This window comes from Legionella adelaidensis (assembly GCF_900637865.1).
In the GTDB taxonomy this organism is placed as follows: domain Bacteria; phylum Pseudomonadota; class Gammaproteobacteria; order Legionellales; family Legionellaceae; genus Legionella_A; species Legionella_A adelaidensis.
This window is the reverse complement of sequence record NZ_LR134432.1, coordinates 1-52,685: the sequence shown is the minus strand read 5'-3', so window position 1 is coordinate 52,685 and position 52,685 is coordinate 1. Positions and strand designations below refer to the sequence as shown.

Below are 52,685 nucleotides of genomic sequence, written 5' to 3'. Positions count from 1 at the left end.
ACTTTAAAAAAACCTCGTAGAGATACGGCTTTTGTGGCCGCGGCAGGGCCTTTGGTAAATATTTTTATGGCATTGTTATGGGCCATGCTTTTTAAATTAGCAATGTGGCTCAATCCACATGTATCAAAGATAGCCTTTTTTCTTTTACTCACATCACAAGCGGGTATATTAGTCAATTTAGTTCTTGCATTACTAAACTTAATTCCTATCCCTCCTCTTGATGGAAGCCGTATCTTAGCAAGCCTTTTACCCAAACGATTAAGTATACCCTTTATGCGACTGGAACCTTTTGGTCTTATTATTTTACTATTGTTATTATTCAGCGGTCTTTTAAGTAAAATTCTTACTCCTGTTTTCTTAAAATCGTTAGACTTAATTAGCGCTCTATTTAATTTATGAAAATCCTCGCTGACAATTCGCTACCTCTTTTACACATTTTTACATTGCATTTTGAAGTAGTAACTTATAAGGATGAGAACGAATTAAAATCACTGCTAAAAAACGATTTTGATATATTGCTTTGCCGCTCTACATTAAAAGTCAACGAGGCCCTTCTTTTCAATACCACTATTCAATGTGTGGCTACCGCAAGTAGCGGTATCGATCATATAGATTGTAACTACTTGCAAAAAAAAAATATTAACCTGTTTCATGCACACGGCTGCAATGCAATAGCTGTGGCTGATTATGTAATTGCTACGGTGGCCTCTCTTACAAAAAACAATTTACTGAGCGGGAAAAAAGCAGGGATAGTTGGTTTGGGCGCCGTAGGAACTCAGGTAGAAAAGAGATTAGCAAGGGCAGGATTCACAATTGAATGCTTTGATCCACTCAAAGCTAAAGCAACAAGAACCAAAAAATTCTGTGATATGGAAGCACTTTATTCTTGCGATTTACTTTGCATCCACGCAAATCTCCATGAAACATGGCCTTTCCCTAGTAAAAATTTGATCAATGCCGACTTTATTCGTCATCTAAAAGAAAAGGTAGTTATCATTAATGCTTCAAGGGGCGGGGTTGTCGTAGAAAAGGATTTGCTCAATCAAAGCAGTAAATCACTCATTTATTGCACAGATGTCTACTCAAACGAACCTTCAATCAATGAAGAAATTATTGATTTTGCTTATATTTGCACTCCGCATATCGCCGGCCATAGTATTGAGGCAAAAAAAAATGCGGTATTAAAGCTAAGCGAACAAATACATGCTTGCTATAGTTTTACCTCACCCTTTTTCCCTAACACTACTGAAATAACTTTTTTACCAATTAAGAAATCTTGGCAAGAATTTATACTCTCGATTTACAACCCTGTGGATGAAACAAACAGGATTAAACAAGCTAAAAATAAAAAAAACTGTTTTATGGATTTACGCAATCAACACACAACAAGACACGATTTTCTATACTATAATGCTCAGGGGTTAAACCAGTCCATTAAATCTTTATTAGGACAATAACCACCCAATATGCACAGGATGTGCATTTTTTTTCAGGGAGAGATTTACATGCGCATTAGTAGAGAAACATTACAGTTCAATTTTAACCAATGGCGTGGCGATTATCAGGCTCACAATGAAAACCCGTTTATTTTAACCGCTCTGCTCATTCATGATTTTTTACAGGGAATACATTTAAAGGCGATCCAACTTAAGTTAAGCGATCATAATTCTGAAGCTTTTAAATCATTTGATCTGTATGACAAAAGAGCTATCGGATCCTTATTATTGGGTAAATTACATATAGATGAATACCAAAAAAAGGTAAACCATTCTTCCAAAGAGTTTTCACTGTTAACTGATATTAAATCAATCTTGGCAGAACTATATCTTGATCACGGTAGCTTACCTAAGCAAAGCCACCTGGAAGCCTTAATCACCAATTACCTACGCTGGTTAAATCAAGCAATTCCTAATTCTGAAGTATATGATTTGGTTTTATCACTTTACACAATGCTGCGCATAACCTTTATTAATTTAAATAATGTGAATTTTGCTATGCGCATCTTCATTAGAACACAAGGATTTAAAGTAAATGACATTAAGGATGCAATTCAAAATGCGATGACGAAAACGGAAGAGTTTCTTTCGGTTATTGAAAATAGTAAAAGTACATGGGAAACCCCAAAAAATCAGGACAGCTCCCCTACACCGATGAGTCTCTCCGCCCACTTCAGAGATCAATCCCTAAGGGTAATTAATAGGCAAGACCCTCTACCAGAAAACATTGAACGGGTTTCTATTTTTTTAAAAAATACCCAAGTAAATCTTGCTGCGCTTCTCAAATTACGAAAACAACGAGAAATTCTTAGCGGCCAGTTTGAACACGCAAAAACATTGGAGTTTGCAGTATTAAGTAATGAACGCTTATTAACTGGAAGAAAATATGCTTTAGAATTAATTCAAGAAAATAGAGAAAGCTTTAAGTGTTTATTAAAAAATGCCAAACAAAAAGAGAGGGCGCAATGGCAGATATGGCTTATGGAGTTGCAATTCCCTTCCCCCATACGCAAAGTAGCGAACTCTTTTCAATATGCTTTGAGTTGGATTGGCAGTCTCCCTGCTTCTGTTTTCCGTATACTTGTGCCACATCATATTCAGGAAAGAATAAAAGAATTTGTTCCCTCCACATTTGATAGTGAATGCAAGCAACAGTTAATAGCGCTCGCAAAAAAACAATCACATAACTTAATAAGCAGAATAAAAGAAATTGATCATAAAATTGAATGTCAAATTCAAAGATTAGCAAATGGTAGTCAAGGTGCAAAATTATTATTGTATAAAGCGAATCCCCAAAAATTAATTGAATTATTCCACACAAATGCAGCAACCATTGAAGCTATTGAACACTTTGAATGTTTAAGTAAAAAGATACTTCATAATGAAGCCATATTGAAAAAAATTCGCGGTTTATACATATATGTGAATGCATTAATAGAAGAACATTCAAGTCTGTTGGTGAGTCTTTTAAACCTTCTGGAGCATTATTTAGGGGGATTTTTCAAGACGCAAAAAAGTGAAAAAGTAAAAGAATCGAAATTGATTCTTAATGAGTTATATGAGCTGGAAAGAGAATATACGACCAAACTCAACACTGATATTCGCGTTATAAAAGAAGATCCGGCCATTGAAGATAATATTAAAGGTATTTTCTCAAATTTATTAACAAATCCAGAGATAAAACCAGAACCCCGAATACGTCCGAGTGTAAAAAATATGCACTCTGCATTCCAATATATCCAAACCCGGTATCAAGTAATAAAAGAAAAATGTTGGGAGGAGAGGCCTGAAAACAAAGATTTTTTTGCTAAACCACTATAATCCTAAATAATTTATTCAGAGAATTGCAAAAATTATGGTATCTTACACTCCTTTAATGTAAAGGCAGATTAAGGCCTACATTAAAAAAAGTAGATTGTAGTTTAGTTAGGTGAGAACATGAAACAATATGTAATTGCTGCATTTTATAAGTTTATACCCCTTGATGATTACGAATCATTAAAAAATCCACTTTTAGCAGTAATGAAAGAAAATCGTATTTTAGGCACCGTTTTATTAGCCCATGAAGGCATTAATGGGAGTATTGCCGCTACACCCGAAGACATCATTGCATTTTATAATCATTTGCATGCAGACCCTCGCTTTTCTGACCTCGTTTTTAAAGAAACCTACGACGACATGATGCCTTTTGAAAAAGCAAAGGTAAAATTTAGAAAGGAAATTGTTACCTTGGGAGTTCCCGACGTCAATCCATTAAAATCTTGTGGGATTTATGTAAGTCCAGAAGAATGGAATACCCTCATTAATGATCCTGATGTAGTGGTTGTTGATACAAGAAACGATTATGAAGTAGAGCTGGGTACATTCAAAAATGCAATAGATCCTAAAACAGAGAACTTTCGCGACTTTCCCGAGTATGTAAAAAACAATCTCATGGATAAAAAAGATAAAAAAATTGCCATGTTTTGTACGGGCGGAATACGTTGTGAAAAATCAACTTCTTATTTGTTAAATTTAGGATTTAAAGAGGTATACCATTTACAAGGTGGAATTTTAAATTACTTGGCAACAATACCAGAAGCCCAATCATTATGGGAAGGACGTTGTTTTGTATTTGATGAAAGAATAGCTATAGAGAAGGTTTAGCCAAGATTTAAAGATGTGCAAGCAGTACATCTAAAAGGATAAGAGGGATCTATGTTAAGGATATGTAGTTATGGCATAGATAAGTATTGTTACAAAATTTATCTTTGAATATGCCAAAAAATAAACATTACGAGTGTTATCCGAAAGATTTCAACTCTGCAGAAAGTTATTATTGCGCTTTCCAAGCAATTCCTAAAGGGACTAATTCCCTCTCCCTCTTTGGAATTCAACTGGGATTGCTTGCTGAAGATGTTGCGTTAGACCTTTTTAATAACCTCTCACCTGAGATCAGAGAGCTTTCCTTGGCAAAAAATGGTTTTGGCGATCAGCCCGTTGCTCACCTGCAAAGAATTTTAAGTAATAGAAGAAGCATTGTTGGATTAGATATTTCCTGGAATAATCTGGGTAATCACAATGGACGCGATTTAAGTACTGCTTTAGCCGGTCTTTCCTGTCTCAACGAGCTCAATTTGGGCTGGAATGAGCTCTGCCTAATGGAAACACAAGACTTGGCCCTTTTTTTGGCTCAACTTAACGATAGTATTAATAAAGTCATTTTAGCCGGTAATAATTTAAGTAAGAAATCTGGTAGCGAATTAGCTACTATTATCTCCTCAATCAAAAGTGCCAAGATTTTAGACCTTAGCGAGAATGACTTAGGCAGTTTAATCGAGATTGATTTAGATCAAGCTTTTGCTGCCATAGGCTCTAATGTACAATTTTTAATATTTCGAGGAAATAATATAGGCACCCACACTCGAAATAACTTGGGCACTGTACTATCAAAGCTTCCACAAAATATTATCGCCCTAGACTTACAAGCTAATAATTTACCCTTCATCCCATTAGAAAACTTATCAAAATTCAAAAACAGCGCCCCATTTATTAAAGAAATATATTTAAGTAAAGAAGAACTGGAACGAATGCCTACTGAATCTTGGATGGCAACAAAAAATATTTTTCCCAATCTGGAAAGAATCTATTTAATAGATAATGCTCAGAAAATAACCACTTTGAATTTTAGAAAAAGAATAGAAATACTCGAAAAAGACAGCAATTATTCTATCTCTTTATCAAGGTAATGTTGGCCAAGCCAGGGATATTCCCAATGTTTGGGCCCTTGCGGCAATAACTATTTTCTCAATATTTCCTGATCGGAAAAATGAATTTTTTGTTTTCCTACTTCTTGATAATCCTCGTGCCCTTTGCCTGCAACTAAAATAATATCTTTTTCTCTTGCAATTTTAAGCGCATGAAGAATGGCGGCTTCTCTTTCTACAAATGATGTTACCTTCGCAGAATTAGTAATACCAGCGAGAATTTCTTCTATGATTTTTGCCGGATCTTCCGTTCTGGGATTATCACTAGTCACAATAATTACATCAGCGTATCGTTCAGCAATTTTAGCCATAATAGGCCTTTTGCTTTTATCACGATCACCTCCACACCCAAAAACTACAATTAACCGATCCATTTTTAATTGGTTTAAGGTAACTAAAGCATTTTCCAGAGCATCAGGCGTATGTGCATAATCGACCAAAGCTAAAGGTTTATTTAATACTCTTTCCATTCTCCCAGGGGAAGCATGAAGCTCTGGTAATATTTCTGCAACTGCTTTAGGTGCAAACCCCTCCGCCACCAAACTTGCAAAAACAGCTAAGGCATTGTAAATGTTAAACATCCCCAATAATTGAATTTGGGTCGGTAATTCTTCCTTTTGAGTTTTAATGACAAATTCACTACCATGCATACCCATTTGGCACCGAACTGCCCGGATAGTTCCTTTGGTCAGCCCATAACTAATTTTCTGGCAATGGCGCGGTAAATGCGCTGCCATTAAATCATGAAAGGAATCATCTTCATTAATTATCGCCGTATGAAGGGAGTCGTTCATAAAAAGTTTCGCTTTGGCAGCGGCATAGGCTTCCATGGTATGGTGATAATCCAGGTGCTCATGGCTTAAATTGGTAAAGATGGCTTGTTTAAAAAGAACCCCCTCAACTCTCCCCTGATCTAAAGCATGGGAAGAAACTTCCATACAAACTTGCGTAATGCCTTCTTTTTTAAACTGATAAAATATTTTTTGTAATAAAAGAGCATCCGGGGTCGTATTACCAATAGGTACAATGTTTCCAATTTTTCCTTGTCCCAGTGTCCCTATATAAGCTGCTTCCCTATTTAATAACCCATACGCTTGAGCTAAAAGATAAGCAATAGTAGTTTTACCGTTGGTTCCCGTTACCCCACAAACATTTAACTGACGTGAAGGATATTTATAATAGCGATTAGCAATTGCAGCGATTTTCCCAGATAATCCTGCGATTGGGATTAATGGTACATGAAACGTTAAAGAAGTAGGCAGATCTTGTGATTCATATGCAACCGCCGTAGCTCCGGCCTTAATTGCCGATTCAATAAATAGCCTCCCATCTGCTGCAGCTCCTGGGTATGCAAGAAATAACTCACCCGGTTCCACTTTTCGGCTATCGTTTTGAATACCGGTTATTTCAGTTTCTGCTAAAGGTTGATTAAGCCAAGGATTTAATAATTCGGCTAATTTCATTGTGGTCTCGTTGGGTTATCTGGTTGTACGTCGAGCATTCGTAGCGCAACCCCCATAACCTTTGAAAATAAAGGAGCTGCAACCGCACCTCCATAATATCCTAATTTGCTAGGCTCTTGAATAATCACTGCCACGATTAATCTTGGATTGGATACCGGAGCAATTCCAACAAAAGAAGCAATATGTCGATTCGCTTCATACCCCTGTTTTCCGGCAATACGCGCGGTTCCTGTTTTTCCTGCAATGCGATACCCTGGAACACGTGCTTGCTTTCCCGTTCCATCCGCCTCTACCACAGCCTCCATCATAGTTAGAACCTGATTGGCAGTTTCTGCTTTGATAACCTCGGAAGCTTCAACAGGTTTAGGGTAGTGTATTAATGAAATAGGGATTAATTTTCCTTGATTAGCAAAAATAAGGTAACTTTTAGCTAACTGTAAGGCCGTTACTGATAATCCATAGCCAAAACCAAGCGTGGCCTGAACAAAAGGATTCGCATCTTTAATATTAATCAGTGAACCTTCACTTTCTCCGGGATAACCACTCTCCGTCCTTTGCCCAATCCCGGCCCGAGTGTAAAGACCAATTAATTGCTCTGGTGGACTTGCTAAAACCATTTTGGTTACCCCAACGTTACTTGAACGCTGTAATACGCCGGTAACATCTAAAACGCCATAATTATGAATGTCCCTGATAATATGCCCGTGAACCAGCATTCTGCTTGGGTTAGTGTCAATAATAGTGTTTGGAGTAAACTGCCCACTTTCAAGCGCGCTTGCAATACTAAAAGGTTTAATAACCGATCCTGGCTCAAACGCATCAGTAATGGCTTTATTGCGATAACTATCTAAATCATAACGATTACGAACATTCGGATTAAAAGAAGGGGAATTGGCAATAGCCAATATTTCACCTGTTTGAGTATCTAATACCACCACCGAGCCAGATTTTGCTGCATACTTAGTAACCGTGTCTTGTAATTCATGGTATGCAAAATATTGGATCCTTCGATCAATACTAAGTTTTAGCTCATTTCCTGGCCGCGGTTCTTTTATTACACCCAGCTCTTCAATAACTTGCCCTAGGCGATCTTTAACGACTTTCTTTTTACCACTTTCACCCTTGAGCCACGTTTGATAAGCGAGCTCCATTCCTTCAATCCCGTTATCATCGACATTAGTAAAGCCCACTAATTGAGCTGTACACTCTCCTTGTGGGTAGTAACGTTTAAATTCTTGCTGAAAATTAAGTCCAGGGATATCCAAAGCTTCAATTTGCTTTGCCACCGTTGGCGGAACTTGCCGTTGCAAATAAATAAATTCGCGAGTTTTCGCGCTATCGATATGTTTCGTAATTTGTTGGGGGGTAGTTTTTAAGAGTTCTGCTAATTCTTTTAACTGTTTTTTGGAAGCGGTAAAAGTTTTAGGGTTAATCCATAAAGATTTTACTGGTGTGCTTACGGCTAAAGGAGCTCCTTCCCTATCGGTAATCATCCCGCGGTAAGCAGGTATATCAATAATACGTAAACTACGTGCGTCTCCTTGTCCTTGTAAAAATTGGCGATTTAAAACAGTCAAATCATGCATGCGCCAGATTAGTATTCCTAACAACAGCAAAAAAAAGCTTGCAACAACGAGTAGCCTTGCTTGGTGACCCTTAATTTTCATCGTAACCGTAAAATAAAAGCTTGTTTATCCGAAGGAATAACCATATGCAATTTTTCAGTTGCTAATTCTTGTACTCTCGCAGGCGTTGCCAAGCTTGCTTGCTCTAGCAATAATTGTCCCCACTGCAATTGTAATTGGTGGGTTTGTTGTTCAGCGCTTTGCAATTGACTAAAAGTTATCCTATGTAAATTGGTGATATAAATTACAGCAAGAGCGCTCAATAATACAGAAATAATTAAAATAATTTGCATACATAGCCGTTTGGACACACGTATTTGCGCCCAATGACCAGTAAAAAAATTACTTTGATTGATAACTTTAGCTGCAGCATTCATGCTATTTTTTCTCCTATTCTAAGTACTGCACTGCGCGCGCGAACGTTTTGGGAAATTTCTTGTTCGTTTGGTTTTATTGCTTTTCCAATACGACGAAAGTTGGTTTTTATATCTATATGTCTAACAGGAACTCCCGGGGGAATTTCGGGCCCTTTTTCTTGGGATCGCATAAAATCTTTTACAATACGATCTTCTAAAGAATGGAAACTAATAACTGCAAGTCGGCCACCTGCTTCTAAAACATCAAGGGACTGGTGCAAGCAGGCTTTTAAATCTTCCAACTCTTGATTGATAAAAATACGAATGGCTTGGAAGACGCGGGTTGCCGGATGTTTGTGCTTTTCCCACTTGGGGTTTGCTGCTTTTACAATTTCAGCAAGTTCCGCAGTGGTTTCTATGGACTTATTTTCGCGCTCTCTTGCAATCGCATTGGCAATCCGATTAGCAAACTTTTCTTCCCCGTACTCTTTAAACACAGAAGCCATTTCTTTAGCCTCAGCTTTATTTATCCATTGAGCCGCGGTGAAACCTTTGGTTTGATTCATACGCATATCCAAGGAACCGCTTTGCATAAAACTGAAACCTCTAGCTGCTTCATCTAACTGCGGAGAAGAAACGCCTAAATCGAGTAAAATACCATTAACTTTGCCAAATATTTCTAGTTTTTTGGCGATATTACCTATTTCCGCAAATGAACCATGTACGATTTGAAAACGCGGGTCTTTTGCGAATCGATTTCCAGCAAAAGCTATCGCTTGCTCGTCTTTATCAATTGCAATAAGACGGCCATTTTCATTTAAAGCATTAAGTATAGAGCGGCTATGGCCACCGCGGCCAAAGGTCCCATCAATATATATTCCATTGTCTTTTATTTCCAAAGCTTGGATTGATTCTTGCAATAAGACCGGAGAATGTGCGGTCATAATTAATTTTCCATAATTGAAGACGTTAGATGAAACACGGGATGTGTTATGTTACGAAAAGGTAAACATGCCAAATCCACTTTACTCTCCTATTAAAGAGAAAATGTTTTCATCTCGTCAGGTAGTCCATCTTCTCGAGACGCTTCTTCTTCTAGCCACCTTTCACGTCGGGACTGCCATAAACCTTCGTCCCAAACCTCAAATTTATTTCCTTGCCCAATAAGCACCACTTTTTTATCTAACTTTGCATGCTCACGCAGCAAAGGAGGTAATAAAACCCTGCCATTACTATCTACTTCCACATCCGTCGCATGCCCGATGAGCAAGCGCTGAATACGGCGAGCAGCAGCATTAAAACTTGGCAAGCGCTGAAGATTGTCTTCGATTACTTGCCAAGCTCTGGCAGGGTAGAGCAGCAAACATGTTTCCTCAGTATCAATGGTCACTACAAGAGAAGCATGGTCATTACCTAAAGCCTCACGATACCGTGTGGGCACGGCAAATCGACCTTTAGCATCCAATGTAATTGCATTAATCCCACGAAACATGATTTTAAATCAGGGAATCTCTTCCCACTTTTCTCCACTTTTTTAACATTTTAACCCACTTTATTACACTATAGAAACACATTTTTACAATCGTCAAGGAAAAAACCCATTTTTTTTGAAATAATTGGAAAATTTGTTTATGAAGAAATCATTTTGTTCAGATATAAGGTTTTCAGATAATCGAGATATGTTGTAATAAAGGCAAGGTGGCGTCGAAGCCATCGCGTAAACCCGAAGGACTGTTCGACCTCGGCGCCACCTACACTTATTTTGAAAAGGCTAGAAATAGCTCATCTTATGGAAGGAAGAAATCTAATTCATCTCAATAGCTAGCTTAATTCCTTGCAATACTAAATCAGGAACCAAGTAATCATAAATTTTCTGATTTTCAAACAACGAAGCAAAACCTCCTGTAGCAAGAACTAATGGTTCTTGATCTGAGAAAGTTTCCTTTTTGATGCGGCTGATAAGTTCTCGGCACGCACCTAAAGCCCCATAGAAAATACCGGATTGAATACTTTCAATGGTAGAACGTCCAATAATATGATCTACCTTAACAATCTCCACCGGAGGTAGCTTGGCAGTATTTTTTGCCAAGGCATCCGCTGCGAGCCTGACACCCGGTAATATCACCCCACCTAAGTAAAATTTTTGAGCATTAATGGCACAAAATGTGGTGGCGGTACCAAAATCAATAATAATTAAATTCTTATTGGGATAAATGTGGGTTCCCGCAATAGCGTTTGCAATACGATCCGCCCCTACTTCTATCGGGTTACGGTATTTGATATTTAACCCGGTTTTAACCCCCGCTTGTAAAAAAAAGGGCTCTACAGAGAAATATTTTAAACAGGCTGAACGAAGCGAATAATCCAGTTGAGGAACAACAGAGCATATAGCAATTTTCTTTATAGCGTCAGGAGAACACCCATTTTCCCGCAATACACTTTTTAAAAAAATTCCAAACTCATCCGAGGTACTCACTTTAGAGGTATGCCGAAAACGTAAACGAATCTCTTCTCCCTCAAACACACCACCATAAATATGGGAGTTTCCCACATCCAGACAAAGCATCATAAGACTTCTCTCTTGAAAAAATTAAGTCATGCTACGATTTGTTTTTAACATTGGCAAGGCTAAGAACTTCATCACCCTATTAAACGCCAAATAGCGGTGAAAATATATTTTTAGCAGGAAGGATAGTAGGTTATTAAAGAAACCAAACTTAATACTAGTCTAATCTTTCTATCAAATAAAAGTCGGTCGATAAGCCGGGTTCTGTCGTGGACAATCATTCATCTGGGACAAATGTCACCATTTGCCTCAAGCGACCTACCCGGATCCCGCATGGGCCATGCGTATGAATAAATCATTGGATCCCTATTTGGTCTTGCTCCGAGTGGGGTTTTCCCTGCCACGTTTGTTACCAAACGCGCGGTGCGCTCTTACCGCACCTTTTCACCCTTACCTCTAATGAGGCGGTATATTTTCTGTGGCACTTTCCGTAGACTCACGTCTCCCAGGCGTTACCTGGCACTTTGCCCTCTGGAGCCCGGACTTTCCTCCTTTTGCCTTAGCAAAAAGCGATTGTCTGACCGACTGGTGTTAAGAATAGCAAAGTGCTTAGCAAAAAACCAGAATTAAAGGTCGCGGGTACCAATAAATTCGTCATCAAAATAACGCTTTAGCTTCGTGCGCAATGTACCGCGGCTTACGCCTAATACACGAGCTGCTTTTGATTGATTGTAACGCGTCAGCTCCATTACCGTGCGGAAAAGAGGCGCTTCTACTTCTTCGACGATTAATTGGTATAAGTTCAAATTTGCATCTTTGCTGTTTACTGCAGTGAGATACTTTTTAACGGCGCTAATCACTTGGAGTGATAAAGCTTCGCTCGTCTGTTGAACATCTTGCATTACTGCACTCATTTGTTTCTCCACTTATATTTTAAATAGTTGAAAGCCTCCCAAAAGTATTTTGCGAGAGCATCATGGGCTATATAGTATCAAATATCTCAAAGAGTGTAAATATTGTTTTATTGATACTCATTTATTAAGGGAAGCTTAAGAAAATTTCAGATGAAATATCAATCGTTTTGAATATAATAAAAACACAAAATAATATTCATGTTTACTTTCTATCAATTGCGGTGCATTATTAATCAGATAGTAAAATAATGCAAATTACGTCATAGTAATCTAATAATTGTTTAATTTCTTTAAAAAGGTTTACTAATGCTTAGAAGTTTACGTCGAGAAAGACCCGGGGAAATTGATATCCAAGAGGTTTATGAAACGCTGGAAAAAATTATTTCCAAATATACTCATGAGTATAATTTTTTTCATCGCAAAGCCAGAGCGACCCCAAGTAGTAATTCGCCTAAAAAACAGCAAGCCGAAGAAGAGCGATGTTCAGCTTCGGCCGTGATTATGCGAGCCTATCGAAGAGGAACACTGGAGTGGTACATTAGAAGAATTTTTCAACATGCTAAAGAGGACGCGTATCACGGCTTAAGCATTGAAGAGATCGCAGAAATAATTTGCAAGAGGGAGCTTGAGGAAATAGGTAAAGAACGCAAAACCCTAGAGACTATGTTGCAAGGGGTAGAGGAAATACTTCAAACCTCCCTTTCCGATGAGCAACGAGAAGAATTTAGCTCATTTTATAATACTAAAAAAGCACATGATGAAAAATTAGAAGCAAGATTTAATGAATTAACTGATTTTCCAACATTTTTTAGCTCTTTGTGCTCCTACATGAGCCGAGTTTTAAAGTGCCGTATAGAAGAGCCAGCAGCAGCGGCTGCTGCTCCAATGTCGGGGTACGGAGGAAGTTAATTGTAATTGACAGGTGGTCCAGCTATCTTTTTGGTGGGCCTGCTCATCAGCCTACTTCAATTGCAAACTTTAATTAACAGGTCACCGTAGGGAAGTATTACCCCACGGTAAAACTTTCCCCACAACCACATTGGCCTGTTTGATTAGGATTATTAAATACAAATTTAGTATTCAGTCCTTGTTTGACATAATCCACCATCATTCCTTGCAGGTATGGATAGCTATTTTTATCTATACACAATAAATAATCATTTGCTAAAGCACTAACGATATCTTTATCCGAAGGTTCTGCTACATACTCTACTACATAAGACAAACCTGAACAGCCTGTTTTTTTCACAGACAAACGGATTCCCTTGCCGCCTTGTTTTTGCAAATAACTTGCAATATATTTTAAAGCCGATTCGGTAAAAACAATTTCTTTTTTGCTACTGTTTACTTGAATAACATCTGACATGTACATTTCCGACAAAATATTAATTGTAGTATACACCAGGATTTTATGGATAGGAAAAATAGACGCCGTTTACTCATTATTATAACTCGTTAAATTGTCGAGTCTTTGGCATCAACTTCCAGACATTTCCCGCAATTTCGGTATTTCCTGATTGATGATTTGAATGGCTCTGTCTATATCTTCTTCAGTTGTAAAACGTCCAATGGCTATACGAATAGAACTGTGGGCATCTTCTTCACTAAGCCCAATGGCCTGTAACACATAAGAAGCTTTTAAAACCGCAGAAGAACAAGCAGACAAAGTTGAAATAGCCAAATCCTTTAAAGCAATTAATATATCTTCACCGGCTAGCCCTTTAAATGTAATATTTAAATTGCCAGCAACGCGCTGCTCTTCACTACCATTTAAGTAAGTAAAAGGTAAATGTTTTATTCCATGCCATAATTTTCTGCGCAATTTTAAAATTCTTGCTTGCTCTTGCTCTCGTTCTTTCTCGGCAATAAAAAAGGCTTCCCCCATTCCTACAATTTGATGTGTAGCCAAGGTTCCAGCCCGTAAACCACCTTCTTGCCCACCTCCATAACTAAGAGGGCTAAGACGCGTACGCGGTTTTTGCCGTACGAATAAGCCTCCCACTCCTTTAGGACCATAATTTTTATGGGCAGAGAATGACATTAAGTTCACTGCCAAATCTCTAACCCTTATAGGTAATTTTCCGATACTTTGGGCTGCATCTACATGAAAGACAACCCCTTTATCTTTTAAATACTCACCAATAGCTTGAATATCTTGAATCACCCCAATTTCATTATTCACGTGCATTACTGAAACTAAAATGGTGTCAGGACGTACTGCCTTTTTTAGCTCTTCGAAACTAATTAATCCATCTTCTAGTGGTTTTAAATAAGTAACCGTAAAATTTTCTCGTTCTAATTGTTTAAAACTATCTAGTACGGCTTTATGTTCAGTAGATACGGTAATCACATGCTTCCCTTTGCGCTGGTAAAATCGCGCACTACCGAGAATGGCTAGATTGATAGCTTCTGTTGCTCCAGAGGTAAACACAATCTCTTCAGGGCTGGCCCCTATTACATCGGCTACCTGCTGGCGAGCACGCGCTACTGCTTCTGCGGCTTTTAAGCCATATTCATGGGTAACTGAGGCGGCATTACCGAAGATACCATCAGGCCCCATATATTGAATCATCTTTTGAATCACACGAGGATCTACAGGAGTAGTGGCCATGTAATCGAAATATATAGGCCGTTTTACCATCTATTCGTCTCTCTTTTTTAACTGCAAGCAATATTGAACCTGGCTCAATATCCCGCGCAAAATATTCACTTCTATCTTTTCCAGCTTAGCTCGGTTGAATAAACGGCGCAAACGCTGGATTAATTTTTTTGGGTTACTTGGTTTTAAAAAACCAATTTCTAATAGGACTTCCTGTAAATGCCTATGAAATTGCTCTATTTCATCCAGCGTGGCTTTTTCTGACTTATTAGTTGCAACGTTAATTTCCGGGTTTAAACACTTCATGCGTATTTCATAAGCAATAATTTGAACTGCCTGTGATAAATTTAAAGAGCTGTATTCGGGATTACTGGGGATATTGATATGGTACTGGCATTGGAGAAGTTCTTCATTGGTTAATCCTGCATGCTCCCTACCAAAAACTATCGCAACGGTGGAATTATTTTTTTGTTCCGCAATAAAACTTGCCGCTTGGGATGGAGTAAACCCCGGCAAACCAATTTCTCGTGCTCTCGCACTAGTTGCTAATGCTATTTCACAATCTTTTAGAGCTTCCGAGAGCGAGGGAACAACTTTTGCAGCATGTAAAATATCTTCGGCACCTGCAGCCATTTCATATGCTTTTAAATGAGGAAACATTTTAGGGGCCACTAAATAAAGATCGCTAAGGCCCATAGTTTTCATAGCGCGGGCGGTTGACCCTATATTTCCAGGATGGGTGGTTGCGATAAGAATAATGCGAATATTGGAGAGGTTCATTGCTATTTTTATGCTCGTATAGGTTCATAATGAAGACCCAACATTTGCCTTTTCCAAGCCTTGTTTTGCCTTCCGCATCAACTTATATGATAAGAAATTTTTTATCAACGTAAAACAAAAACTCTTCTACCATGTTATAATCCTGGATCCATTACCCGATCATTAAAATAAGAACCACACTATGCAACCATTGTTGAATATTGCCCTTGCTGCTGCTCGGCAAGCAGGAGACTTGATAGTTCGTCACATTGACCAAATTGAAAGGGTCAAAGTTACAGCCAAAAGCAAAGAAGAATATTTTAGCGAAGTGGATATTAAAGCGGAACAAAGTATTATTCATGCTATTCACAAAGCGTATCCAGATCATGGAATTATTGCGGAAGAAAGTGGCTCTTATAATGAAGAGGCTGAAACTGTCTGGATTATTGACCCTTTGGACGGCACCACCAATTTTTTACATAGTTTTCCATACTTTGCTGTCTCTATAGCTATTCGCGTAAAAAATCGTATAGAACATGGGGTGGTATATGATCCTGTTCGCCATGAAGCTTTTACAGCAAGCCGTGGCTATGGAGCCCGTTTAAATGATCGTCGCATACGTGTTTCGAAACAAACCCAATTAAGTGCTGCTTTATTAGGAACGGGGTTCCCCATAAAAAATGTCCAGGTAGCACAACGTTTTTTACCTACTTTGGAAGCATTAGTAGGCAAATGTGCCGGCATTCGCCGTACAGGTGCCGCCGCATTAGATTTAGCCTATGTAGCCAGTGGCCGTCTTGATGGTTTCTGGGAGCTGGGTCTTCGTCCCTGGGATATTGCCGCGGGTGCCTTGTTGATTCAGGAAGCTGGCGGTTTTATTAGCGACACCCAGGGTGGTGAGAATTATATCAAAAATGGTGATGTAGTAGCCGGAACACCTAAAGTGTTTAAATCCTTATTGCAGACCTTGCAACCCGCTGTATGAAGTTACCTCCAAACATTTCTGTAAACCAGGCCAGCAAATCCAGAGCTGGCGCTTCTAACAGGTTTCATTCTAAAGTACTAAAGCAGCGTTGGGCCTGCCGGCCCACCCGCATTAATACCTGTAATGGTCCGGCTTATAAGGGCCATTAACATCTACACCTATGTATTCCGCTTGTTCGTTTGTCAACCGAGTTAAGGTCGCACCTATTCTTGCCAAATGCAGTCGAGCTACTTTTTCATCAAGTTGCTTGGGTAAAACATACACTTGGTGTTGATAGTTCCCACTATTTTTAAATAACTCAATTTGTGCCAAAACCTGGTTGCTAAAAGAGGTAGACATCACGAAGCTTGGGTGTCCTGTGGCACAACCCAGGTTCACTAAACGCCCTTCAGCCAAGATAATCAAGCGCTTGCCATCTGGAAATATCACATGATCAACTTGAGGTTTTATATTTTCCCATTGATATTTTTTAAGACTTTGTATATCAATTTCAGAATCAAAATGACCAATATTGCAGAGAATGGCCTGGTTTTTCATACGTTGCATATGCGCATGCGTAACTACATGGTAGTTTCCAGTCGCTGTGACTACAATATCTACTTGGTCAGCTACATCATCTAAGGTAACCACTCTGTATCCTTCCATGGCTGCTTGTAGTGCACAAATAGGATCAATTTCAGCAATATAAACCGTAGCTCCCTGACCGCGTAATGCTTGAGCACAGCCTTTACCTACATCCCCATAACCTAAGATTAATACCACTTTCCCGGCGATCATTACGTCTGTCGCCCGTTTAATACCATCCAGTAAGGATTCCCGACAACCGTAAAGATTATCAAATTTAGACTTGGTAACGGAGTCATTTACATTAATGGCGGGCATTTTTAGTTGATTATTTTTAGCCATATCATAGAGTCTTGCTACGCCTGTGGTGGTTTCTTCAGAAACCCCTCTAATTTCAGCTAATAAATGAGGATATTTTTGGTGTAGAATTTGGGTTAAATCACCCCCATCATCTAATAATAAATTAGGTACCCATCCATTAGGCCCTTGAATGGTTTGTTCCACACACCACCAATATTCTTCCTCTGATTCACCTTTCCAGGCAAAAACAGGTACGCCCGCGGCTGCAATTGCTGCTGCCGCATGGTCTTGTGTAGAGAAAATGTTGCAAGATGACCAACGAACCTCTGCACCTAAAGCAGTAAGAGTTTCAATAAGAACAGCAGTTTGGATGGTCATATGTAAACATCCGGCAATACGTGCCCCCTTTAAGGGTTGAGAAGGTGAAAATTCCTCCCTAAGAGACATAAGACCCGGCATTTCTGTTTCGGCAATGGCGATTTCTTTTCGTCCCCAATCTGCCAAAGATAAATCCGCTACTTTATAGTCGGTTTGTTTATTATTTAAAATTTCTGCAACATTCATTATTAAATCCTATAAAGCGGTTTCTAATTCATTCACTTTGTCCAAGCGTTCCCAAGGAAGATTCTCACGACCGTAATGCCCATAAGACGCAGTTTGTCTGTAAATAGGTCTTAACAATTGATGATGGTCAATAATTCCTTGAGGAGTTAAGTCAAAGTGTTGTTGAATTAATTTAATGATAGTCTGGTCATCAAGTCTCCCGGTACCAAATGTTTCCACATAGATAGAAGTAGGCTCTGCCACACCTATTGCATAGGAAACTTGAATTTCGCATTTATCTGCAATACCAGCGGCCACAATATTTTTCGCAACATGTCTTGCAGCATAAGCTCCGGAGCGATCTACCTTAGAGGGATCTTTACCTGAAAAACAACCACCTCCATGCCGTGCCATACCACCATAGGTATCAACGATAATTTTTCGGCCAGTTAAACCACAATCTCCTAAAGGTCCCCCAATTACAAAACGCCCAGTAGGGTTTATAAAGAAACGGGTGTCTTTCAGCAGCCACTCTTCTGGCAATACTGCTTTAATAATTTCTTCGCGAACCGCTTCTTCTAAATCAGCATGTTTAATATCTGGGGTGTGCTGCGTGGAAAAGACTACCGTATTAACCGAGACCGGCTTTCCATCCACATAATTAAGGGTGAGCTGACATTTAGCATCAGGCCTTAACCAGGGGAGAACCTGTTGTTTTCGCAAACTCGCTTGTTTCATCATTAAACGATGAGAGTAGGCTATGGGAGCGGGCATCAAAACATCAGTTTCCCGGCATGCATAGCCAAACATCATTCCTTGATCGCCTGCACCAAGTGTTTGTCTTTCTTTATTATCCACGCCTTGAGCAATATCAGGGGATTGTTTACCAATTGCGGACAAGACAGCACATGAAGCCCAATCAAAACCCATTTCAGAGCTGTTATAGCCTATATCTTTAATAACTTCGCGGGTAATCTCTTCTACATCTACCCAGGCGCTGGTCGATAATTCACCGCCTACCAGAACCATTCCGGTTTTTACAAACGTTTCACAAGCCACACGGGCATGTGGGTCTTGTTTTATAATTTCATCTAAAATGGCATCAGATATTTGATCCGCTATTTTATCTGGATGGCCTTCAGAAACTGATTCTGAAGTAAAAACATGGGAATTATTCACAAAAGCTCCTCTTTTTTATGAATGCGACCTTTCGGCCATGGATTGTATAAATTGCTCAAAAATACCTTCGATATCATGCGGTCCTGGCGCTGCTTCAGGGTGACCTTGAAAAGCAAAAACCGGCTTTTCTTTATGTTGTATACCTTGTAATGATTGGTCGAACAACGAACGATGCGTTATTTGTAACGTATCTGGTAGCGATTCCTCTGCAATAGTAAAACCATGATTTTGGCTAGTAATAAAAACACGACGCGAACCCCTTACTTCTTGTACCGGATGATTTGCGCCATGATGGCCAAATTTCATTTTGGTCGTTCTAGCCCCACATGCTAAACCAATTAATTGAAAACCTAAACAAATTCCAAATAAAGGGATATCTTTTTTCAGGAATTCTTTAATAGCTGCAATTGCGTAGTCACAGGCCTTGGGGTCGCCAGGACCATTTGCTAATAAAATTCCGTCAGGATTGTATGACAGAGCTTGCTCTGCGGTAGTGTTTGCTGGAACTAACGTAATATGACAACCCAAGTCAAATAAAATACGCAATATGCTGTGTTTTATTCCAAAATCATACGCTACCACATTGTACTTTAAAGGATTAGAATGCAGCGCCCACTCACCTCTACCTTCATGCCAGCGTTCGACTGTTTGTCTAGAAACAACTTTTGCCAAATCTAAATTATTAAGGCCGGAAAAAGACTTTGCTAATTTTAACGCTTTTTCTACATTTACTTCAGTACTAATGCAAGCGTTAATAGCCCCTTTTTCACGTAAAAGCAGCGTTAATTGTCGGGTATCCACTCCAGCTATCGCCACCACCCCATGTTTTATCAACCAGTCCGGTAGTGATTGTTCCGAACGGTAATTACTAGGCACAATCGTACATTCGCGCATAACCATACCACTTGCCCATATGCGTGAGGATTCCATATCTTCAAGATTGCAACCCGTGTTCCCCACATGAGCTGTAGTTAAAAGAACAATTTGACGGGCATAGGAGGGATCAGTCATCATTTCTTGATAACCAGTCATCGCCGTATTAAAAACCAGTTCGCCTACGCAATGCCCTTCTGCACCAACAGAAATACCTTCAAATGTGGTTCCATCTGCAAGTACCAGGATGGCAGGTTTTCGTAACATGTGAGCCCTGAAAATTTCAAAATGTTCAATTGTAGCGTAGTCTAGGTATAGATGGAATTAATTATAAAGGTTTGTTTTAATTCGAATTAAGGTATGCAGCCCATAACATGTGATCAGGCAAGCGTATGTGAACATCCGAGCTACGCGCGTTAGAATTGGAAAATTTTTATTTTTCGTGGAAATACACTAAAAATTCTCCGCTTGCTAACGTTCGCCGCTGTGAACTGGTAGTTTATTAATTAAATTTCATATCCTCAAAAAACTTTTTCACCCCTGCAAACCATGTGCTTGAACGAGGAGAATGTTTATTAGCTTCTAACGACTCTTCTAATTTCGTTAGCAACTCTTGTTGTTCTCGGGATAAATTTATCGGTGTTTCTACTACTACCTTACAAAGAAGATCGCCTGTTCCATATCCATGTACAGATTTCATCCCTTTTCCACGGAGTCGAAAAGATTTCCCCGTCTGCGTTTCCGCAGGAATTTTTAAAGTAACCCTACCCTCTAAAGTAGGCACCTCAATAGAACCACCTATGGCTGCTGTGGTAAAACTGATAGGAACTTCACAATGCAAATCATTTTCATGACGCTCAAATATCCCGTGAGGGAGGACAGAAACTTGAACATATAAATCGCCCGGAGGACCTCCATAGATTCCGGCTTCGCCTTCTCCGCTTAAGCGCACTCTATCCCCATTATCTACCCCGGCAGGAATCTTAACCGTTAGCTTTTTCGAGTCATGCACTCTGCCTTGACCATGACAGTTAGAACAAGGGTCAGTAATGACTTTACCCTCTCCACGACACGTGGGACAGGTTTGCTGTATAGAAAAAAAGCCCTGTTGAATTCGAACCTGTCCAATTCCACTGCATGTTTCACAATTCTTGGGTTGGGTGCCTTTTTTAGCCCCTGAGCCTTCACACAATTTACACTGCACATGACGGGGAACATTAATTTCCACTTGCTTACCTATAGCAGCCTCCTCTAAAGTCATCTGCACATTCATCTGCAAGTCGGACCCACGTTGAGACCTTGAGCGTTGCTGTCTTCGTCCGCCTGAGAAAATGTTCTCAAAAATATCTTCAAAGACATCACCAAACCCACCAAAACCACCGGGCCCTCCACCCATATGCCCCTCTACACCGGCATGACCAAATTGATCATAAGCTGCTTTTTTCTGAGGGTCAGACAAAATAGCATAGGCTTTTTGTATTTCTTTAAATTTGTCTTCCGCTGCCTCATCGTTGGGGTTACGGTCTGGATGGTACTTCATGGCTAATTTCCGATAGGCTTTTTTAATTTCGGCCTCGGAAGCATTTCGGCTTACGCCAAGAAGTTCGTAATAATCGTGTTGCATTTAAAACTCACATTGTACATAAAATATTATTCGGAGCCGCGACCGTTAGGGCGCGAAGTTTTGTTTGTCCGCGCCCAAACCGTTTACTTCTTATCTTCATCAACTTCTTCAAATTCAGCATCCACTACGCCTTCATCTGCTTTAGAAGAAGATTGTTCAGCTTGCTGTTCGGGTTGTGCTTGTCCTTCAGCAGATTTTTTAGCATATACTCGCTCTGCCATTTTTCCAGATGCATTACTGAGCACTTTTAACTTGTCTTCAATTTGAATTTTGTCGTTGCTCTTGGTTGCTTCTTTCAAATCAGCAATCGCTGTTTCTATTTCCTTTTTCTCTTCTTCCGTTAATTCACCAGCTAAATCTTTTAAGGATTTCTCACTGGTATGAATTAAGTTATCAGCTTGGTTGCGCACATCTGCCAGCTCTTTAAATTTCTTATCTTCTTCAGCGTGCGATTGGGCGTCTTTTACCATATTTTGAATTTCTTCTTCACTTAATCCACTGGACGCTTTAATTACAATTGATTGCGCTTTGCCGGTTGCTTTGTCTCTGGCAGAAACATTCAGAATTCCGTTCGCGTCAATATCAAACGTTACTTCAATTTGTGGTACGCCACGTGGAGCTGAAGGAATGTCTGACAAGTCAAAACGACCTAATGATTTATTTGCGGAGGCTTGTTCACGTTCACCTTGTAATACATGAACAGTTACCGCAGTTTGGTTATCATCAGCTGTTGAAAATACTTGAGTTGCTTTAGTTGGAATAGTGGTATTTTTTTCAATAAGCTTGGTCATGACCCCGCCCAAAGTTTCAATACCTAAGGAAAGTGGGGTTACGTCTAATAAAAGAATATCTTTTACTTCCCCGGACAATACCGCTCCTTGAATGGCAGCTCCTACAGCTACTGCTTCATCAGGATTCACGTCTTTACGTGGCTCTTTACCAAAAAACTCTTGTACTGTTTTTTGTACTAAAGGCATACGAGTCTGACCGCCCACAAGAATAACTTCATTGATTTTATTCACAGTTAGACCAGCATCTTTTAAAGCAGTTTGACAAGGTGCAATAGTTCTTTCTACCAATTTTTCTACCAAGGACTCTAACTTGGCACGAGTCAATTTAATATTAAGATGTTTTGGACCTGAAGCATCTGCGGTGATGTAGGGAAGATTTACATCCGTTTGTTGGGCAGACGACAGTTCAATCTTTGCTTTCTCAGCCGCTTCTTTTAATCTTTGTAAAGCAAGCGGATCACTATGCAGATCAATACCGCTGTCTTTCTTAAATTCACTTGCTAAATACTCAATAAGCGCCAAGTCAAAGTCTTCACCACCGAGGAAGGTATCACCATTAGTTGCCAAGACTTCAAACTGGTGCTCGCCATCCACTTCGGCAATTTCAATAATAGAAATATCAAAGGTACCGCCTCCCAAGTCATAAACGGCAATTACGGAGTCGCCTCTTTTCTTATCCATTCCATAAGCAAGCGCTGCGGCAGTTGGCTCATTGATAATACGCTTTACTTCAAGGCCTGCAATTCTCCCTGCATCTTTTGTTGCTTGTCTTTGCGAATCATTAAAGTAAGCAGGTACAGTAATAACGGCTTCTTTTACTTCTTCACCCAAATAATCTTCTGCTGTTTTTTTCATTTTACGTAAAACTTCTGCAGAAATTTGCGGAGGGGCTTTGTCTTCATCTTTCACACGTACCCAAGCATCACCATTCGGAGCTTTAACGATTTTATAGGGCACCATTTTAATATCTTTCTGAACAATTGGATCATCAAATTTACGACCAATCAAACGCTTAATCGCAAATAAAGTTTTATCAGGATTGGTTACCGCTTGTCTTTTCGCAGCTTGTCCAACAAGAATTTCATCATTATCAGTAAAAGCTACAATAGAAGGAGTAATTCTATGGCCTTCACTATTTTCAATTACGCGGGGTTTATCTCCTTCCATAATTGCCACGCAAGAGTTTGTAGTTCCTAAGTCAATACCAATAATCTTTGCCATTATTTTTCTGCTCCGAAATAAAATTATTATTTAGCAATATCTCACATATGGGGTCTGTTTAAAAAAAATCAACCTTTCTGTTAGTTTCCTTTAGCCACAATAACGCGTGCTGGTCGAATAACGCGATCATTTAAGGTATATCCTTTTTGGAAAACATTAACTATCGTATTTGCTTCAACACCAGGAATCTCTTGCATTGACATTGCTTCATGTAATTGCGGGTTGAACGCCTCGCCCTCAGGATTAATTTGCTTGATGTCAAACCGTTGCAAAACATCCAGAAATAACTTCATGGTTAACTCCAAACCCTCTTGCATATTAGAGTCGTCTTGTTTTTCAGCAACCTGTAAAGCTTGTTCCAAGCTGTCGATAACCGGCAACAAGGAAGAAACAAAGCGTTCTAACCCATAGCGGTGGGCATTACTGACCTCACGTTCTGCACGACGACGTACATTATCTAATTCAGCCATAGCCCGCACGGATTTTTCCCAGTTTTCATGGGCTTTTTGTTCAGCAAGAGTCAATTTCTCTTCTAAGGAGGCATAGGAAGGATGCTCTAAAGCCCCTTCTTCTGGCTCCAACTCTTCGTCTTCTTCATCTAAAAGCTCATCTACTTCTTGTTCTTCCTTAGTAAGTGCCTCTTCTTGAAATTTTTTCCAATCTTTGTGTTTTTTCTCGCTCATAGAAAACTCCAGAATTTATTGGTTGTTTATGTGGGGATGAACAACAAAAAATCAAGCCTGTAAATATAAATAAATGTTTTGGGTAACAAAGCCAAATATCCTCTTTACTCACGAATGTTGACTAACCTACACTTGCAGGATTAAGTAGATCATTGCATACTTGCGATTTTATGCAAATTGGTCGTTAACAATGCAAAACTGGTCTTTAACTTCCTGGACGAATTATAGATATGAACAAGCAGCTTCTTATCCTGATGAAAGCCAGCTATTACGTATTGTTAATCAGTTAAGCTCCCTCCCCCCATTGGTTAGTGCAGGAGAAATAAATAACCTGAAAGCAGCCATTGCAAAAGCTGGCCGCGATGAAGCTTTTATTTTGCAAGGGGGTGATTGTGCAGAGTCATTTTCTGAATGCCGCGCAGAAACTATTAGTAATAAATTAAAAATTATTTTACAAATGAGCTTGGTGTTAATTCATGGCATGCGTAAGCCCATTGTTAGGGTCGGTCGCATAGCAGGCCAATACGCAAAACCCCGTTCTTCTAATTTTGAAACCATTGATGGGGTCACTCTGCCAAGCTACAGGGGCGATTTAGTTAATTCTCCCGCATTCAATGAGCAAGCACGTACTCCTAACCCCAAGTTAATGCTACAAGGTTACAGCTGTGCTGCGATGACTTTAAATTATATTCGTGCACTTCTATCAGGTGGATTTGCCAGTCTTCATCATCCGCAACGTTGGGATTTAAGTTTTGTCGAGCACTCTTCCCAAGCAAAAGAGTATAACGCCATAGTACATTCTATTGCCGACTCCCTCGAATTTTTAAAAGCGATTGATGGATTGCGCAGTAGTAATTTAAGTAATGTTGATTTTTATACATCGCATGAAGCATTGAATTTACATTATGAGCAAGCACTTACCCGTAAATCTTCAGATGGCCTCTGGTATAATTTTTCAACTCATTTACCCTGGATTGGAATGCGCACCGCTAAACTAGATAGCGCCCATGTTGAATTCCTTAGAGGTATCCAAAACCCGGTGGGAGTCAAGGTAGGACCTAGTGCCACTATAGAGTGGGTAAAAGATATTGTAAAAAAATTAAATCCTCAAAAAGAAGAGGGGAAGATTGTTTTAATTAGTCGAATGGGAGCAGATAGTATAGAAAAACTTTTACCCCCCTTAATCAAAGCAGTTCAATCTACCACAATTCCCGTTACCTGGTCTTGTGATCCCATGCATGGTAATACGGAAACTACGGACTCAGGGATAAAAACACGTCATTTTGATAATATATTATCAGAGCTGAAACAAGCAGTGGAGATCCATCATAAAATGGATAGTTGCTTAGGCGGGGTACACTTTGAGTTAACCGGTGAAAATGTTACCGAATGCATCGGGGGAGCAAGAGGACTTTCTGAGGAAGATTTGGAAAATGCTTATTGCTCATTGGTAGACCCCCGTCTTAATTACGAGCAGTCTTTAGAAATGGCATTACAGTTAAGCAAAGAATTTATTTCGCAATCTGCAAAATAATTTATTTCACATTCGAGCAATGGGCCCATTAAGATGAGCCCCTATCATAATTATTCTCTTCTATACTTCATATAAATTACCCAATTCAAAGATTATGAATAAAGAAATAAAGATCCCTTTAGTTCTTTTAGGGTTGAATACCAGCTCTTATTTAATCAACTATTCGCTAAATGTTATCTTAGCTCGTCATTTATCTGCACATATTTATGGGGATTACAGCGTCGCCATCAAAGTGCTAACCATTATGGTTGAATTGGCATTATTTGGCACACAGGTAGGAACTAAAAGATTTTTAGCGAAATATTTAGATTTAAATCGTAGAGAAGAGGCACTTAACTATCTTGCCTGGAACACCAAACTCCTTTCAGTCACTTTCTTCATTTCAATAATTATTGCTTTAACGACTTTTATAATAATGAACTACCTGCACTATCTTGGCATTAAACATATTGAGGATTATCACTTAGCAGCCTATACCTTATGGTTAGTCCCTTTTTTTGCGCTGGTTATAGCTCTAAGTAGCCTGCTATTACTTTCGGAGCGTATTTATTTTTCCGCGATGGTAACTGATTTTTTAAATTACTTTCTTCAGGTATTTTTGTTTTTTATGGTGATTGTATTTGTTGGCCCTACTTTATCTAACTCTCATATTGTTACTGTTTTATTTACTACGTTTATGCTATTGATCCTTATCGCTTTTTTCTTACTTAATAAAGAAATAATTAATTTAATTAAGCAAAGCATTAAAAAGGCACGAACCATCTCTTTGACTAAAGGCAAATGGTTAAAAACCTCAGCCGGATTAATTGTAAACAACATTATCTTAGCCGTATTTTCCGCGATCGATCTATTTATCGTCGAGCTGTTTGCTTCCAGTGAGGGAGCCGTAGGCCATTATGCCGCAATATTAGTGATTATTGGATTTTTATGGATGATTCCTCCCAGTGTTTTACAACCTTTAAAACGAAATTTAGCGACTCACTTAGACTCATTAGAGGGTCGTAAGCAATTACAGGAAAAACTAAAAACGACGAATAAACTGATTATTTCTTTAGTGCTATGTGTGGGTTTACTGATCATTCTCTTTTCGCGTCAACTACTTAACCACTACGGACCTGAGTATGTCCAAGCCTATCCTGCTTTGATTATTTTAACCATCGGCATGATGGGAGCTTGTATTAGCCGTATCGCCCCTGTAATTTTAGTTTTTGCTGGCTATGAAAGGTTATTGCTGCAGTTAGGACTGGTGGAGCTAATTTTAATCATATTACTAGCAATACCAGCCACTTATTATTTTGACATTACCGGGACCGCGGTTATTACTTCACTGGTATTTATCACGAAAGCAGTGGTTATCATTATAACCATCCGTAAGAAGCTGGGGATAAAAGTATGGGCGATATGACAATGGCGAAGGCTGTAACCTACAAATGAATTAAGCGCCACAATCTTCGCCGTCAACCTGCATATCATAGCCGTAGCGCTATTCCCAAGACATAAATAATCCGAAGTGAAATTAAGAGAATCTCGCTCCTTCAGAAAATTCTCTTACGGCTTCCACCATAAAGCTTACATTTTCTGGCGGAACATCGGGGGTAATTCCGTGGCCGAGGTTAAAAATATGACCGGTTCCTTCACCGTATGCTTCCAATACATTTTTCACTTGTTGACGTATACACTCACGATTGGTTAGTAAGACGGCGGGATCCAGATTGCCTTGTAATGCTACCATATGACCCACTTCCCCTCGGGCTCTTTTTAAATCACAGGTCCAATCCACTCCAATGGCATCACAGCCTGATTTGGCAATTGACTGCAACCATTGTCCTCCCCCTTTTGTAAATAAGATAATGGGAATTGCGGGATATTTCTTTTTTATTTCCTGGACAATGGTACTTAAGTATTTTAAAGAAAAATTTAAATAATTAGGGGTGCTAAGAATACCACCCCATGTATCGAAGAGCATTACTGTATTTACTCCACCCCTGATTTGCATAGATAAATAATCAATAATTGCGCTTGTAAGCTTTGCAAGTAACCGCTCCATCGCGGAAGATTCCGTATAGAGAAATTTCAAAACCTGCTTAAATTCTTTACTACTCCCCCCTTCAAGCATATAACATGCCAAGGTCCATGGGCTTCCGGAAAATCCAATCAGGGGTAAATCAGCAGGCATTTCTCTACGAATTAAACGGACTGCCTGATTTACGTAATCTAACTTTTCTTCTATGACCTCAATTGCAAGACTATCCACTTGCCCCACGGTTTTAATCGGATTAGAAAAACAAGGGCCTTCACCTTCAATAAAATGTAAGCCAAGCCCCAAGGCATCAGGGATAGTTAAAATATCAGAAAATAAAATAGCTGCGTCTAAAGGAAATCTGCGTAAAGGCTGCAAAGTAACTTCGCAAGCTAATTCAGGTGTTTTACAGAGCGTTAAAAAGTCTCCCGCTTGTTCACGTACTTTACGATACTCAGGCAAATAACGCCCTGCTTGGCGCATGATCCAAACCGGGGTTCTTTCAATAGGCTTTTTTTGCAGACTACGAAGAAAAACAGACTGATTTAATGTATTCATAAAATTTCAGGAGATAAATAATAGAATTAAAAGTTTCTTGAGTATCACCCAAGCGACTTGAAAATGCTAGTTTGAGCGACTTTTAAGTAGTGTAAATATATACCCAAAATTCTTTGGAAATACTATTTTATGCTATCGCTTTTCCGCCCGAAAAAATCAACCCCTATAAATCCAGCTTTTCCACGAACCTTTGGGTACAGTCAGTCGCTATCGCGAAATGTTTAGGTCAAATGAAAGAAATCTTGCATCCCAACTTTTAATTGTATTAAATTTGACCATAATGCAATAATTATGGCATAATGTTGGTTTTGATAACTTTAGAGAAAACGACATGCCAACTCCTGCTCCCACCTATCAAACGTTATTGACTCAATATCATCAATTACCTTGGTATAAAAAAGCAGGTTTTTGGCTATCTGCGCCAAGATTGTCATGGGGATTGTTTGGATACAAAAAAAATCCCGATGAAAATCGCGTTAATCAACTGATTCAATGGGCTAAAGCATCCTGGTTTTTTAAGACAAAATTTGAACAAGATATTTACAAAATTATAGAACCGGCCATTATAGAATCGGCCGTAAAGCCACATTCTTATAGTGAAACGATAGAACCGGGCACTATAGAGCGGGCCGAAAACCCACATTCCAATTATAATGAAACAATAGGTAGCTGTGAGGATGTCACCGGTGTTATTGCTAAATATGTAACCGGAGGTGCTTATGGCGCCACTTCACGATTTCATAGAGAAGCAGATATCACTCGAATAAGAAAAATTACTAATCAATTACTCTTGGCAGTAGCGTATGGTATGGAAAGCAAGGAAGCGAATGTACCTGTTAAAGCCAGTGACGCTGGCAATTTATTTAAATCGCACCTTTACGCAAAAGAGTTATTGCAAAAATCTCCTAAATTTTTATTAGAGCGTGGCGATGTCACGGATTGGGCGGGACGCACTTTTGAAAATATCACCGCCTTTGAATATGCGCTTTGGGCTAAAGATTTTAAAATGATAGAGATGATGCTTCATTGCATACCAGAAACCGAAGCAGGCGATGCAATCCGAGCAGCGCTTTTAGAACAATATAAACAAGTAACTACTCCTGTTGATGCAGGCGGCGGTTTAACGTATACCCATACTTATGACAGGCCTAACCTGGATGCATTAGGCATTCCAGATGGTACAACAACATCCGTTACCGAAGAGCATACCGAAAATCATTTTGATGTAACTCCACTTTGCGTTGCTTATCAGGACTATAATACTAATTTTAATACGCTTACCCGGCCACAGCGGGATGCCTACTGGGCCAAGTTAATTGGTAAGCTACAGCGCTTACTGCCTGTACATATATTGCAGCGCTATTGTGACCCTAATACGCCATTTTATCCACCTCAATTCGATGGTGAATTTAAACGTTCTACAAATTTTTATAATTATGTTACTGGCTTAGTATCTTCTCTTTTCGGTTCGAATCTTTCTTCGGATTTTGGTGTGGCTCGTGGCGGCGCGTGGCATGCAACGTCGGGCGCCTCCCCGCTGGTCGATTTGGCGGCTATCCGCCAGCTTGATGAAGTCAGTACAAACGAAATTGAAAAAATTACGAGCCTATTATCGCAACCGCGGCATGTTGCCGGGCCTCGTCTTTAAGTTTGTATTTATAAATCAGGCTGTGTGCCAGGACTGAACACATCTCGTCTCTACACACAGCCAAATACCATTTCAATAACTCAAGATAGTGCCAATGCCCGCTTGTCCTCAGCCACCAAGTAGCCCAATTTGAAAGATAATTTCTGATCCTTTGCAGAGAGACTCCACCTGCGACCATCTGCTTAACATTCTCACGTGCTTTGCGCAAAGTCCTTGGATGTGGAACGATGCACGCTTGCTCATCCGATGAATAATATATTGCCTGTCTCCCCCCCAGTGAGGGCAAACAATGGTCATTAGTGTTTTGGTCGGATATCTTTTCATCGGGATGGGTACGTTGTGTTATTTGAGGGTGGGTAAAAGCCGAATGAAATCGGATGCAACTACGAAAAGTGCAGGTTTGCAGCAGCAGCGAGCTTAGCAGGATGCAGTGGTTCCTGCAGAATTTTTATATTTTTTTTATGATAATACTCTGCAAGATGGATAATTTTAAAACAAATCATTTCGCGATAGCGACTAGTCATGACTGGCGTTTTTTTCAGGGTTATAATAGTTGTTTTATTTTATTAATGGCAACTTATGGATACGCTTAGTGTTTCAAATTTAGCTGTCTTTACTTTTATTGGCGTTTATGAGTGGGAACAGCGCATCAAACAGCGTCTCCTCTTAGATATTAGTATTCCTTTAGATAGCAGCAAAATTAATAATAACTTAAAGAATACTATTGATTATGATGCTTTATGCAAAAGCGTAACCCAACTTATTGAAAGTAATTCTTTTACATTAATAGAAACTGTTGCCGAAGTGGTAGCTCAGCACATTAAAGAAACATTCCACATAGATAAATTAACTCTAAAGGTTTCTAAACCTGAAGCGATAAAAAATGCTGCTAATGTAAGCATTACCATCCATAGATGAAAATTTTTAAACTTTGCGTGGAAATTTAGAACTGTTTATTTTATTCTTCAGCATATCTTTTTTGTTAGGAACAGAATGACAAAATACATACTCTTTGATGATTCTTTCTTAGTTTCCGGAATTATGTGTTACAACGGATGTGGAATTACGATTCAAGGAGCCCTTGGAAATATAGAGGAACTGAAAAATAAACACAATCTTCCTCTCGATGCCAAACTAAATGTCAATTCAGAACCTTACAGCTTGGGCGTCCATCGCTTTATGATCAGTATAGAAAGCGATTCCGAGATTGTCCTCCTTAAAAAAGAAAAAGACCATTTATCGCAAGGTTTTAAAAATTCCCTCATTGAAGTGGGTTTTGAAATCTTTACAGCTGAGCAACCCATTAACCCTAACAAGCAACAATATAAGAATTGGGTAAGCATACTACTTAACTTACTAAGTATGGGGTGTATTCTTGCTCTTACCAGTATTTTTCCTCCCTCATTTTTACTCACGTTAGGTTTAACTACCCTGTGTTTTTCAGTAACAGGATTTACAATACGCCACTATATTTGGCATTTCTTTAATAATCTGCGCTATCGTCAAATAGCCAACATGAGCACTTCCATAACTTTAGGTTGGTTCTTCTCTTTCCTGCATACCCTCTATCATATTTTGTCTATGCCTATGTTAATGGGTGCATCCATGACATTTATGTGTTTTCTGATGCCTATCGGTTTAATTATTGTTATTAACACCATGGACGAAATTAACCGTTTAGTTATAGAAAAAGCGAAGAACTTACAATTGCAGGGGATGAAGTCAATCTTTCCTGAAATGGCGCAGGAATACGAATGCGCAAACCTACCCTCTGATCTGGAGATTTCATTTCAACACTTAATAACCAGTTTAGAGAAGCAAGGAACGGATATAGAATTAGTGCAAGTCGGTCTCGAAAATATAATTAGCAAGGCAAGCTTTTTCCCTCAAAACAAAAATTCTTTAACTAAAGGCACTATACTCACTGTAAAAAGAGGTGAATGCTTCCCCGTCGATTGCTTTATTCTAGTAGGAAATACAGTAGTCGATGCTTCTTTATTAAATGGCGAACCACAGCAAAAAAAAGACTTTTTAGCGTACGTACCAGCGGGTGCCATCAATCTTGAAGAAACCGTACAGGTATATGCGACTGCAAATCCCTATAATAGCACAGTGAATAAATTACTCTTTCGCGCAAACCGAACCCCTAAAACCAATGAAGTGATCAACAACAATCGTTATTTTTATACTTTCTATACGGCTTTAATTTTCATAGCTCTCAGCTGCGTATTTATTTTTCCTTTAACCTTTGGTGCGTTAACAGCTTCTCTCATCCTAAAAAATCTTACCGGCATTTTATTTGCTATTTGTCCATGTACTATAGCCATAGCGCACCAACTCCCACGTATTTTAGCTCTTCATTATAGAAATCATAAAGATATTATATTGCGCAATGAAAGCCTGTTGGATGAAGAAAGGGAATTTCATACCTTTGTATTTGATAAAACAGGAACGTTAACTACAGGAAAAAGCAAAGTCGATCAAATGTATGGTATTTCCCCAAGCTTGTTAAGCAGAGTATTTCTTTTGGAAGAAAAACATGGAGGAGAGCATCCAATAGCGCGTGCTATATGTAACTATTTCACCCAACAAGCGCAAAAGCCTGTTTTTGATGACATTCGTGGTGTGGAAATTGATGCGAAGAAGCGCGGGTTAAGCGGAGTCGTCCAAGGCCAGCGGATTCATATTGGTAATTTGGAATTTATACAGAGCGCAGGTATTGAGGTACCCGAACACTCTTCCGGGCTTACTGCTACCCTGGCCACAGGCCTAACACCTGTTTATATTGCTGAAAATGGTATATTTCAAGGAGTGATTTTAATTCGACACGAAATTAGACCGGGAGTAATTGATTCATTAAAACGATTAAAAGAACAAGGTAAAAAAATTATCTTACTCACCGGTGATACTCTTTTATCTGCTATGGCCTTTAACCAACAAAACCATTTTCCTTTTGACGAAACGAACATTAATGCGCAGCAAACACCGGAAGCAAAAGAACAGTTTTTAAGTAGCTTAATGATGACACAACCAGAGGGGGTTTGTTTTGTCGGGGATGGGCTCAATGATGCTCCTTGTTCCCGTATTGTAAGCGATAAAGGAGGAGTAAGCTGTGCTATGTCTAAGAAAGACAAGGCAGCATTTTTTACTGATTTAAGTTTAAACGGTTCGCTTGACTATTTATTTCAGCATAAAAAAATTAATGCATTTTTAAAAAGAAATATTAAACAAAACCAATTCATCTTATTGTTTGGATTGGGGGGTATATTAGCCTTTTTAGGAGTCTATTCCGCAGTAGGCATTGGAATATCCACCATTATTTCCATGTTATTTATGACAGCAACCACTCTTCTTACCGTATTAAATTCCTATCGTACGAAGCTTTTTGTCGACAATGCACTTGATAAAAACCAAACCGGTTTAAAGGAATTCTTAGCTTCTGATGCAACTTTCACTCTACTTATGAGTGCACTTTCCTTTCTTATCACAAGTTCTTTAATCACAATCTATATAAGCAAAGGAGCAACTATTCTCCCTGTTTTTGCTACTACGGGAATATTAGCAACACTTAGCAGTGTGTGTATTCTTAGTGCGCTCGCATTAACAGGTATATTTGCTGTTTGTGCATTGAAAAAATGCGTTTTTAGTCAACAGGAAGAACGAAAGGAAGAGACTCTCAGCATTGTTAATACTTCTTCATTGAGTCCAATAGAGCCATTAACAAAATCCCAATCTCCCAGACTCGCCTTCGAGGCATCCGCTAGAAAATCGCCCACTTTTTTCCCGAAAGGTTTCAGTGCAACCGGGCATGTCCCTGGGAATGGTGAGGAATTAAGAATCTAGTTTTCTTATCATCCCCATAACATGTTCACTTCTAGCAATTGCTACTTGTGCTTTTTGGGCTTGGAGTTTGCTGGAGAAAGGACCAATTATTACTCTATACCAATTGATACTGCCTTGATTAATAGAAGCAATATTAGCATTAAACCCCTTTAAGATAAGCGTTGCCTTCATTCTTTCTGCATCTGATTTGGCTCTAAATGCGGCTACCTGAACTAGAAATGATTCTTTCGTATTGACCAAGGTCTCAGCAGTTTGTTTTACAGTTCTGGTCGTTTGGCTTTGTGCTTGTGTGGAAGCCTGTGGAGTGCTTTTAGTGGTTAAATCAATGGTTGAAGCCAGTGCGGGTTTCACGGCCTTATTTTGTAAATCATTGATTGGATTTTGGATGGCAGTTTCTGGCGCCCCCCCATTTTTTTCCTCTAACTTATCTTCATTTGCTGGTGTTCTTTCATTAGTCAATAAAGTATAAAATTCAAACTTTGGTTGCGGGTTTTGATTATGCGCTACAGTTTTGGTCAGTTGACTGCCACCCACTTGCTTGACTAAAAGATTGGTTTTTGCCCATTCAGCAATTGCGGAAAAATCCAGGACAGAAGTACAAATAAAACCCGCCAGAAAAGCAATAACTACCCAAAGATAAGGTTTCGATCCTTTATTACGTCCTGTATTTCTTTTACGATAATCTTTTGCCATTACATACTCTCAGGTGCTGAGACGCCTAGTAGGTGCAAGCCATTTTGTAAAACCTGACGAATAGCTTTTAACAAACATAAACGCGCACAGCGTAATTCTTCTTGCTCACATAATAAAATGATTGCATTGTAATAGCTATGCAGAGCATTTGCCAATTCTCGCAAATAATAGGCTAATTGATGGGGCTCACAAAGACGTGCAGAAGCTTCTATTACTTCAGGATAACGACTTATTAAAGTAATTAATGCACTCTCATGAGGTTCCTTAAGTAGTTCAATATTTTCAATCCCGACTGTTTCATCCCAGCTCAAGTTTCTTTCTTTTAGTTGCCGCAAGACACTGCAAATACGGGCATGAGCATACTGTATATAATAAACTGGATTATCACTACTTTGTGATTTGGCCAGATCCAAATCAAAATCCATATGCTGCTCAGGCTTGCGCATTACATAGAAAAAACGGGCCGCATCATTACCTACCTCTTCTCGTAATTCTCTTAAAGTAACAAAAGAACCGCTTCGAGTAGACATTTGGACACGGGTATCCCCACGATAAAGAATGGCAAACTGAACAAATAGAACCGTTATCGCATTGTCATCATGGCCTAACGCATTTACTGCAGCTTTTACTCTGGTCACATAGCCATGATGATCAGCACCAAAAATATCAATCACTCGCTCAAATCCGCGATCATACTTATTCCAATGATATGCTACGTCTGAAGCAAAATAAGTGCTAACCCCATTGGCTCGAATCAATACACGATCTTTTTCATCGCCAAATTCAGTGGACTTAAACCATAAGGCACCTTCTTTTTCATAGGTATAACCTGCTTTCTTTAAAGCCTGAATTCCTTTTTCTATGGACTTATCTTGTAACAAAGACAATTCGGAGAACCAACGATCGAACGTAACACCAAACTCTTGTAAATCATCTTTAATATCAGCTAATACAGAATCTAATGCTTGCTTGTGAAATAAAGAAAAACCTGCTTCACCGATTATTTCTCTTGCGCGTTGAACCATAGCATCAATAAAAATTTCTTTATCACCGCCCTCGGGTTCATCTTTGGGTAGATCGACGCTAATAATTGCCCAAGAATGAACATAGTCACGGCCATGTCGCACTACCATTTGCTCAGCAATATTATTTACATAGTCGCCGCGATAACCATTTGCGGGAAAAACAATTTTTTCTCCTGCTAACGCCAAGTAACGCAGCCAAACACTTACTGCTAAAATGTTCATTTGACGCCCTGCGTCATTTACATAGTATTCACTACTCACTTGAAAGCCTGCGGCCTTTAATATATTGGCAAGAGAAGCTCCAAAAGCAGCGCCTCTTCCATGACCTACGTGGAGAGGTCCTGTTGGGTTTGCAGAAACATATTCCAAAATAACTTTTTGGTTTTTTCCAATATTACAATGACCAAACTTTTCCCCCTGATTAAAAACAGTGGAAATAATTTGGCTCAATTCCGTAGAGCGCATAAAAAAATTAATAAACCCGGGACCTGCTATTTCAATTTTTTCGAGTTGGGTAGAAGAAGGAAAATTGGCAACGATTAATTCTGCTAACTGACGAGGAGGTTTCCCTGCAGGTTTGGCTAAAACGAGAGCGATGTTGCTCGCATAATCACCATGGGTAGGGTCTTTTGCCCTATCTATCTTTATTTCATACTGTAAGTCAAAAGGTATTTCACCTTTACTTTTCAATTGCTCTAAAGCTTGTTGAATAAGTTCTTCTACTGTTGATTTCATGAATCTTTTAGTTTATCAAAAAAGGGGTTATTATGCGCTTTTTTATACCAGAAGCAAAGGCTATACAATGACAATAAAGACCACCAAGTACGAATACCATCATACCGGTATTCCAACAAATACGGTCCGGCCTGGTGAACGGTATAGCTCTACCTTTAAAATGTATACCAGCGGTGGCCAAGACACTGCATACCGCATTCAATACCACCGTTTCGAAAAAGATTCCCCTTTACATCCATTGATACAAACCAAGCAACACATTGCTTTTAAAGTAGACAATTTAATAGAAGCAATCGCAGGGAAAGAAGTAATTTTAGCTCCTTATGAACCCTTCCCTGGTTTTAAGGTAGCCATGATTGCCGAGGAGGGGATGCCTATTGAATTTATCGAGACCACTCTTAGCGAAGAAGCGATCTGGAATAGCGATCATAAAAATACGGTAATATACCCCGAAAAAGATTAATGTTCATTGAGGTAATTCTTTTTAACATCTCCATCTTGGGACAAGAGTACAGCAATAGGCCTGGTCGATTCGAAATGCGCAAAAATAATAACCATCATTACGGTAATGGGGACCGATAAAAACATACCTAAAACACCCCAGATCATCCCCCATAACCCTAATGCAAGAATAATTACTAAAGGACTTAAATTAAGCGACTTACTTAAAAATCGGGGCTCAATAAAATTACCAATAATAAATTGAATGATTACAATTCCAGAAGTGACGACGATAAAAGGAAACCACGTTTCATATTGAATTAAAGCCAATAACGCTGGGAACGCAGTGGCAATGATAGCCCCGATATTAGGGATATAATTTAAAAAGAAAATCAAAAGCGCCCAAAATTCCGCAAAATCCAAATTGACGCTTTTCATTATTACCCAGCTGGCAAAAGCGGTGAGTAAGCTTAAAAGCGTTTTTATACCTAAATAGGTTTGAGTATCTTTGCCAATGTGGGAGATAATACTGTCTACCAAATGCCTATGAGAAGCTCTTGAAAAAAGTGCATTCATTTTACTTCTAAAATAATGTTGTTCCACGAATAAAAAAATAACATAGAGGCCTATCAGTATTGCAGATCCAGTTATAGTAGTAAAAACTCCATAAATATTGAGTAACATTCCCTGTACGCTTATATCTTTAAAGAAGCTATTAAATGTACTAATGGTATTTATATTAAAGCGCTTATCAATGGTATCTAATATCCGCGAAAGATTTTCTTGATATCTGGCAGAAGCAAAAATCACATCATTTACATTGTTTGTAATAATGTTTATCACCACCCAGATTAGAATAACGACAATACCTAAAGAAAAAATCATACTAATTGAATAGGGCAGCCTGGGCCCAACCCTAGGGATTTTTTGAATACTATTAATAATGGTATTTAACAAATTCCAAATAAATAGCGCCACTACAAAGGGAATTAAAAGACCACGTCCAGCTATTAACAAATAACCTATTATCCAAACAATAATAAGGCCGGCTGCGAAAGTTAGAATACGATTCATTTAAAATCCTTTTATCCCTTAAATAGGTTATTTTTTTTGGTAGAATTATTGGTATTATCAATTTTTTTAGCTTAGATCCTACTGTGTTAAATCAATCCTGTGAATCTTTACCTGGTGTTGGACCTGTACTGGCGGAAAAACTCACGAAATGTGGAATTAAAACATTGCGCGATTTACTTTTCCATTTACCACTACGGTACCAAGATCGCACACGGATTACGCCGATTCAAGATTTAAGAGCAAATGAATGGTGTGTAGTAGCAGGCAGGGTATGTAAAACAGAGATAAAATTTGGGCGCAAGCGCATGCTGTACTGCTTTATCGAAGACAAAACGGGGATTTTGAAATTACGTTTTTTTCATTTTAATAAGCAACAACAAGAAAAACTAAAAAACAACGCCTCCGTTCGTGCGTTTGGCGAAGTACGCATGTTTGCTAATACTCCTGAAATGATCCATCCAGAATATATCATCCTGGATGATGATAAAGCATGTGAAGTAGAAGAAACCTTAACTCCGATTTATCCCAGCACTTTAGGTCTGAACCAAACCAAAATACGTCAATTAGTTAAACATATACTGACCTTTTATAAGCAGGAATTAAGCGCGTTAGAATGGATGCAGGAAGAGGAATTACACACACATTCTTTTTTACCTTTCTCCCAGGCGATTGAAAACATTCATAACCCTGCTCCGGATACGTCTATTAGTTCTTTAGAAGAAGGTGTACACCCTGCTATAAAACGTATTATTTTCGATGAGCTATTGGCGCAACGCGTAAGCATACAATTAGCCAGATTCCAAAGAGGCATGCAAAAATCCCCTATCTTGCCTAGTAATGTTGAGCTGCAACATCGTTTCTTACATTTGCTCCCTTTTCCTTTAACCAATGCCCAAAAAAGAGTTCAGGAAGAAATCAGCAAGGATTTAATACAAGACAAGCCTATGTTACGGTTAGTACAAGGGGATGTAGGCGCCGGGAAAACAGTAGTAGCTGCTTTAGCAGCAGTGCAAGCTATCGCGAGCGGATATCAAGTCGCGCTAATGGCACCAACCGATCTTTTAAGTGAGCAGCATTTTAATACCTTGTCCCACTGGCTTAACCCTTTAGGGATTTCGGTTTTACGCTTAAGTGGAAAAATGAAAACCGTTCAAAAAAGAGAGGTCTTGCAGGCTGTTGCCCAAAATAAAACCAAATTAATTGTTGGCACCCATGCACTCTTTCAAGACAAAGTCGTTTTCGCGCAGTTGGGTTTAGTGATTATTGATGAGCAGCATCGTTTTGGGGTTGAGCAGCGTCTATCCTTGCAACAAAAAGGGCAAGAAAACAATACCACTCCCCATCAATTGCTAATGACGGCAACACCAATCCCCAGAACATTAGCAATGACGCATTATGCGCATTTGGATTTATCTATTTTAGACGAATTACCTCCTGGACGTAGTCCGGTTGTCACAGCCATTATTAACCAGGATAAACGCGAATTAATTATTACCCGCTTACGCGAAGCCATTAACGAGGGTAGACAAGCTTACTGGGTTTGCACTCTTATTGAAGATTCTGAAAAATTACAATGCATGGCTGCCGTGGCTACCTATGAAAATTTGCAAGAACAATTACCAAAAGCACGTATTGGTTTGATTCATGGAAGAATGAAACCCCAAGAAAAAGAAGAAATAATGATTGCTTTTAAAGACGGCACCCTTGATTTGTTAGTAGCCACTACGGTAATTGAAGTGGGCGTTGATGTCCCCAATGCCAGTCTTATGATAATTGAAAATGCGGAGCGTTTGGGATTATCACAGCTACACCAATTAAGAGGACGCGTCGGCAGAGGAAAACAACAAGCGCATTGCCTTTTATTGTATCAAAATCCTCTTTCCTCTATCGGTGCGGAAAGATTACGGATTATGCGTTCAACCAACGATGGCTTTGTTGTTGCTGAGAAAGATTTACAGCTACGCGGAGCAGGAGAAATGTTAGGAATCCGCCAAACTGGCTATAAAGAATTTAAAATTGCAAAACTGCCACGCGATAGCGAGATACTGCATAGCCTCGCGCCAATTGCCAATCGATTACTACATGAGAAACCGGAGATTGCTAGAAGCATAGCAGAGCGGTGGCTGGGAAATTATGAGCACTATTTGCAAATTTAGATCCACTTTATTTGCAAAAAAATGCAAGTCAAGTCTGTTTTTTCAAATTTTCTTTCGCTAATATAGCTAAGTATTTTTAAATCTTTTAATCCCTCTCAATTGTGGATAACTTCCATCTTAAAAAAAATTTCAAAAACGCTTAACTTTTTGTTGCTTTTTTCAATCCTTTGTAAATAAAGGTTTTTTTTCATTTATCCCTCCATTTTCCATAAGAATGTTATCCACAAAATCTGTGGATAACATTGTGGAGAGTTGCTAAAAACCATTGAAGATACAACCCTTTCAGCGAATGCTTTAGAATTTTGCAGAAGCAAGGGTGACGAAAGTCCAATAAGCTAATCACCCTTGTTGAGCCTTCGGTACCAGCCTACAACTCCCTTCAAAAATCTTGTACACTCAGGTTACCTTTTAAAAAAGGATCAAAATGGAAAACGGGGTTCGCTATAAAGAAGCCAAAAAGGTTACGATTATTGGTGGGATTCTTAATGCTTTTTTAGGTTTTATAAAAGTAGTTGGGGGACTTTTTTTTCATTCTCACGCATTAGTAGCGGACGGCATTCATTCTTTCTCTGATCTTTTAGCTGATATTCTGGTTTTATTTGCTTCAAAATATGGCAGCCAAGATGCCGATCATTCCCATCCATATGGACACCAACGCATTGAAACAGCCGCTACATTTATGCTGTCACTTTTTCTTATTCTTGCAGGTACCGGGATAGCCTGGGATTCTTTTACAGAGTTATTAGATAAATACATTACCAAACCTAGTTACATCTCTTTGGTAATCGCTTTGTTTTCCATTTTTACCAATGAGGCTCTCTTTCATTACACGCGCAGAATAGGCAAAAAAATTCGTTCAGAATTAATCATTGCCAATGCATGGCACCATCGCTCTGACGCGGCTGCATCCATAGTGGTTCTTGTTGGTTTGATTGGCTCTATTGCCGGATTTCACTATCTGGATGCCGTAGCCGCTATTATTGTTGGGTGCATGATTATTAAAATGGGGTGGGATTATGGTTGGAATAGCGTTAAAGAATTGGTAGACAGCGCCGTTGAGCCAGAATTGCTGAAAAAAATTAAAAATACCATTATGTCAGTAGACGGAGTCATCAAAATACATCAGCTGCGAAGCCGCATGATGGGTCCTGATATTTATATTGATGTACATATTTTAGTAGATCCTTATATTTCTGTTTCAGAGGGACATTTTATCGCGCAGCACGTCCACGATGCCCTGATGAATGATATTGAACATGTAAAAGATGTCGTTGTACACGTTGACCCAGAAGATGATGAAGTAAACCGCCCCTCTCTGAAACTACCCAATCGCTCTTATTTAGAAAAACACTTTATCCAGGAGTGGCAACAAAACATACCCACATTTAAAACGTGGCTTATTCACTATTTAGATGGCAAGCTTACTATCGATATTTTCGTTAATGGAAAGCTAAGCGAAAAAGAGAAAAATTATTTACGAATAGCACTAACGAACCAATACACCATCGTTAAGGTTAGGGTTTTTCAAGAAATTGCATCTATAGCTCTTGCTAAATAAACGCTGTATGATGCCGGCCAATAATTTAATGCTTCAAGGATTTTTTGTATGATGGCTACAGCCACTTTGAAAATAATTTCTGCACTAAGCATTTTTGCAGTTATTTTGTTAGCCGGTTGGTATCCTTTTAAAAAACGTATAAGAAAAGATGAGCATTTCGATTTCCCCCTCGGTGAAACCTTAGCCACCGGTGTTTTCCTGGGCGCGGCCCTATTACATATGCTACCCGAAGCTAATGATATGTTTGCCAAGTTGGGATATGATTATCCTTTTGCATTTATAATCACCGGTGTCGTTTTTTTAGTTTTTCTATGGTTTGAACATCTAGGCCAAGAACTATATCACCACCAGGCAGCCAACCACCCCGCCTTTGCTATCTTGGCATGGCTCATGCTTTCTTTTCATTCATTAGTTCTAGCTAGCGCATTAGGCTATAGTCATGAAGCACCAATAATTATTATGTTATTTTTAGCCATTATCACCCACAAATGGGCCGAAAGTTTTGCTATTGCCGTGCAACTCAATAAAAGCTCACTCAGTACCTTTAGCTCTATGACATTTTTTCTTGTCTTCGCATTAATGACGCCATTAGGTATTTTTCTAGGATGGTATTTAAACCAAGGAGTAGAGACCGACTCACTTTTCGATCCCATTCTCCTCTCTCTTTCAGCAGGTACCTTTCTATACTTGGGAACCTTACACGGTCTTGAGCGCTGCGTAATGGTAGAACGTTGTTGCGACCTTCGCTATTTTAGTTTTGTGATTATTGGTTTTTTAATAATGGCCGGAGTGGCAGCTTATGTTTAACTTTTTTCTCCTGTGACGAGATAAAGAGAAAAATCAAATGCATATTTTCCATTCCATTTTTCCACACACTGGTTTTCATACCAGTTAATCATTTCTTCATTTAGTCTTCGAACTTCGAACTCGGCGACTTGTCCTTGATAAAAGGAAATACCATAAACGAACTTTCGAAAAGTATTAAGGTTCGGTAGTGTCAGAGACACTGACTCTTTAGTAACTTCATATTTTTTATTAGGTATATTTTTTAATTTCTCCGCAAGATTTGCCAAACGAGAATAATCTACAGGCGCTTTAAAATTCTTTAAGCATGAAAATTTTCCAGAATCTCTGAGTGCATAATAAGCCATAATGAAAGGATCATCCCCAGCAGGGAAAAGAGTAAAAACCTGGCCGCCTTTTTTAAGTGCGTTAAAAATGTTTTGAAAAGCCAGATGGATATCAGGTGCCCATTGTAAACACCAAAAAGATACAACTTTATCGAAAACATTCTCAAAACGCATGGTTAGAACATTTTCTTTTTTTACTGAAAAGTTAGGAAAATCTTTTATTACTTTTTTTGCTAAAGCCAACATATTTTCCGAAGTGTCTATTCCCATCACAGAACCATGAGGAACTTGCTCTAAAATCCTTCGTGTAAATGCTCCGTTTCCACAACCCACGTCTAATACTGCATCTGTTTTTTGTAAATGCAATTTCGGCAAAAAAGCAGTTGCCCCTGCTGCTTGAATATAAGAACCAATTTCATATTCTTTCGCTGGCCATTCCCTTTCCAAAATACACTCCTTATATTTTAATAATTTCTTAAGTAGGTAGTTCTCACATTCATTTTATAAATACTTGAGGCATTCTTAGTAAAATGCCTTTCTCGACATAAATTCAATAACATTTTTGCTTACAATACAATGGCAATGCTGCAACGGGGAATATATTGATTATTCTTCTTTTTACATCGTATGGAGTAAATCCTGTATTTTTTAATCTAAATAGGGTTTAATCCCACCTTAAATGGTGGGATTTAAAAATAACCGAATATAACTTAACAGCTTTTAAAGCTTTGCCATAAGCGTGGGCTTCTTTTCAGCAGCATCAGTGGTGGTAGTATTCGGGGATTTAAAAAAACCGAACATCGTATTAGGATAGAAAGTAACCTTTCCAGTCGTGATATTATGGCTACCACCGATAATTCCGCATTTTCCAGAGTTAATCATTTCCCTTAAAATGGAACTTCGCTCCATAACCATCTGTACAGCCTGTTCTACATTAATGACAGTTACTTTTTCTACGAATTCTTCATTTTTAGAAGTTCGATTTTCAATAACAGTTTGTTCAGCTTGAATAGCTGGTTGAATTTTTGCTAAAAGAGTAGTTAAGTTTCCCATTTCTACATGATCACATGCCCCTTTTACGGCACCGCATTTAGTATGGCCCAAAATAACGATAATTTTAGAGCCCGCTACTTTACATGCAAACTCCATACTGCCTAAAATATCTTCATTTATGATGGTACCGGCAATACGAATACTAAATACATCACCCAATCCTTGATCAAAAATGAGCTCTGCAGAGGTTCGTGAATCGATACAACTTAAAATCACCGCAAAAGGATGCTGGGCATCCGAAGTTTCGTTAGCCTGCTCTAGAAGATTACGGTTTACTTTTAAATTATTCATAAAACGTTCATTACCCGCTTCTAATAGCTTTAATGCGATTTCCGGGGTAATAGCGGCTTGCATTTCCTTAGTTAAAGTTTTCATTTTTTCTATTCCTTGTATAAATCCAATAATCAATCAGGGCATTTTAAACACCTCGGACTTTCGTCTAGCGAGGGTTAACATTCAATGATAGCAACCAATTCTTAAGTGAAAATTAAGAATTGGGTAATTCATTGCAATATGCTTTGTGCCGGACAAGAAATAAAAACAAGCGGAGGATTTGAAATAACTTGAGTATGAATGATGTAGGTGGTTAGCGGTTTTCATTCAACTATCCTTCTTGCACATGAAATTATAGAGTTCTTTTATTTTCACATACAAGTGACAGATCTCTTATTCTTACTTTTCACCTAAGTCAGCATACTACTGGCCATACTACAGGCAGAGGATGTTGAGATTTTTAACTCGAGAGCCTGTTCCGAATAATAAGCTAAAACCCTAGTATCTTTTGGTAAAACTAGTTGTTTTGGATTAATGGATGGGTTAACAGCCTTTAGAATGTCACGTGTTCCTGTTTGACAGTCATACCCTGTTTTCTCATCCAAAGAATAAACCGGTGAATTTATTATTTTTCTAAAGTCACTAATTACAGAAACAACGCGCTCCGTAGGGTAATCTGATGGGGAAAGTAGCACAGCTGCGGCGTTATATTTTTTCCACAGTTCTTCAGACCGACAGACTTCTATATCCAATTGAGTTAACTCCATTTCATCTGAACGGAATTTTAGGGTCCAAGGGGTTGTAGTTTTGTCCGGTTCGGCAGTGGAGGTTATTAACTGAGCAGTTTCGCGATTATAGCAGACTATATAAAGGTGTCTTCTTTCTTGATACCAAGGCTTGGCATTTACCTCCCACTCCAACTCAGCTCCTAATTTGGGAGGATAGTGCTTTCGCACCTCTTCCTCAGAAGAAAAAGCACACCTTGACATTAATACCACATAACCTGAACGAAGCGCTTCAACCACTTCTGGATAACTTAAATTGTCAGTAGGTTTAAAAAACCTGTGAGCTTTCCTAGATTCCATTTCGCAGATTAACAATATACAAAGTATGGAATTTTAATGGATGTACAAAATATTTTCAAAATTTATTTAGCTTGTCTGGGAATGGGGGACACTTTTTCAGGCTCTGATTTAGTTATCGCAAATCGCGTTTTTGCAAGCAAAGAAGCAATTCGGATCGAAGCCCCCAAAGATGCATCGTTCTGTCGCTCCTCCTGCAGTTCGCAAAACGGTGTGGAGCTGTACCGTGAGTTCCGGGGAAAATACACCACTACCAGAACCGGTTACTTTAAACAGTAATGACTTCTAACCCACCTAGATAAGGTCTCAAGGCATGTGGGACTATAATATTACCTTGCTTATCCTGGTAGTTTTCCATAATCGCCACCAGGGTTCTACCCACCGCCAATCCAGAGCCATTCAACGTGTGGACCAAGGCAGTTTCGCCGGTACTGGGGAGGCGATAGCGTGCTTGCATTCTTCTTGCCTGGAAAGATTCCATATTACTGCAAGAAGAGATTTCTCTATAGATATTTTGACTAGGTAACCACACTTCTAAATCATAGGTTTTTGCAGAGCCCGCACCCATATCGCCTGTGCATAAAGTTAATACACGGTATGGGAGTTCCAAGGTTTTTAAAATGGATTCCGCATCTTGGGTTAATTGCTCTAATGCATCGTATGATTTATCCGGTGTTGTTATCCAAACCAATTCTACTTTTTCAAATTGATGTTGACGTATCATCCCTTTGGTGTCTTTACCATAAGAGCCGGCTTCGCTACGAAAACAAGGTGAGTGACAAACATAGCGTAATGGAAGCTGCTCCAGAGATAAAATTTCATTGCGCACCGTATTAGTAACCGGAATTTCTGCCGTGGAGGTGAGATAATAATTATTTTCCCCCACTAATTTAAATAAATCTTCTTCAAATTTGGGCAGTTGCCCCGTTCCGTAGAGACTATCAGCATTGACGATAAAGGGTACATAAATTTCCTGATATCCTAGACTCGCATGCGTGTCTAACATAAACTGGGTAAGTGCTCTTTGTAATTTTGCCAGACTTCCTTTTAAAACCACAAAGCGGCTACCAGTAATTTTTGCCGCCAGGCTAAAATCCATTTGCCCTAAACCTTCACCCAACTCGTCATGGGATTTTATAGCAAAATCAAAAGAAGGAACCCGACCCCACTTCCTTACCTCTATATTATCTTTTTCATCATTGCCTACAGGAACTGAAGAATGAGGAATATTGGGTAATGTAAGACTAATTGCTTCAATATTATGTAAGATTTCTGCCAGTTCGGCTTTTTTTGCCTCTAATTCTTCTCCCAGCTTGTGTACCTCTTCCCGCATAGAAGTAATATCTTCTCCCCTTGCCTTTGCTTGACCAATGCTCTTGGAACGCTGGTTTCTTTCATTCTGCAAAGATTGGGTAGCAATTTGCAATTTCTTTCGCTGCTCCTCAAGAGCAGTAAATTGCTTCACGTCAAAATCAAACCCTCTTTTTTTTAATTCATTGGCGATGTGTTGAGGGTTTTCACGGAGTAAATGCGGATCTAACATATGACTACTTAACCTCTGCTATCCATTGAAGAACATGACCTGGGGGTATTTTATCTTTAAAAAGTTCCAAAATAGTATCAACTTTTTCCGGAAGATCAAAAAACTCAATCACCATAGGTAAATCAAGACGCATATCGAGAAAACGGGCTTCTCGCATTTTTCCTGATTTTCTAAAACCTTTTACCCCACGAAATATAGTAGCCCCTTGCAGTTCTTCTTTTTGTAAGAAATCAAATAATTCATTGAGGAGCGGTGAGTCCTCACTTAAATATACCCGGGTAACCTTTACTTGCATTAAACACTCCCTAGTAGCCATCTACCGCTAAACATTCCCAGTAAGGCAAACAATAAGGTTAAAAAGTTATTGGCAATAATATTTATCGTCGCGCCAAGCCATTGGCCATTTTCAACAAGATACCAGGTTTCCCAGGCAAAACTAGAAAAAGTTGTAAAAGCACCTAAAAAACCAACGACTAAAAAAAGACGCCATGTTTCAGCTCCCATCACATACCGACCAAGGAGTAAAACCATCAAGAAACCAATGAGAAAAGATCCTAAAGTATTGACAATTAAAGTACCAAAGGGAAAGCGAAAATTTAAAACAAATGGAGTAACACTAACAACTGCGAAGCGGGCTAAAGCACCCAATGCACCTCCACTTGCAACAGCCAATATGGCTTTAAGCATTATCTCACAATTCCTCTAGTTGCTTGGTTTAAAGCATCAATTAAAGGCACTACTTCAGGACAGTCATTTTGTAAAAGCTCAAGCTCTGCAACAGCTTGTTGCACAGTAAGCCCTTTTCTAAAAATAATTTTGTAAGCACGACGTAAACAATCAATGGCTGCAGAAGAAAAGCCGCGTCGACGTAAACCCACTGTATTAATCCCACAAGCCGAGGTGGCATGGCCTGCGATCATCACATAGGGTAATACATCTTTCGTAACGTAGGTCGCTCTGGCAATAAAAGCGTACGCACCCACTTGGCAAAATTGATGAATAGCCGCGTAAGCACCAATATTTGCATAATCGTTAACGATCACATGGCCAGATAATGCTGAATAATTCACCATTATAACGTAGTTTCCTACCATACAATCGTGGCCAATATGTGTATATGCCATTAAAAAATTATCATTTCCAATGCGAGTTAGTCCGCCTTTAACAGTTCCGCGACTAATCGTACAAAATTCACGGATAATATTATTATCACCAATTTCTAATCGCGTCTGCTCGCCTTGATAGGTTCTATCCTGGGGTTCATCACCCACAGAGGCAAATTGAAAAATTTTATTATTTTTACCAATAACCGTAGGCCCCTGGATGACAACATGAGGACCAATCCAGGTATTTTCGCCAATTTCCACGTCTGCACCAATGACAGTACCGGGCCCCACAGTTACACCATCAGCCAATTTTGCTGAAGGATGAATTATTGCATGCTCACTTATCACTTTTAACTTCCTTTGCAGCACTCATTAAATCTGCAGAACAAACTAATTTATCCTCCACAAACGCTTCCCCATGAACGCGCCAAAAATCCCTTTTCTGACCCACAAGCTTTACTTCTAAACGAAGCTGATCGCCTGGAGTTACTACTTGTTTAAATTTGGCATTATCGATTCCAGCAAAAAAGTATAAAAACTCATAGCCTTCTTGTGGGGTACGCGATAAATTTGAAAGAATGGCACTTGCCTGTGCAAGCGCTTCTAACATTAAAACACCTGGCATAATGGGATTACCAGGAAAATGGCCCATAAAAAAAGGTTCATTGATGGTGACATTTTTAATAGCTTTCAAATAATCAAATTCTTTATATTCTAAGACGCGATCCACTAAAAGAAATGGAAAGCGATGCGGCAATAAATCAAGAACTCTCGTAATATCCACTACTTCACTCATAATGTTTCTCTCTTTTTCTTGATTTTATTTTCCCCAAAATGGAGCATAGTAAGAATATGGCGTGAATATTAGACAACCGAACCGCGACCGCAGGAAGCGGAAATTTTGCTCTCACAAATCTCCGCTTACTAAGGTGCACGGCTCGATATACTCGGTTTATCCCTATTACTTAATTTCTTGTATTACTTTTGCAGTCACATCTAGTTTGTCAGAGCTAAAAGGAGCAGCATCTTTTTGCAACACAACATCGTATTGTTCATTTTGTGCTACTTTGGCAATGGCCGCACGAATTTTATTATAAAACGCTTCCATTGCTTCGTTATGCGCAGTACTTAATTCTTGCTGGTACTGTTGACCTTCACGCTCAAATTGCTGTTGCGTTGCAATAATTTTCTTTTCCAAATCTTTTCTTTGTGCCTGGCTCATTACAGCGCTTTCTTTCTTGAAATTTTCCATATCTTTTTTCAAGCTTTCTTCCGTAGCCACTAACTTATCGCGACGGGGTTTAAATTCTTTTTCTAATTTTTCTTGAATCGCTTTCATTTGCGATGAGGTTTGCATAATTTTTTGTAAATCTACAACCCCAATTTTTGTGCCGTCAGCTATTGCACTTACGGAACCCATCGCTAAAAACAATGCGACTAACACACCACCAACTCGCTTCATAATTACTCCCCGGTTTTCAACTAATAAAAAAGTATCTATACATTTTGATGCGGTATATTACCTATAGCAAAATTATTTGCAATAGATTTCCATCCTAGCATATTCATACCACCTGGGCAAAATGTAGGTTGGATCGAAAAGCCTGAGACAATCAATCTTCACACATCTCGCAGGCTTCACATTATTCACGCAATCGTTTGTTAGACCTTAGCGCCACTATATTAAACTTAGAAACTAGAAGAAACTGTAAATTGGAACGGTTCTTCTTCATCTAAAGGCTGTTTATTTAGAGGTTTGGCTAAACTAAATGCCAATGGCCCAAAGGGCGATCGCCACTCTACCGCCACACCAGCTGAATACCTCATAGGACCCGAAAGGGTTCCTGTTAAAGCGGCCGGCGTACCTTCTGAGTAAACATTACCCGCATCCACGAACAAAGTTGTACGAATGGTTTCTCTGCTTAGTGGATAAGGTAAAGCAATACCCGCGCTACCATTGACTAAAAAGTTAGCCCCTAAAGAATTATTACGGAAATCCTGCGGGCCTAATGAATAACTTTGATACCCACGCACCTGACCGGGTTGCGCAATACCGCCAGCAAAATAGTTTTCAAAAAATGGTAACCCCTTGCCATTAAATTGGTTTCCATAGCCCACATTACCATAAAGAGTAAAGATAAAATCTTTCAGTAAAGGATAATAAGCCCGCGCTTGGTAAGAGGCTTTGTAATAATCGAAGGATTTGGAGTTGGCAGGTAAGGCGACTAATAAAGTAGTTTGTTGATTGGTTCCACTTGTCGGATAAGGGAGCTGATCATATGTATTACGGTTCCAGCCCGAATTGAGACGGATTTGTTGAAAATTCCGCCCATATAAATTCACAAAATTTTGGTATTGGGGAACTATTCCTACTGATTGAATATTTAAACCCTGATATCCATATCCATACTGAAAACTGCTATTGTCACTAAGGCGCATGTTATAGGTAACATTTCCACCAAAACGGTCGGAGCCATACGAAGCTACGTCCAAATGCTTGGGATCTACCTTGGCAAAATAAAAGTCTACACCGCGGCCTATGCCAGTATTGGTATAGAAAGGATTGTAGTAATTTAATGAGTAATTTTGTCCCCAATAACTGGCATTAAATCCTACGCCTACTGTGCGCCCGGTACCCATAAAGTTATATTGGTTAAACGCAGCGTTAAATTGAGGTCCATTAGTACCATAACCCAACGAGGCATTTGCTTCTGCAGAATGGGCCTCCTCCACGTCTACATCTAAATCAACCTGGTTATTCGTTCCAGGCACGGGAGTAGTTTTTATATTCACATTTTTTAAGTAATTTAAAAGATGTAACTGCCGCTCTGATTCTTTAATATTATGCAAGGAAAGAAGTGATCCTTCATTTTGACGAATAATATTACGCAATACATAATCACCCGTTTTGGTATTTCCATGGAAATTGATGCGGCGAACATAAATATGCCTGCCGGGATCTACAACAAAAGTTATAAATACAGTCTTATTTTTTTCATCTACCTTTGGCTCAGCATTTATCGCCGGAAAACCATAGCCCACGTCGCCTAATTCTTGGCCTATAGCAGACACCGATTCCGTAACCACTTTACGTGAAAAAACTGTTCCCGGTTTTATTTTTACAATGGAATTAATTTTTTCTTTGGGGACAATGGTATTTCCCACTACATCGAACCCTGAAAAATGATATTGCGGCCCTTCTTCAATTTGAATATTAATAAAGACATCTTTTTTATCAGGAGATAATAGAACTTGAGAAGATATGATAGAAAACTTTAGGTATCCTCTATCCAAATAAAACGAGCGTAAGGCCTCTAAAGAAGAGTCCATGGCTGTTTTAGTGTACTGATCTTTTTTACTAAAGTAAGTAAACATGCCACTGCTACTTAGATCTAATTCTGATAACAGTTCACTTTCTGAAAAATCATGATTACCGATTATTTTGATTTCTTTAATCCGGGATACTCTTCCTTCCGAAATGGTAACGTTAATGGCAACTCGATTTTCTGTAAGGGAAGTAACATGGGATTCAATACGCGAATTATATTTGCCACGTATGTTGTAGACTTGTTTTAATTCTTTTTCCAATCGTTCTAATGCAGAGCGTTGAAAAACTTGTCCCTTTACCAATCCTAAGTCTTTTAATATTTCTTTCATTTTATCGCCAGGAATTTCACTATTCCCAACAACGTTTATAGAACCAATTGTTGCTCGCTCAATTACACGGACAATTAAAGTATTGCCTTGCCTTTCTAATTCCACAGACTGGAAAAATCCTGTTTCATAAAGGGCACGAATTATTTGCGGGGTAGAAGAAGCACTGATTTCTTCCCCTACTTGTACAGGAAGGTAATTTAAAACTGTCCCCGTACTGACTCGTTGTAGACCAATTACTTTAATATCTTTAACGATGAAACCGTTAGCGGCATTAATCTCGGCAGACCAAAACAATGCAGTAGAACAAACGCCCAAAAGAAATTTTTTACTTATTTTATTCATTATTATTTTTTATCCAGGACAACCTGCAGTCGATAAAACTCAAATTTTGGAAACCTTTTATAGGAACTAAGGCCAACTGTCAACTCTACAAATACAATCTCTACCCTAATCGGGATAAATCATTTGTAAAACCAATAACCATTAAAGCAAATAATAAAACCAAACCCAGGTATACCCCAGCGGATTTTACAGGTTCAGATAGAGGTTTTCGTCTAACTATTTCAATAACATAATAAAGTAAATGCCCCCCATCAAGCATAGGAATTGGCAGAATATTAAGCACTCCCAAACTAATACTTACTAGTGCTAAAAAATAAAGGTAATACGGCAATCCACTACGACCCGATTCGCCCGCGCCTTGGGCAATACCTACCGGACCACTGATTGTTTGTATCGGTAAATCACCTGTGATTAATCGCCCTATTAGTTTAAAAGTAGCGCCAGTGAGGCTTATAGTTTGTGCGAGGGCTGAATTGGCAGCCTGCCACACATGCTCTCGATGTTCGCGAAGTAAATTAGGAGGCCAATTTACTTTTTGCGACTGTACACCCAGGAATCCCTGCGCGACCCCATCTTTTTGGACAACACCTGTTTTCCCTTTTAATAGTTGAATTTTTCCTTGACGATAGATTTTTAAAGTAATAGTCGTATCCGGGTTTGCTTTAACATAATTTACCAATTGCAACCAGTCTGTTACCTCAATGTTATTTATCGATAGAATTTTATCATTTAATTGTAAGCCCAGCTTCTGCGCCGGTGTATTTTTTAAAACTTCTCCAACAAAAGGGGGAATGCTAGGGATAAAAGGTGTAATTCCCAAGCTCTTTAAAATATCTGGATTTTGGGGATCAATCTGCCATTTGGCCAAAGGTAGCCACAAAGTGGCTGTTCTATTATCAGTTAATGACTTAACTTTTATAGAGGTAGGTTCATAAGTTCCCAACAATGGCATGAGCGCATATTGGAAATCATGCCAACTAGTAATTT

At 39.0% G+C, this 52,685-nt stretch carries 48 protein-coding genes and 1 other RNA gene; 17 read left to right on the top strand and 32 right to left on the bottom strand.

Annotated elements, in window-relative coordinates:
- Window positions 1-66: 66 nt before the first annotated feature.
- From EL206_RS07360 to EL206_RS07340, 5 genes are all read left to right on the top strand, one after another.
- Complete coding sequence (locus EL206_RS07360; RefSeq protein ID WP_141117176.1) at window positions 67-399, top strand: site-2 protease family protein; 333 nt, start codon at window positions 67-69, stop codon at window positions 397-399.
- A complete protein-coding gene (locus tag EL206_RS07355; RefSeq protein ID WP_058461805.1) occupies window positions 396-1,457 on the top strand; it encodes an NAD(P)-dependent oxidoreductase in 1,062 nt (353 codons plus the stop codon). The genes EL206_RS07360 and EL206_RS07355 overlap by 4 nt, the downstream gene beginning before the upstream one ends.
- Window positions 1,458-1,505: 48 nt before the next feature.
- Entirely contained in the window at window positions 1,506-3,317 is a 1,812-nt protein-coding gene (locus EL206_RS07350; protein ID WP_058461806.1) for a hypothetical protein, read from the top strand.
- A gap of 117 nt (window positions 3,318-3,434) precedes the next feature.
- Entirely contained in the window at window positions 3,435-4,142 is a 708-nt protein-coding gene (gene trhO, locus EL206_RS07345) for an oxygen-dependent tRNA uridine(34) hydroxylase TrhO (RefSeq protein ID WP_058461807.1), read from the top strand.
- A gap of 110 nt (window positions 4,143-4,252) precedes the next feature.
- Window positions 4,253-5,224, top strand: a complete 972-nt coding sequence (locus tag EL206_RS07340) for a leucine-rich repeat domain-containing protein (RefSeq protein WP_131739705.1) — start codon at window positions 4,253-4,255, stop codon at window positions 5,222-5,224.
- Window positions 5,225-5,274: 50 nt separating this feature from the next.
- Here EL206_RS07340 and EL206_RS07335 read toward each other — a convergent pair whose 3' ends face one another.
- The 8 genes from EL206_RS07335 to EL206_RS07300 form a co-directional block, all read right to left on the bottom strand.
- Entirely contained in the window at window positions 5,275-6,705 is a 1,431-nt protein-coding gene (locus EL206_RS07335) for a UDP-N-acetylmuramoyl-L-alanyl-D-glutamate--2,6-diaminopimelate ligase (RefSeq protein ID WP_058461809.1), read from the bottom strand.
- Window positions 6,702-8,372, bottom strand: coding sequence for a peptidoglycan D,D-transpeptidase FtsI family protein (locus EL206_RS07330; protein ID WP_058461810.1), 1,671 nt, complete (start codon window positions 8,370-8,372; stop codon window positions 6,702-6,704). The genes EL206_RS07335 and EL206_RS07330 overlap by 4 nt, the downstream gene beginning before the upstream one ends.
- Window positions 8,369-8,707, bottom strand: coding sequence for a cell division protein FtsL (ftsL, locus tag EL206_RS07325; protein WP_058461811.1), 339 nt, complete (start codon window positions 8,705-8,707; stop codon window positions 8,369-8,371). Before ftsL ends, EL206_RS07330 begins: the two co-directional genes overlap by 4 nt.
- Window positions 8,704-9,630 carry a 16S rRNA (cytosine(1402)-N(4))-methyltransferase RsmH gene (gene rsmH / locus EL206_RS07320; protein ID WP_058461812.1) on the bottom strand — a complete coding sequence of 309 codons (927 nt, stop codon included), beginning with the start codon at window positions 9,628-9,630 and terminating at the stop codon, window positions 8,704-8,706. The genes ftsL and rsmH overlap by 4 nt, the downstream gene beginning before the upstream one ends.
- Before the next feature lie 92 nt (window positions 9,631-9,722).
- A complete protein-coding gene (mraZ, locus tag EL206_RS07315) occupies window positions 9,723-10,178 on the bottom strand; it encodes a division/cell wall cluster transcriptional repressor MraZ (RefSeq protein WP_058461813.1) in 456 nt (151 codons plus the stop codon).
- Between the two features lie 312 nt (window positions 10,179-10,490).
- Window positions 10,491-11,255 (bottom strand): type III pantothenate kinase, encoded by a 765-nt coding sequence (locus tag EL206_RS07310; RefSeq protein WP_058461814.1) that lies wholly within the window; start codon window positions 11,253-11,255, stop codon window positions 10,491-10,493.
- A 174-nt stretch (window positions 11,256-11,429) separates the two neighbouring features.
- Window positions 11,430-11,781: RNase P RNA component class A (gene rnpB / locus EL206_RS07305), an RNA gene on the bottom strand.
- 37 nt (window positions 11,782-11,818) lie between these two features.
- Window positions 11,819-12,106 carry a helix-turn-helix domain-containing protein gene (locus tag EL206_RS07300; protein WP_058461815.1) on the bottom strand — a complete coding sequence of 96 codons (288 nt, stop codon included), beginning with the start codon at window positions 12,104-12,106 and terminating at the stop codon, window positions 11,819-11,821.
- Window positions 12,107-12,412: 306 nt separating this feature from the next.
- Here EL206_RS07300 and EL206_RS07295 point away from each other — a divergent pair, with 306 nt between their 5' ends.
- Window positions 12,413-13,015, top strand: coding sequence for a hypothetical protein (locus tag EL206_RS07295; RefSeq protein ID WP_058461816.1), 603 nt, complete (start codon window positions 12,413-12,415; stop codon window positions 13,013-13,015).
- Window positions 13,016-13,112: 97 nt separating this feature from the next.
- Here EL206_RS07295 and EL206_RS07290 read toward each other — a convergent pair whose 3' ends face one another.
- The 3 genes from EL206_RS07290 to EL206_RS07280 all read right to left on the bottom strand — a co-directional run bounded on the left by EL206_RS07290 (window position 13,113) and on the right by EL206_RS07280 (window position 15,485).
- The gene (locus EL206_RS07290; protein WP_058461817.1) at window positions 13,113-13,472 is read right to left on the bottom strand and encodes a HesB/IscA family protein; all 360 of its coding nucleotides are present in this window, start codon (window positions 13,470-13,472) and stop codon (window positions 13,113-13,115) included.
- 111 nt (window positions 13,473-13,583) lie between these two features.
- A complete protein-coding gene (locus EL206_RS07285) occupies window positions 13,584-14,747 on the bottom strand; it encodes an IscS subfamily cysteine desulfurase (RefSeq protein ID WP_058461818.1) in 1,164 nt (387 codons plus the stop codon).
- Window positions 14,748-15,485 carry an RNA methyltransferase gene (locus EL206_RS07280; RefSeq protein WP_058461819.1) on the bottom strand — a complete coding sequence of 246 codons (738 nt, stop codon included), beginning with the start codon at window positions 15,483-15,485 and terminating at the stop codon, window positions 14,748-14,750.
- A gap of 181 nt (window positions 15,486-15,666) precedes the next feature.
- On the opposite strand from EL206_RS07280, the gene EL206_RS07275 reads away from it, so the two are divergent.
- Entirely contained in the window at window positions 15,667-16,449 is a 783-nt protein-coding gene (locus EL206_RS07275; RefSeq protein ID WP_058461820.1) for an inositol monophosphatase family protein, read from the top strand.
- Between the two features lie 111 nt (window positions 16,450-16,560).
- Here EL206_RS07275 and ahcY read toward each other — a convergent pair whose 3' ends face one another.
- From ahcY to grpE, 6 genes are all read right to left on the bottom strand, one after another.
- A complete protein-coding gene (ahcY, locus tag EL206_RS07270) occupies window positions 16,561-17,877 on the bottom strand; it encodes an adenosylhomocysteinase (RefSeq protein WP_058461821.1) in 1,317 nt (438 codons plus the stop codon).
- A gap of 9 nt (window positions 17,878-17,886) precedes the next feature.
- Window positions 17,887-19,035: a methionine adenosyltransferase gene (gene metK, locus EL206_RS07265; protein WP_058461822.1), complete on the bottom strand. Its 1,149-nt coding sequence runs from the start codon at window positions 19,033-19,035 to the stop codon at window positions 17,887-17,889.
- A gap of 15 nt (window positions 19,036-19,050) precedes the next feature.
- The gene (carA, locus tag EL206_RS07260) at window positions 19,051-20,175 is read right to left on the bottom strand and encodes a glutamine-hydrolyzing carbamoyl-phosphate synthase small subunit (protein WP_058461823.1); all 1,125 of its coding nucleotides are present in this window, start codon (window positions 20,173-20,175) and stop codon (window positions 19,051-19,053) included.
- A 235-nt stretch (window positions 20,176-20,410) separates the two neighbouring features.
- The gene (gene dnaJ / locus EL206_RS07255; RefSeq protein WP_058461824.1) at window positions 20,411-21,532 is read right to left on the bottom strand and encodes a molecular chaperone DnaJ; all 1,122 of its coding nucleotides are present in this window, start codon (window positions 21,530-21,532) and stop codon (window positions 20,411-20,413) included.
- An 83-nt stretch (window positions 21,533-21,615) separates the two neighbouring features.
- Window positions 21,616-23,544, bottom strand: coding sequence for a molecular chaperone DnaK (gene dnaK / locus EL206_RS07250; protein ID WP_058461825.1), 1,929 nt, complete (start codon window positions 23,542-23,544; stop codon window positions 21,616-21,618).
- An 80-nt stretch (window positions 23,545-23,624) separates the two neighbouring features.
- Window positions 23,625-24,227, bottom strand: coding sequence for a nucleotide exchange factor GrpE (gene grpE / locus EL206_RS07245; RefSeq protein WP_058461826.1), 603 nt, complete (start codon window positions 24,225-24,227; stop codon window positions 23,625-23,627).
- Between the two features lie 190 nt (window positions 24,228-24,417).
- Here grpE and EL206_RS07240 point away from each other — a divergent pair, with 190 nt between their 5' ends.
- Both EL206_RS07240 and EL206_RS07235 read left to right on the top strand, forming a co-directional pair.
- Complete coding sequence (locus EL206_RS07240; protein WP_058461827.1) at window positions 24,418-25,761, top strand: 3-deoxy-7-phosphoheptulonate synthase class II; 1,344 nt, start codon at window positions 24,418-24,420, stop codon at window positions 25,759-25,761.
- 94 nt (window positions 25,762-25,855) lie between these two features.
- Entirely contained in the window at window positions 25,856-27,166 is a 1,311-nt protein-coding gene (locus EL206_RS07235) for an MATE family efflux transporter (protein ID WP_058461828.1), read from the top strand.
- Window positions 27,167-27,277: 111 nt separating this feature from the next.
- Here the strand turns inward: EL206_RS07235 and hemE are convergent, their stop codons facing one another.
- Window positions 27,278-28,339 carry a uroporphyrinogen decarboxylase gene (gene hemE / locus EL206_RS07230; RefSeq protein ID WP_058461829.1) on the bottom strand — a complete coding sequence of 354 codons (1,062 nt, stop codon included), beginning with the start codon at window positions 28,337-28,339 and terminating at the stop codon, window positions 27,278-27,280.
- Window positions 28,340-28,670: 331 nt separating this feature from the next.
- Between hemE and EL206_RS07225 the strand changes: the two genes are divergently transcribed.
- The 3 genes from EL206_RS07225 to EL206_RS07210 all read left to right on the top strand — a co-directional run bounded on the left by EL206_RS07225 (window position 28,671) and on the right by EL206_RS07210 (window position 33,830).
- Window positions 28,671-29,987, top strand: a complete 1,317-nt coding sequence (locus tag EL206_RS07225) for a hypothetical protein (protein ID WP_141117175.1) — start codon at window positions 28,671-28,673, stop codon at window positions 29,985-29,987.
- A gap of 579 nt (window positions 29,988-30,566) precedes the next feature.
- A complete protein-coding gene (gene folB, locus EL206_RS07215; protein WP_058462171.1) occupies window positions 30,567-30,905 on the top strand; it encodes a dihydroneopterin aldolase in 339 nt (112 codons plus the stop codon).
- A gap of 75 nt (window positions 30,906-30,980) precedes the next feature.
- On the top strand, window positions 30,981-33,830 hold the full coding sequence (locus EL206_RS07210; protein ID WP_058462172.1) for an HAD-IC family P-type ATPase: 2,850 nt from the start codon (window positions 30,981-30,983) through the stop codon (window positions 33,828-33,830).
- Here the strand turns inward: EL206_RS07210 and EL206_RS07205 are convergent.
- Both EL206_RS07205 and argS read right to left on the bottom strand, forming a co-directional pair.
- Window positions 33,819-34,523: an SPOR domain-containing protein gene (locus tag EL206_RS07205; RefSeq protein ID WP_058462173.1), complete on the bottom strand. Its 705-nt coding sequence runs from the start codon at window positions 34,521-34,523 to the stop codon at window positions 33,819-33,821. The two genes, EL206_RS07210 and EL206_RS07205, sit on opposite strands and share 12 nt — an antisense overlap.
- Window positions 34,523-36,283 carry an arginine--tRNA ligase gene (argS, locus tag EL206_RS07200; protein ID WP_058462174.1) on the bottom strand — a complete coding sequence of 587 codons (1,761 nt, stop codon included), beginning with the start codon at window positions 36,281-36,283 and terminating at the stop codon, window positions 34,523-34,525. The genes EL206_RS07205 and argS overlap by 1 nt, the downstream gene beginning before the upstream one ends.
- Window positions 36,284-36,350: 67 nt before the next feature.
- Between argS and EL206_RS07195 the strand changes: the two genes are divergently transcribed.
- On the top strand, window positions 36,351-36,746 hold the full coding sequence (locus EL206_RS07195) for a VOC family protein (RefSeq protein ID WP_058462397.1): 396 nt from the start codon (window positions 36,351-36,353) through the stop codon (window positions 36,744-36,746).
- Here the strand turns inward: EL206_RS07195 and EL206_RS07190 are convergent.
- Window positions 36,743-37,798, bottom strand: a complete 1,056-nt coding sequence (locus EL206_RS07190) for an AI-2E family transporter (RefSeq protein WP_058462175.1) — start codon at window positions 37,796-37,798, stop codon at window positions 36,743-36,745. The two genes, EL206_RS07195 and EL206_RS07190, sit on opposite strands and share 4 nt — an antisense overlap.
- An 83-nt stretch (window positions 37,799-37,881) precedes the next feature.
- Here EL206_RS07190 and recG point away from each other — a divergent pair, with 83 nt between their 5' ends.
- The 3 genes from recG to EL206_RS07175 all read left to right on the top strand — a co-directional run bounded on the left by recG (window position 37,882) and on the right by EL206_RS07175 (window position 42,319).
- The gene (gene recG / locus EL206_RS07185; RefSeq protein ID WP_058462176.1) at window positions 37,882-39,954 is read left to right on the top strand and encodes an ATP-dependent DNA helicase RecG; all 2,073 of its coding nucleotides are present in this window, start codon (window positions 37,882-37,884) and stop codon (window positions 39,952-39,954) included.
- Window positions 39,955-40,378: 424 nt separating this feature from the next.
- The gene (locus EL206_RS07180; RefSeq protein WP_058462177.1) at window positions 40,379-41,512 is read left to right on the top strand and encodes a cation diffusion facilitator family transporter; all 1,134 of its coding nucleotides are present in this window, start codon (window positions 40,379-40,381) and stop codon (window positions 41,510-41,512) included.
- A 51-nt stretch (window positions 41,513-41,563) separates the two neighbouring features.
- On the top strand, window positions 41,564-42,319 hold the full coding sequence (locus EL206_RS07175; RefSeq protein ID WP_407637806.1) for a ZIP family metal transporter: 756 nt from the start codon (window positions 41,564-41,566) through the stop codon (window positions 42,317-42,319).
- On the opposite strand, the gene EL206_RS07170 is transcribed toward EL206_RS07175, so the two are convergent.
- The 3 genes from EL206_RS07170 to EL206_RS07160 all read right to left on the bottom strand — a co-directional run bounded on the left by EL206_RS07170 (window position 42,316) and on the right by EL206_RS07160 (window position 45,053).
- Window positions 42,316-43,089, bottom strand: a complete 774-nt coding sequence (locus EL206_RS07170; RefSeq protein WP_232048534.1) for a class I SAM-dependent methyltransferase — start codon at window positions 43,087-43,089, stop codon at window positions 42,316-42,318. The genes EL206_RS07175 and EL206_RS07170 overlap by 4 nt on opposite strands.
- A gap of 273 nt (window positions 43,090-43,362) precedes the next feature.
- The gene (locus EL206_RS07165) at window positions 43,363-44,070 is read right to left on the bottom strand and encodes a carbonic anhydrase family protein (RefSeq protein ID WP_058462180.1); all 708 of its coding nucleotides are present in this window, start codon (window positions 44,068-44,070) and stop codon (window positions 43,363-43,365) included.
- Window positions 44,071-44,378: 308 nt separating this feature from the next.
- Complete coding sequence (locus tag EL206_RS07160) at window positions 44,379-45,053, bottom strand: hypothetical protein (RefSeq protein ID WP_058462181.1); 675 nt, start codon at window positions 45,051-45,053, stop codon at window positions 44,379-44,381.
- Window positions 45,054-45,089: 36 nt separating this feature from the next.
- Between EL206_RS07160 and EL206_RS07155 the strand changes: the two genes are divergently transcribed.
- Window positions 45,090-45,329: a hypothetical protein gene (locus tag EL206_RS07155; RefSeq protein WP_058462182.1), complete on the top strand. Its 240-nt coding sequence runs from the start codon at window positions 45,090-45,092 to the stop codon at window positions 45,327-45,329.
- Here the strand turns inward: EL206_RS07155 and serS are convergent.
- The 8 genes from serS to rseP all read right to left on the bottom strand — a co-directional run bounded on the left by serS (window position 45,319) and on the right by rseP (window position 52,650).
- Complete coding sequence (gene serS, locus EL206_RS07150) at window positions 45,319-46,593, bottom strand: serine--tRNA ligase (RefSeq protein ID WP_058462183.1); 1,275 nt, start codon at window positions 46,591-46,593, stop codon at window positions 45,319-45,321. The two genes, EL206_RS07155 and serS, sit on opposite strands and share 11 nt — an antisense overlap.
- Window positions 46,594-46,597: 4 nt before the next feature.
- Entirely contained in the window at window positions 46,598-46,888 is a 291-nt protein-coding gene (locus tag EL206_RS07145; protein ID WP_058462184.1) for a DUF190 domain-containing protein, read from the bottom strand.
- The gene (gene crcB / locus EL206_RS07140; protein WP_058462185.1) at window positions 46,888-47,280 is read right to left on the bottom strand and encodes a fluoride efflux transporter CrcB; all 393 of its coding nucleotides are present in this window, start codon (window positions 47,278-47,280) and stop codon (window positions 46,888-46,890) included. Before crcB ends, EL206_RS07145 begins: the two co-directional genes overlap by 1 nt.
- A complete protein-coding gene (gene lpxA, locus EL206_RS07135) occupies window positions 47,280-48,047 on the bottom strand; it encodes an acyl-ACP--UDP-N-acetylglucosamine O-acyltransferase (RefSeq protein WP_058462186.1) in 768 nt (255 codons plus the stop codon). The genes crcB and lpxA overlap by 1 nt, the downstream gene beginning before the upstream one ends.
- On the bottom strand, window positions 48,037-48,495 hold the full coding sequence (gene fabZ / locus EL206_RS07130) for a 3-hydroxyacyl-ACP dehydratase FabZ (protein ID WP_058462187.1): 459 nt from the start codon (window positions 48,493-48,495) through the stop codon (window positions 48,037-48,039). Before fabZ ends, lpxA begins: the two co-directional genes overlap by 11 nt.
- A 165-nt stretch (window positions 48,496-48,660) precedes the next feature.
- Window positions 48,661-49,161, bottom strand: coding sequence for an OmpH/Skp family outer membrane protein (locus tag EL206_RS07125; protein ID WP_058462188.1), 501 nt, complete (start codon window positions 49,159-49,161; stop codon window positions 48,661-48,663).
- 227 nt (window positions 49,162-49,388) lie between these two features.
- Window positions 49,389-51,698, bottom strand: coding sequence for an outer membrane protein assembly factor BamA (bamA, locus tag EL206_RS07120; RefSeq protein WP_058462189.1), 2,310 nt, complete (start codon window positions 51,696-51,698; stop codon window positions 49,389-49,391).
- A 100-nt stretch (window positions 51,699-51,798) separates the two neighbouring features.
- Window positions 51,799-52,650 (bottom strand): RIP metalloprotease RseP, encoded by an 852-nt coding sequence (gene rseP / locus EL206_RS07115; RefSeq protein WP_141117177.1) that lies wholly within the window; start codon window positions 52,648-52,650, stop codon window positions 51,799-51,801.
- Window positions 52,651-52,685: the final 35 nt, after the last annotated feature.

Coding starts and splice junctions, on each gene's coding strand:
- EL206_RS07360 (WP_141117176.1), top strand. CDS start 67: ATGGCATTGTTATGGGCCATGCTTTTTAAATTAGCAATGTGGCTCAAT.
- EL206_RS07355 (WP_058461805.1), top strand. CDS start 396: ATGAAAATCCTCGCTGACAATTCGCTACCTCTTTTACACATTTTTACA.
- EL206_RS07350 (WP_058461806.1), top strand. CDS start 1,506: ATGCGCATTAGTAGAGAAACATTACAGTTCAATTTTAACCAATGGCGT.
- trhO (WP_058461807.1), top strand. CDS start 3,435: ATGAAACAATATGTAATTGCTGCATTTTATAAGTTTATACCCCTTGAT.
- EL206_RS07340 (WP_131739705.1), top strand. CDS start 4,253: ATGCCAAAAAATAAACATTACGAGTGTTATCCGAAAGATTTCAACTCT.
- EL206_RS07335 (WP_058461809.1), bottom strand. CDS start 6,705: ATGAAATTAGCCGAATTATTAAATCCTTGGCTTAATCAACCTTTAGCA.
- EL206_RS07330 (WP_058461810.1), bottom strand. CDS start 8,372: ATGAAAATTAAGGGTCACCAAGCAAGGCTACTCGTTGTTGCAAGCTTT.
- ftsL (WP_058461811.1), bottom strand. CDS start 8,707: ATGAATGCTGCAGCTAAAGTTATCAATCAAAGTAATTTTTTTACTGGT.
- rsmH (WP_058461812.1), bottom strand. CDS start 9,630: ATGACCGCACATTCTCCGGTCTTATTGCAAGAATCAATCCAAGCTTTG.
- mraZ (WP_058461813.1), bottom strand. CDS start 10,178: ATGTTTCGTGGGATTAATGCAATTACATTGGATGCTAAAGGTCGATTT.
- EL206_RS07310 (WP_058461814.1), bottom strand. CDS start 11,255: ATGATGCTTTGTCTGGATGTGGGAAACTCCCATATTTATGGTGGTGTG.
- EL206_RS07300 (WP_058461815.1), bottom strand. CDS start 12,106: ATGAGTGCAGTAATGCAAGATGTTCAACAGACGAGCGAAGCTTTATCA.
- EL206_RS07295 (WP_058461816.1), top strand. CDS start 12,413: ATGCTTAGAAGTTTACGTCGAGAAAGACCCGGGGAAATTGATATCCAA.
- EL206_RS07290 (WP_058461817.1), bottom strand. CDS start 13,472: ATGTCAGATGTTATTCAAGTAAACAGTAGCAAAAAAGAAATTGTTTTT.
- EL206_RS07285 (WP_058461818.1), bottom strand. CDS start 14,747: ATGGTAAAACGGCCTATATATTTCGATTACATGGCCACTACTCCTGTA.
- EL206_RS07280 (WP_058461819.1), bottom strand. CDS start 15,485: ATGAACCTCTCCAATATTCGCATTATTCTTATCGCAACCACCCATCCT.
- EL206_RS07275 (WP_058461820.1), top strand. CDS start 15,667: ATGCAACCATTGTTGAATATTGCCCTTGCTGCTGCTCGGCAAGCAGGA.
- ahcY (WP_058461821.1), bottom strand. CDS start 17,877: ATGAATGTTGCAGAAATTTTAAATAATAAACAAACCGACTATAAAGTA.
- carA (WP_058461823.1), bottom strand. CDS start 20,175: ATGTTACGAAAACCTGCCATCCTGGTACTTGCAGATGGAACCACATTT.
- dnaJ (WP_058461824.1), bottom strand. CDS start 21,532: ATGCAACACGATTATTACGAACTTCTTGGCGTAAGCCGAAATGCTTCC.
- dnaK (WP_058461825.1), bottom strand. CDS start 23,544: ATGGCAAAGATTATTGGTATTGACTTAGGAACTACAAACTCTTGCGTG.
- grpE (WP_058461826.1), bottom strand. CDS start 24,227: ATGAGCGAGAAAAAACACAAAGATTGGAAAAAATTTCAAGAAGAGGCA.
- EL206_RS07240 (WP_058461827.1), top strand. CDS start 24,418: ATGCAAAACTGGTCTTTAACTTCCTGGACGAATTATAGATATGAACAA.
- EL206_RS07235 (WP_058461828.1), top strand. CDS start 25,856: ATGAATAAAGAAATAAAGATCCCTTTAGTTCTTTTAGGGTTGAATACC.
- hemE (WP_058461829.1), bottom strand. CDS start 28,339: ATGAATACATTAAATCAGTCTGTTTTTCTTCGTAGTCTGCAAAAAAAG.
- EL206_RS07225 (WP_141117175.1), top strand. CDS start 28,671: ATGCCAACTCCTGCTCCCACCTATCAAACGTTATTGACTCAATATCAT.
- folB (WP_058462171.1), top strand. CDS start 30,567: ATGGATACGCTTAGTGTTTCAAATTTAGCTGTCTTTACTTTTATTGGC.
- EL206_RS07210 (WP_058462172.1), top strand. CDS start 30,981: ATGACAAAATACATACTCTTTGATGATTCTTTCTTAGTTTCCGGAATT.
- EL206_RS07205 (WP_058462173.1), bottom strand. CDS start 34,523: ATGGCAAAAGATTATCGTAAAAGAAATACAGGACGTAATAAAGGATCG.
- argS (WP_058462174.1), bottom strand. CDS start 36,283: ATGAAATCAACAGTAGAAGAACTTATTCAACAAGCTTTAGAGCAATTG.
- EL206_RS07195 (WP_058462397.1), top strand. CDS start 36,351: ATGACAATAAAGACCACCAAGTACGAATACCATCATACCGGTATTCCA.
- EL206_RS07190 (WP_058462175.1), bottom strand. CDS start 37,798: ATGAATCGTATTCTAACTTTCGCAGCCGGCCTTATTATTGTTTGGATA.
- EL206_RS07180 (WP_058462177.1), top strand. CDS start 40,379: ATGGAAAACGGGGTTCGCTATAAAGAAGCCAAAAAGGTTACGATTATT.
- EL206_RS07175 (WP_407637806.1), top strand. CDS start 41,564: ATGGCTACAGCCACTTTGAAAATAATTTCTGCACTAAGCATTTTTGCA.
- EL206_RS07165 (WP_058462180.1), bottom strand. CDS start 44,070: ATGAAAACTTTAACTAAGGAAATGCAAGCCGCTATTACCCCGGAAATC.
- EL206_RS07160 (WP_058462181.1), bottom strand. CDS start 45,053: ATGGAATCTAGGAAAGCTCACAGGTTTTTTAAACCTACTGACAATTTA.
- EL206_RS07155 (WP_058462182.1), top strand. CDS start 45,090: ATGGATGTACAAAATATTTTCAAAATTTATTTAGCTTGTCTGGGAATG.
- serS (WP_058462183.1), bottom strand. CDS start 46,593: ATGTTAGATCCGCATTTACTCCGTGAAAACCCTCAACACATCGCCAAT.
- EL206_RS07145 (WP_058462184.1), bottom strand. CDS start 46,888: ATGCAAGTAAAGGTTACCCGGGTATATTTAAGTGAGGACTCACCGCTC.
- crcB (WP_058462185.1), bottom strand. CDS start 47,280: ATGCTTAAAGCCATATTGGCTGTTGCAAGTGGAGGTGCATTGGGTGCT.
- fabZ (WP_058462187.1), bottom strand. CDS start 48,495: ATGAGTGAAGTAGTGGATATTACGAGAGTTCTTGATTTATTGCCGCAT.
- EL206_RS07125 (WP_058462188.1), bottom strand. CDS start 49,161: ATGAAGCGAGTTGGTGGTGTGTTAGTCGCATTGTTTTTAGCGATGGGT.
- bamA (WP_058462189.1), bottom strand. CDS start 51,698: ATGAATAAAATAAGTAAAAAATTTCTTTTGGGCGTTTGTTCTACTGCA.
- rseP (WP_141117177.1), bottom strand. CDS start 52,650: ATGCCATTGTTGGGAACTTATGAACCTACCTCTATAAAAGTTAAGTCA.